General features: G+C 74.1%; 48 protein-coding genes and 2 pseudogenes. 29 read left to right on the top strand and 21 right to left on the bottom strand.

Annotation, left to right across the window (positions count from 1 at the left end):
* The 4 genes and pseudogenes from JNW98_RS36640 to JNW98_RS18870 form a co-directional block, all read left to right on the top strand.
* A pseudogene (locus JNW98_RS36640) lies at window positions 1-448 on the top strand (hypothetical protein); the annotation flags it as partial.
* Window positions 445-1,638, top strand: coding sequence for a type VII secretion-associated serine protease mycosin (gene mycP, locus JNW98_RS18880; protein WP_223769429.1), 1,194 nt, complete (start codon window positions 445-447; stop codon window positions 1,636-1,638). The pseudogene JNW98_RS36640 and the gene mycP, both read left to right, overlap by 4 nt.
* 287 nt (window positions 1,639-1,925) lie before the next feature.
* Window positions 1,926-2,666, top strand: coding sequence for an SseB family protein (locus tag JNW98_RS18875; protein WP_223769428.1), 741 nt, complete (start codon window positions 1,926-1,928; stop codon window positions 2,664-2,666).
* 117 nt (window positions 2,667-2,783) lie between these two features.
* Window positions 2,784-3,683 (top strand): MIP family channel protein, encoded by a 900-nt coding sequence (locus JNW98_RS18870; protein ID WP_372459276.1) that lies wholly within the window; start codon window positions 2,784-2,786, stop codon window positions 3,681-3,683.
* 17 nt (window positions 3,684-3,700) lie between these two features.
* Here the strand turns inward: JNW98_RS18870 and JNW98_RS18865 are convergent, their stop codons facing one another.
* Window positions 3,701-4,075, bottom strand: coding sequence for a DUF1844 domain-containing protein (locus JNW98_RS18865; RefSeq protein WP_185945700.1), 375 nt, complete (start codon window positions 4,073-4,075; stop codon window positions 3,701-3,703).
* Window positions 4,076-4,430: 355 nt separating this feature from the next.
* On the opposite strand from JNW98_RS18865, the gene infC reads away from it, so the two are divergent.
* The 10 genes from infC to JNW98_RS18815 all read left to right on the top strand — a co-directional run bounded on the left by infC (window position 4,431) and on the right by JNW98_RS18815 (window position 15,197).
* The gene (gene infC / locus JNW98_RS18860) at window positions 4,431-5,069 is read left to right on the top strand and encodes a translation initiation factor IF-3 (RefSeq protein ID WP_185945699.1); all 639 of its coding nucleotides are present in this window, start codon (window positions 4,431-4,433) and stop codon (window positions 5,067-5,069) included.
* A 136-nt stretch (window positions 5,070-5,205) separates the two neighbouring features.
* Complete coding sequence (rpmI, locus tag JNW98_RS18855; protein WP_004944288.1) at window positions 5,206-5,400, top strand: 50S ribosomal protein L35; 195 nt, start codon at window positions 5,206-5,208, stop codon at window positions 5,398-5,400.
* Between the two features lie 107 nt (window positions 5,401-5,507).
* Window positions 5,508-5,894, top strand: a complete 387-nt coding sequence (gene rplT / locus JNW98_RS18850) for a 50S ribosomal protein L20 (RefSeq protein WP_004944290.1) — start codon at window positions 5,508-5,510, stop codon at window positions 5,892-5,894.
* Window positions 5,895-6,013: 119 nt separating this feature from the next.
* Entirely contained in the window at window positions 6,014-6,847 is an 834-nt protein-coding gene (locus tag JNW98_RS18845; RefSeq protein WP_223769426.1) for a TrmH family RNA methyltransferase, read from the top strand.
* A gap of 57 nt (window positions 6,848-6,904) precedes the next feature.
* Window positions 6,905-8,017, top strand: coding sequence for a sensor histidine kinase (locus JNW98_RS18840; protein WP_372459275.1), 1,113 nt, complete (start codon window positions 6,905-6,907; stop codon window positions 8,015-8,017).
* 162 nt (window positions 8,018-8,179) lie between these two features.
* Window positions 8,180-9,298 (top strand): phenylalanine--tRNA ligase subunit alpha, encoded by a 1,119-nt coding sequence (pheS, locus tag JNW98_RS18835; RefSeq protein WP_223769425.1) that lies wholly within the window; start codon window positions 8,180-8,182, stop codon window positions 9,296-9,298.
* Entirely contained in the window at window positions 9,298-11,805 is a 2,508-nt protein-coding gene (gene pheT / locus JNW98_RS18830; protein WP_223769424.1) for a phenylalanine--tRNA ligase subunit beta, read from the top strand. Before pheS ends, pheT begins: the two co-directional genes overlap by 1 nt.
* A 182-nt stretch (window positions 11,806-11,987) precedes the next feature.
* Window positions 11,988-13,184, top strand: a complete 1,197-nt coding sequence (locus JNW98_RS18825; RefSeq protein ID WP_223769423.1) for a PP2C family protein-serine/threonine phosphatase — start codon at window positions 11,988-11,990, stop codon at window positions 13,182-13,184.
* Window positions 13,185-13,270: 86 nt separating this feature from the next.
* Complete coding sequence (locus JNW98_RS18820) at window positions 13,271-14,608, top strand: tetratricopeptide repeat protein (RefSeq protein ID WP_223769422.1); 1,338 nt, start codon at window positions 13,271-13,273, stop codon at window positions 14,606-14,608.
* A 58-nt stretch (window positions 14,609-14,666) separates the two neighbouring features.
* Entirely contained in the window at window positions 14,667-15,197 is a 531-nt protein-coding gene (locus JNW98_RS18815; protein ID WP_223769421.1) for an NUDIX hydrolase, read from the top strand.
* A gap of 46 nt (window positions 15,198-15,243) precedes the next feature.
* Here the strand turns inward: JNW98_RS18815 and JNW98_RS18810 are convergent, their stop codons facing one another.
* Together JNW98_RS18810 and JNW98_RS18805 are read right to left on the bottom strand one after the other, a co-directional pair.
* Window positions 15,244-15,495, bottom strand: coding sequence for a hypothetical protein (locus JNW98_RS18810; RefSeq protein WP_221903609.1), 252 nt, complete (start codon window positions 15,493-15,495; stop codon window positions 15,244-15,246).
* Between the two features lie 158 nt (window positions 15,496-15,653).
* Window positions 15,654-16,109 carry an Lrp/AsnC family transcriptional regulator gene (locus tag JNW98_RS18805; RefSeq protein WP_223769420.1) on the bottom strand — a complete coding sequence of 152 codons (456 nt, stop codon included), beginning with the start codon at window positions 16,107-16,109 and terminating at the stop codon, window positions 15,654-15,656.
* A gap of 155 nt (window positions 16,110-16,264) precedes the next feature.
* On the opposite strand from JNW98_RS18805, the gene JNW98_RS18800 reads away from it, so the two are divergent.
* Window positions 16,265-16,888, top strand: a complete 624-nt coding sequence (locus JNW98_RS18800) for a LysE family translocator (RefSeq protein WP_223769419.1) — start codon at window positions 16,265-16,267, stop codon at window positions 16,886-16,888.
* Between the two features lie 202 nt (window positions 16,889-17,090).
* Here JNW98_RS18800 and JNW98_RS18795 read toward each other — a convergent pair whose 3' ends face one another.
* Window positions 17,091-17,939 (bottom strand): GNAT family N-acetyltransferase, encoded by an 849-nt coding sequence (locus JNW98_RS18795; protein ID WP_223769418.1) that lies wholly within the window; start codon window positions 17,937-17,939, stop codon window positions 17,091-17,093.
* Window positions 17,940-18,032: 93 nt separating this feature from the next.
* Window positions 18,033-18,893, bottom strand: coding sequence for a 3-hydroxybutyryl-CoA dehydrogenase (locus JNW98_RS18790; RefSeq protein WP_223769417.1), 861 nt, complete (start codon window positions 18,891-18,893; stop codon window positions 18,033-18,035).
* A gap of 154 nt (window positions 18,894-19,047) precedes the next feature.
* On the opposite strand from JNW98_RS18790, the gene JNW98_RS18785 reads away from it, so the two are divergent.
* Complete coding sequence (locus JNW98_RS18785) at window positions 19,048-20,280, top strand: glycoside hydrolase family 10-like protein (protein ID WP_223769416.1); 1,233 nt, start codon at window positions 19,048-19,050, stop codon at window positions 20,278-20,280.
* A 29-nt stretch (window positions 20,281-20,309) separates the two neighbouring features.
* On the opposite strand, the gene JNW98_RS18780 is transcribed toward JNW98_RS18785, so the two are convergent.
* A complete protein-coding gene (locus tag JNW98_RS18780) occupies window positions 20,310-20,510 on the bottom strand; it encodes a DUF1918 domain-containing protein (protein ID WP_223769415.1) in 201 nt (66 codons plus the stop codon).
* Window positions 20,511-20,839: 329 nt separating this feature from the next.
* Window positions 20,840-21,742, bottom strand: coding sequence for a DMT family transporter (locus JNW98_RS18775; protein WP_223769414.1), 903 nt, complete (start codon window positions 21,740-21,742; stop codon window positions 20,840-20,842).
* Here JNW98_RS18775 and JNW98_RS18770 point away from each other — a divergent pair.
* Window positions 21,741-23,201 (top strand): aminotransferase-like domain-containing protein, encoded by a 1,461-nt coding sequence (locus JNW98_RS18770; protein ID WP_223769413.1) that lies wholly within the window; start codon window positions 21,741-21,743, stop codon window positions 23,199-23,201. The two genes, JNW98_RS18775 and JNW98_RS18770, sit on opposite strands and share 2 nt — an antisense overlap.
* 178 nt (window positions 23,202-23,379) lie before the next feature.
* On the opposite strand, the gene JNW98_RS18765 is transcribed toward JNW98_RS18770, so the two are convergent.
* Complete coding sequence (locus tag JNW98_RS18765; RefSeq protein WP_223769412.1) at window positions 23,380-24,036, bottom strand: TetR/AcrR family transcriptional regulator; 657 nt, start codon at window positions 24,034-24,036, stop codon at window positions 23,380-23,382.
* Between the two features lie 49 nt (window positions 24,037-24,085).
* On the opposite strand from JNW98_RS18765, the gene JNW98_RS18760 reads away from it, so the two are divergent.
* The 3 genes from JNW98_RS18760 (at window position 24,086) to JNW98_RS18750 (ending at window position 27,662) form a co-directional block, all read left to right on the top strand.
* Window positions 24,086-25,681, top strand: coding sequence for an FAD-dependent monooxygenase (locus tag JNW98_RS18760; RefSeq protein ID WP_308015628.1), 1,596 nt, complete (start codon window positions 24,086-24,088; stop codon window positions 25,679-25,681).
* A 39-nt stretch (window positions 25,682-25,720) separates the two neighbouring features.
* On the top strand, window positions 25,721-26,302 hold the full coding sequence (locus JNW98_RS18755) for a TetR/AcrR family transcriptional regulator (protein ID WP_223769411.1): 582 nt from the start codon (window positions 25,721-25,723) through the stop codon (window positions 26,300-26,302).
* A 136-nt stretch (window positions 26,303-26,438) separates the two neighbouring features.
* Window positions 26,439-27,662 carry an MFS transporter gene (locus JNW98_RS18750; RefSeq protein ID WP_223769410.1) on the top strand — a complete coding sequence of 408 codons (1,224 nt, stop codon included), beginning with the start codon at window positions 26,439-26,441 and terminating at the stop codon, window positions 27,660-27,662.
* 7 nt (window positions 27,663-27,669) lie between these two features.
* Here JNW98_RS18750 and JNW98_RS18745 read toward each other — a convergent pair whose 3' ends face one another.
* Together JNW98_RS18745 and JNW98_RS18740 are read right to left on the bottom strand one after the other, a co-directional pair.
* Window positions 27,670-28,158 carry a GNAT family N-acetyltransferase gene (locus JNW98_RS18745; protein ID WP_223769409.1) on the bottom strand — a complete coding sequence of 163 codons (489 nt, stop codon included), beginning with the start codon at window positions 28,156-28,158 and terminating at the stop codon, window positions 27,670-27,672.
* A gap of 72 nt (window positions 28,159-28,230) precedes the next feature.
* A complete protein-coding gene (locus JNW98_RS18740; protein WP_223769408.1) occupies window positions 28,231-28,446 on the bottom strand; it encodes a hypothetical protein in 216 nt (71 codons plus the stop codon).
* A gap of 176 nt (window positions 28,447-28,622) precedes the next feature.
* Between JNW98_RS18740 and JNW98_RS18735 the strand changes: the two genes are divergently transcribed.
* From JNW98_RS18735 to JNW98_RS18725, 3 genes are all read left to right on the top strand, one after another.
* Entirely contained in the window at window positions 28,623-29,942 is a 1,320-nt protein-coding gene (locus tag JNW98_RS18735; protein WP_223769407.1) for a sensor histidine kinase, read from the top strand.
* A 259-nt stretch (window positions 29,943-30,201) separates the two neighbouring features.
* Window positions 30,202-30,894, top strand: coding sequence for a response regulator transcription factor (locus JNW98_RS18730; RefSeq protein WP_223769406.1), 693 nt, complete (start codon window positions 30,202-30,204; stop codon window positions 30,892-30,894).
* 1 nt (window position 30,895) lies between these two features.
* Window positions 30,896-31,696, top strand: coding sequence for an ATP-grasp domain-containing protein (locus tag JNW98_RS18725; RefSeq protein ID WP_223769405.1), 801 nt, complete (start codon window positions 30,896-30,898; stop codon window positions 31,694-31,696).
* A gap of 41 nt (window positions 31,697-31,737) precedes the next feature.
* Here the strand turns inward: JNW98_RS18725 and JNW98_RS18720 are convergent, their stop codons facing one another.
* On the bottom strand, window positions 31,738-32,817 hold the full coding sequence (locus JNW98_RS18720) for an alkene reductase (protein WP_223769404.1): 1,080 nt from the start codon (window positions 32,815-32,817) through the stop codon (window positions 31,738-31,740).
* A gap of 285 nt (window positions 32,818-33,102) precedes the next feature.
* Here JNW98_RS18720 and JNW98_RS18715 point away from each other — a divergent pair, with 285 nt between their 5' ends.
* Window positions 33,103-33,669, top strand: coding sequence for a MarR family winged helix-turn-helix transcriptional regulator (locus JNW98_RS18715; protein ID WP_223769403.1), 567 nt, complete (start codon window positions 33,103-33,105; stop codon window positions 33,667-33,669).
* A 1,032-nt stretch (window positions 33,670-34,701) separates the two neighbouring features.
* Window positions 34,702-36,366 (top strand): ABC-F family ATP-binding cassette domain-containing protein, encoded by a 1,665-nt coding sequence (locus tag JNW98_RS18710; RefSeq protein WP_223769402.1) that lies wholly within the window; start codon window positions 34,702-34,704, stop codon window positions 36,364-36,366.
* 432 nt (window positions 36,367-36,798) lie between these two features.
* Here JNW98_RS18710 and JNW98_RS18705 read toward each other — a convergent pair whose 3' ends face one another.
* Window positions 36,799-38,073 (bottom strand): beta-ketoacyl-[acyl-carrier-protein] synthase family protein, encoded by a 1,275-nt coding sequence (locus JNW98_RS18705; RefSeq protein ID WP_372459273.1) that lies wholly within the window; start codon window positions 38,071-38,073, stop codon window positions 36,799-36,801.
* Between the two features lie 272 nt (window positions 38,074-38,345).
* On the opposite strand from JNW98_RS18705, the gene JNW98_RS18700 reads away from it, so the two are divergent.
* Window positions 38,346-38,906 carry a TetR family transcriptional regulator gene (locus JNW98_RS18700; protein ID WP_223769400.1) on the top strand — a complete coding sequence of 187 codons (561 nt, stop codon included), beginning with the start codon at window positions 38,346-38,348 and terminating at the stop codon, window positions 38,904-38,906.
* A gap of 43 nt (window positions 38,907-38,949) precedes the next feature.
* On the opposite strand, the gene JNW98_RS18695 is transcribed toward JNW98_RS18700, so the two are convergent.
* Window positions 38,950-40,548, bottom strand: coding sequence for a glycosyltransferase family protein (locus JNW98_RS18695; protein WP_223769399.1), 1,599 nt, complete (start codon window positions 40,546-40,548; stop codon window positions 38,950-38,952).
* Between the two features lie 241 nt (window positions 40,549-40,789).
* Window positions 40,790-41,386, bottom strand: a complete 597-nt coding sequence (locus JNW98_RS18690) for a DUF2867 domain-containing protein (protein WP_223769398.1) — start codon at window positions 41,384-41,386, stop codon at window positions 40,790-40,792.
* 111 nt (window positions 41,387-41,497) lie between these two features.
* On the opposite strand from JNW98_RS18690, the gene JNW98_RS18685 reads away from it, so the two are divergent.
* Window positions 41,498-42,055, top strand: a complete 558-nt coding sequence (locus JNW98_RS18685) for a TetR/AcrR family transcriptional regulator (RefSeq protein ID WP_223769397.1) — start codon at window positions 41,498-41,500, stop codon at window positions 42,053-42,055.
* 449 nt (window positions 42,056-42,504) lie between these two features.
* On the opposite strand, the gene JNW98_RS18680 is transcribed toward JNW98_RS18685, so the two are convergent.
* The 4 genes from JNW98_RS18680 to JNW98_RS18665 all read right to left on the bottom strand — a co-directional run bounded on the left by JNW98_RS18680 (window position 42,505) and on the right by JNW98_RS18665 (window position 45,585).
* Window positions 42,505-43,215: an MOSC domain-containing protein gene (locus JNW98_RS18680; RefSeq protein WP_223769396.1), complete on the bottom strand. Its 711-nt coding sequence runs from the start codon at window positions 43,213-43,215 to the stop codon at window positions 42,505-42,507.
* Between the two features lie 22 nt (window positions 43,216-43,237).
* Complete coding sequence (locus JNW98_RS18675; protein ID WP_223769395.1) at window positions 43,238-43,864, bottom strand: LysE family translocator; 627 nt, start codon at window positions 43,862-43,864, stop codon at window positions 43,238-43,240.
* Between the two features lie 162 nt (window positions 43,865-44,026).
* The gene (locus tag JNW98_RS18670) at window positions 44,027-44,551 is read right to left on the bottom strand and encodes a hypothetical protein (RefSeq protein ID WP_223769394.1); all 525 of its coding nucleotides are present in this window, start codon (window positions 44,549-44,551) and stop codon (window positions 44,027-44,029) included.
* Window positions 44,552-44,709: 158 nt separating this feature from the next.
* Entirely contained in the window at window positions 44,710-45,585 is an 876-nt protein-coding gene (locus JNW98_RS18665) for a S1 family peptidase (RefSeq protein WP_223769393.1), read from the bottom strand.
* Between the two features lie 359 nt (window positions 45,586-45,944).
* Between JNW98_RS18665 and JNW98_RS18660 the strand changes: the two genes are divergently transcribed.
* Window positions 45,945-46,859, top strand: a complete 915-nt coding sequence (locus tag JNW98_RS18660; protein ID WP_223769392.1) for a DUF2268 domain-containing putative Zn-dependent protease — start codon at window positions 45,945-45,947, stop codon at window positions 46,857-46,859.
* A 31-nt stretch (window positions 46,860-46,890) separates the two neighbouring features.
* On the opposite strand, the gene JNW98_RS18655 is transcribed toward JNW98_RS18660, so the two are convergent.
* The 3 genes from JNW98_RS18655 to JNW98_RS18645 all read right to left on the bottom strand — a co-directional run bounded on the left by JNW98_RS18655 (window position 46,891) and on the right by JNW98_RS18645 (window position 49,442).
* A complete protein-coding gene (locus JNW98_RS18655) occupies window positions 46,891-47,781 on the bottom strand; it encodes an AraC family transcriptional regulator (protein WP_223769391.1) in 891 nt (296 codons plus the stop codon).
* Between the two features lie 25 nt (window positions 47,782-47,806).
* Window positions 47,807-48,319, bottom strand: a complete 513-nt coding sequence (locus JNW98_RS18650) for a GNAT family N-acetyltransferase (RefSeq protein WP_372459274.1) — start codon at window positions 48,317-48,319, stop codon at window positions 47,807-47,809.
* Window positions 48,320-48,920: 601 nt separating this feature from the next.
* Window positions 48,921-49,442: an AAA family ATPase gene (locus tag JNW98_RS18645; RefSeq protein ID WP_223769389.1), complete on the bottom strand. Its 522-nt coding sequence runs from the start codon at window positions 49,440-49,442 to the stop codon at window positions 48,921-48,923.
* A 241-nt stretch (window positions 49,443-49,683) separates the two neighbouring features.
* Between JNW98_RS18645 and JNW98_RS18640 the strand changes: the two are divergent.
* Window positions 49,684-50,280: pseudogene (locus tag JNW98_RS18640) on the top strand (N-acetyl-gamma-glutamyl-phosphate reductase); the annotation flags it as partial.

Below are 50,280 nucleotides of genomic sequence, written 5' to 3'. Positions count from 1 at the left end.
GCTGCTGCGCGCCACGTACGCCGACGCCACGTCGTCGAGCGTCACCACCGTCGGGCTGCTCGTCACCGAGGCGGACGCGGACGGCATGCGCGCGCTGCGCGAACGGTTCACCGCCGAACGGCTCGACGAGCGGCCGGACATGCTGCCCCGCCCCTACGCCCCGCCCGGCACCCCCGCCGAACGCTTCGGCGACGCGCAGCGCGCCAGCTGGCACATCGGCGTCCGCGCCGACCTGCCGGTCGTCGTCTGGTCGGTCACCGCCTTCGCCGACGGCCGCCCCTCCCTCCCTCCACAGCCCGCCGCCCGCGCCGTCGCCCCGACGGCCACCACGGCCCCCGCCGAGGCGGGGCTCGGCCACGACGCGACGGCCTTGGCCGCGCACGTCGAACGCGCCTTCCGCGCGGCGGCGCGCGGGGAGTCGGCGGGATTGGCGGGAGGTGCGCGGTGAGCGGGCTCCGGGCCGGGCGGGGGCCGGGGGCCGTCGCCCTCGCGGCCGTCCTCGCCGTCGTTCTCTCCGCGGTCGGTGCCGCCCCCGCGCGCGCCGACGCGATCCGGGTGCAGGAGTGGGCGATCGACGCGCTCCACCTCGAAGAGGCGTGGCGCACCACGCGCGGGGCCGGGGTCACCGTCGCCGTGCTCGACACCGGCGTCGACGCCGGCCATCCCGACCTGCGCGGCCGGGTGCTGCCAGGCAAGGACCTCGTCGGCTTCGGCGCCGGGCGCGGCGACCGGTCCTGGGCGCGGCACGGAACCGCCATGGCCGGGATCGTCGCCGGACGCGGGCACGGCACGGGCGACGGGGACGGTGTGCTCGGCGTCGCCCCCGAGGCCCGGATCCTGCCCGTGCGCGTGATCCTCGAGGAGGGCGACCCCGCCCGCTCCCGCGCCCGCGGCGCACGCGGCGGCGCCCTCGCCGACGGCATCCGCTGGGCCGCCGACCACGGCGCCGACGTCATCAACCTCTCCCTCGGTGACGACAGCGCCACCGCCCACCCCGACGCCGGTGAGGACGCCGCCGTCCGCTACGCCCTCGCCAAGGGCGCCGTCGTCGTCGCCTCCGCCGGGAACGGCGGCCGGGACGGCGACCACGCTTCCTATCCGGCCGCGTACCCGGGAGTGATCGCCGTGACCGCCGTCGACCGGGGCGGCGGGCGGGCCGCTTTCTCCACTCGGCGGTGGTACGCGACGCTCAGCGCGCCGGGTGTCGGGGTCGTCATCGCCGATCCCGATCGGCGGTACTACGAGGGGTGGGGGACGAGTGCGGCGGCCGCCTTCGTCTCGGGGGCGGCGGCGCTTCTCCGCTCCGCTCATCCCGGCTTGGACCCGGCCCAGGTGCGACGGCTGCTCGTGGCGAGCGCGCGGGACGCCCCGCCGGGTGGGCGCAGTGACGAGCTTGGGGCCGGTGTGGTGGATCCGGCGGCGGCCCTTGCCCTCGCGGCTCGGCCCCGGCCTGATCCGCCTGCGGCGGGTGGTGGGTTGGTGCCTCGGTATTTCGGGGCGGGGCCGGAGGCTCGGCGCTCCGCGCCGTCGGCTCCCGGGCCGGGGGTTTCCGTTGCGGTCGCCGGGGTGGCGGGGTTGGTTCTTCTGGGGGTCGCGGGTGTGCTGAGGTGGCGCCGGGGGCGCGTGGGGTGCCCCTGACCCGCCCTTTCACCGTTTCTTGCGGGGGCGGGCCCCCGCACCCCCGAAGCGCCCTTCGGGCGCTGTCCTCAATCGCCGGACGGGCTGGATGGTGCCTGAGCGGGCACTTCAGCCCGTCCGGCGATTGAGGACGAGCGGCGGAGCCGCGACAAGCGGGGTCTGGGGCGTAGCCCCAGGAATCGGCGAAGGGGCGGGACCGGGGCACCTCAAACACAAAGGCCACCCGGCCCCCACCTCACCCCCAACCCCCACCATGGCCCCCGCTCCCCTCCCGATACCCTCACCCCGTGGCCCTCAAGAACATCCCGGACCCCGGTTTCTCCGACGACAACGGCTCCGCCGACCCCGTACTCGCCGAGGCGCTCGCCGCCTGGGCCGCCGATCGCGGGGCGGAGGCGGAGGGGCGGGTGCTGGCCGCGCTCAAGGGGGCGAGGCTGCTGGTGCCGGTGGTGGCCGTGTTGGGGGAGGTGGAGACGGGGCCGGACGGGCTGAAGCGGGAGAAGACCAGCGACATGGCCGTCCCCACCCTCCAGGCGCCGGACGGGCGGCGGGCGCTGCCCGCGTTCACGTCGATGGAGACGCTTCAGCGGTGGCGCGCGGACGCCCGGCCGGTGGCCGTTCCGCTGCACCAGGCGCTCCAGGCCGCCGCGCACGAGAAGGCCGACACGATCGTCGTGGACATGGCGGGACCGGTCACCTACCCGCTGACCGGCCGGGCCCTGCTCGCCCTCGCCGAGGGGCGGACCAGCACCGACCCGCTCGCCGACCCCGCCGTCGCCGACGCCCTGCGCGGGCTGCTGGCCGCCGAGGACGGAGTCCTCAGGGCCCACCTCGTCCCCTCCGGCGACGCGGACGGGACGCTCGCGCTGGCGCTCGCCGACGGGGCCGCGCCCGCCGACGTGGCCCGGCGGATCGCCGGGGCCCTGGCCGCCGACGAGGTGCTGCGCGCCCGGCTGGTCCGCGGTCTTGACCTGGCGCTGCTGCCGGTGGGGGCCCAGGTACCCGGGGAACCCCTGTACAGCCGCTGAGCGTCGATGCCGCCGAGCGGCGATCTTTCGACAGGCGCCCCGGAGTGGACCGTCCGACAATGCGAGGACAGTCCACGAGATCCCCGGGAGGACGCCATGGACGCGAAGCTGGACCCCATGAAGCTCGACCCCGTGGAGACACGGACGGTCGCGGCCGAGTTCATCGGCACCCTGCTGCTGGTCTTCTTCGCCGTGGGGTCCGCCGTCCTCGCGGCGGACTACATCGGCGCCCTCGGCATCGCGCTGGCGTTCGGGTTCACCCTGTTGGCCCTGGCCTACGCCCTGGGGCCGGTCTCCGGGTCCCATCTCAATCCCGCGGTCACCCTGGCCATGCTGCTGCAGGGCCGCATCACGCTGCGCACCGCCATCGAGTACTGGATCGCGCAGATCGTCGGAGCCATCATCGGCGCCGCGCTGCTGCTCCTGCTGGCCAAGCAGGTCCCCGGGCTCAGCACCGACGGGACGTTCGGCAGCAACGGGTTCGGCGACCGCTCGGCGGTGCACCTGAACACGGGCGGCGCGTTCCTCGCCGAGGTCGTGCTGACCTTCCTGCTGGTCTTCGTCTGGCTCGCCGTGACCCACAAGGTGGCGGTGGTCGGCTTCGGGCCGCTGGCGCTGGGCTTCACCCTGGCGCTCGTCCACCTGATCGGCGTCCCGCTGACCGGCGCCTCCGTCAACCCCGCGCGGAGCCTGGGGCCGGCCCTCTTCGCCGGTGGTGACGCGTTCTCCCAGGTGTGGCTGTTCCTCGTCGCGCCGCTGATCGGCGCCGCCCTGGCCGCCTTCGTCCACCAGATCGTCCAGCCGCACGGTGCCCCCGTGCTCATCGCGGACGAGCGGGCGGTCGGCGGGCACCGGGCCTACGAGCTGCCGCCCGACCCCGCCGAGACCGAGGCGGGACGACACGAGGGGCCCACGCGGCGCCGGCCGCCCGAGCCCCCGGCGGGCCCGGCAGGTCCGGGGGCCGGCGGGCCCAAGGGCGGGCCCTCGGACGGGCCCACCCCGCCGATCGGGCTCTGACCGGACTGAGCCGGAGCTCAGCCGAAGACCGGGCCCGTGTACTTCTCGCCCGGTCCCTGCCCCGGCTCGTCCGGCACCACGGACGCCTCGCGGAACGCCAGCTGGAGCGACTTCAGGCCGTCGCGCAGCGGTCCCGCGTGGAAGTTGCTGATCTCCGTCGCGCTGGCCGTCACCAGGCCGGCCAGGGCGGTGATCAGCTTCCGGGCCTCGTCCAGGTCCTTGTGCTGGTCGCCCTCCTCGGCCAGGCCGAGGTTGACCGCCGCCGAGCTCATCAGGTGCACCGCCACGGTGGTGATCACCTCGACCGCCGGGACGTCGGCGATGTCGCGGGTCATGCTGTCGAAGTCGGGGCCGGCCTCGGACGAAGCGGGGGAGGGGGTTGCGTCGCTCATGGCGGACACGATACGTCCCGGGGGAACACGGGTTCGCCGCGGGTTTTGTCCGGGGTTAGCACCCCCGCACCCCTGCTGGTAGAGTGGGGGATCGACCGGTCGGACATCTGCGTGTCCGACCCACAAGTGGAGGCTCCGCACTCCCACCTCGCCGGCTCACGGTCGGCAGGTCTCCGGTCAGACGGTCCCCATCGTTCCGTACGGACGATGGAACCGTCCGATAGCCCCACGGGTACACCCGTGGCGGTGTTCCGGTTGCATGGAGCCCCGCCTGTGTCCCGTCCGGGGCATTTTTTGATGCACCGGCGCGGTTGGTCTTACGAAAAGACGTTACGCGGCAGCCCGCCAGGCGGCCGTGTGGTGCTACCGAGGAGGATCCATCAGCGCCGAGCCCCGCATCAACGACCGGATTCGCGTTCCCGAGGTGCGACTTGTCGGTCCCAGCGGCGAGCAGGTCGGCATCGTGCCGCTTGCCAAGGCCCTGGAGCTTGCGCAGGAGTACGACCTCGACCTGGTCGAGGTGGCGGCCAACGCCCGCCCGCCGGTCTGCAAGCTCATGGACTACGGGAAGTTCAAGTACGAGTCGGCCATGAAGGCCCGTGAGGCGCGCAAGAACCAGGCGCACACGGTCATCAAGGAGATGAAGCTCCGGCCGAAGATCGACCCGCACGACTACGACACCAAGAAGGGTCACGTCGTACGGTTCCTCAAGCAGGGCGACAAGGTCAAGATCACGATCATGTTCCGTGGTCGCGAGCAGTCCCGGCCCGAGCTGGGCTTCCGACTGCTGCAGCGTCTCGCGGAGGACGTCCAGGACCTGGGCTTCGTCGAGTCGAACCCCAAGCAGGACGGCCGGAACATGATCATGGTTCTCGGTCCGCACAAGAAGAAGACCGAGGCGATGGCCGAAGCCCGCGAGGCCCAGGCCGCCCGCAAGGCCGAGCGCCAGGGCGGTTCGGGTGCGGACGCCGCCGAGGAGCCCGCAGAGGCGTGAACACCGGGGGCTGATGCCCGTCAGCCCCGGTTCACCGCCGGTGCCGCCAGGCCCCGGACAGCAAACGAACAGAGCTGACGCTCCCGTGCGCCCGCACCACGGGCGGGGAGCGCCACCGACGAGGAGATACGGCGCGATGCCGAAGAACAAGACGCACAGCGGTGCCAGCAAGCGCTTCAAGGTCACTGGCTCCGGCAAGGTCCTGCGCGAGCGCGCCGGCAAGCGCCACCTGCTCGAGCACAAGTCGTCCCGTCTGACGCGTCGCCTCACCGGCAACGCCGAGATGGCCCCGGGCGACGCCAAGAAGATCAAGAAGCTTCTCGGCAAGTGACGCCCTGCGCCCCGCCCACCCGGCAGGGCGCGCGTCGAAGGACCGGGACCCAATCGTTTCCGGGCCGCGTGAGAATCACCCGCGGCCCCGCTACAAGGAGTTAACAAGTGGCACGCGTCAAGCGCGCAGTCAACGCGCACAAGAAGCGTCGGGCGATCCTGGAGCAGGCCAGCGGCTACCGCGGCCAGCGCTCGCGCCTGTACCGCAAGGCCAAGGAGCAGGTCACCCACTCCCTGGTCTACAACTACAACGACCGGAAGAAGCGCAAGGGCGACTTCCGTCAGCTGTGGATCCAGCGGATCAACGCCGCCGCCCGCCAGAACGGCATGACCTACAACCGCCTCATCCAGGGCCTGAAGGCCGCCAACATCGAGGTGGACCGCAAGATCCTGGCCGAGCTCGCGGTCAACGACATGAACGCGTTCGCCGCGCTCGTCGAGGTCGCCCAGAAGGCGCTGCCGGCCGACGTCAACGCGCCGAAGGCTGCCGCCTGACCGATGCCGTAAGGCATCCTCTGGCATGGTCCGGACCCGCAGGCCCTCGTCGGTCTGCGGGTCCGGTCGTGTTCCGGCCCCCCGCATACCGAAGTGACCGAAGCGACGAAAGTGAGCCCATGGCGGCCCCCGAGCTGACCTCCCTGCGATCGCCCCGCGTCGTCGCGGCCCGCCGCCTCGCCAAGCGCAGCTTCCGCGGCAAGGAGCGCCGCTTCCTGGCCGAGGGCCCGCAGTCCGTCCGCGAGGCCGTCGACCACCTCGTCGAGCTCTACGTGACCCCGGACGCCGCCGAGCGCCACGCCGACATCGTCGCCGCCGTGCGCGCCGCGGGAGTGCCGGTGCTCACCGCGACGGACGAGGTGATCGCGGAGATGTCCGAGACCGTGACCCCGCAGGGCCTCGTCGGGCTGTGCCGCTTCCTGGACACGCCGTTCGAGGAGATCCTCGCCGCCCGGCCGCGGCTGGTCGCCGTCCTCGCGCACGTCCGCGACCCCGGCAACGCCGGTACGGTCCTGCGCTGCGCGGACGCCGCGGGCGCCGACGCAGTGGTGCTCACCGACGCCTCCGTCGACCTGTACAACCCCAAGTCCGTCCGGGCCTCCGTGGGCAGCATCTTCCATCTGCCGGTCGCCGTCGGGGTTCCCGTCGAGGAGGCCGTGCGCGGGCTGCGGGGCGCGGGCGTGCGGATCCTCGCCGCCGACGGCGCGGGCGACCGCGACCTCGACGCCGAGCTGGACGGGGGCACCATGGGCACCCCCACCGCCTGGGTCTTCGGCAACGAGGCGTGGGGCCTGCCGGAGGAGACCCGCGCGCTGGCCGACGCGGTGGTGCGCGTCCCGATCCACGGGAAGGCCGAGAGCCTCAACCTCGCCACGGCCGCCGCCGTCTGCCTCTACGCCTCCGCCCGTGCGCAGCGCGCGTCCGGAGGGTGCCGCTCTGTTACCTCCAGCTAGTAGGGTGACGCACCTGGGGCTCGGGAGGGGGCGTCGGGTGTGAGTGGGGAAGCTGCCGTGGGCGGTGCCGCGGGCGGGACCGCCGTCATCGATGACGGCGTGGTGGGGGCCGGATGCGCGCTGCACCCGGACGACCTGCCGGACGGCCTGATCGTCGCCGACGCCGCCGGCCGCGTCGTCACCTTCAACGCCGCGGCGGCCCGGATCACCGCGCTCCGCCCGGCCGAGGCGCTCGGCCGGCCGCTGGAGAGCGCCCTGCCGCTGGAGGACCTGGACGGCCGCCGCTGGTGGCCGCTGTCCGACCCGTACGGCGGCCTCGCCACCCGCACCGGCCAGCCGGAGCGCAACCTGCTGCTGCCCGGCGGCCGCGAGGTGCTGGTCTCCGCCCGGTACGTGCGCGAGCGCCCGCTCGGGCCGCTGGCGCGGCTCGTCGTGCAGCTGCGCGGCACCGAGGCCCGGCGGCGCACCGAGCGCAGCCACGCCGAGCTGATCGCCACCGTCGCCCACGAGCTGCGCTCCCCGCTGACGTCCGTGAAGGGGTTCACGGCGACGCTGCTCGCCAAGTGGGAGCGGTTCACCGACGACCAGAAGCGGCTGATGCTGGAGACCGTGGACGCGGACGCCGACCGGGTCACCCGGCTCATCGCCGAGCTGCTGGACATCTCGCGGATCGACTCGGGACGGCTGGAGGTGCGCCGCCAGCCCGTCGACATGGCCGCCGCCGTCCGCCGGCACGTCGCCGCGCACACCGCCCGCGGCCAGCACGCCGACCGCTTCGTGGTGCGGGTCGTCGAGCCGCTGCCCGCGCTCTGGGCCGACCCCGACAAGATCGACCAGGTGCTCGGCAACCTCCTGGAAAACGCGGTGCGCCACGGCGGCGGAACCGTCACCATAGAGGTGGCACCCGCCTTGACGAACGCGCGTACGGAGGGAACGGCGGTCACCGTGAGCGATGAAGGGCCCGGCATCCCCGAGGACGCCATGACCCGCGTCTTCACCCGCTTCTGGCGGGGGAGCAAGCGCGGCGGCACGGGCCTGGGCCTCTACATCGTCAAGGGCATCGTCGAGGCGCACGGCGGGACGATCACCGTCGGCCGCTCTGCCCACGGCGGCGCCCGGTTCCGATTTACCCTGCCCGTGGGCGCCCCCGCGTTCCTGTCCCAGGGCTGAGCTTCACCTTCCCCGGGGCCGAGGCGGCGGGCCCGCGGGCTCTCCGGACCCCCGCGCCCCTTAGACTCGACCTTTGGCACGTTTCTGGGGCCACTTTGGCCAATACAGTCGGGCGAAGCCGCGCAGCCAGCGGAGCCAGCCACTTCGGAAGTACGGGAAGAAATGTCGGCACCCAATAAGTCGTACGACCCTGTCGAGGTCGAGGCACTGAAACCGGAAGAGATCGAGCGCATGCGGGACGAGGCGCTCGCCGCCTTCGCCGCCGCCGCCGACCTCGACGCCCTGCGGGAGGCGAAGACCGCCCACATGGGCGACCGCTCGCCGCTCGCCCTCGCCAACCGCGAGATCGGCGCCCTGCCGCCGCAGGCCAAGGCCGAGGCGGGCAAGCGCGTCGGCATGGCCCGCGGTGCCGTGAACAAGGCCATGGCCGCGCGCCAGGCCGAGCTGGAGGCGGAGCGCGACGCCCGTGTGCTGGTCGAGGAGGCGGTGGACGTCACGCTGCCGTACGACCGCGTGCCGGCCGGTGCCCGCCACCCGCTGACCACGTTCATGGAGCGCGTCGAGGACATCTTCGTGTCCATGGGCTACGAGGTGGCCGAGGGCCCCGAGGTCGAGGCGGAGTGGTTCAACTTCGACGCGCTCAACTTCACGCCGGACCACCCGGCCCGCGCCATGCAGGACACCTTCTTCGTGGCCGGCCCCAAGAAGGCCGAGACCGGCGTCGTGCTGCGGACCCACACCTCCCCGGTGCAGATCCGCTCGATGCTCGACCGCGAGCCGCCGCTCTACATCGTCTGCCCCGGCCGCGTGTACCGCACGGACGAGCTGGACGCCACCCACACCCCGGTGTTCCACCAGATCGAGCTCCTCGCCATCGACGAGGGCCTGACCATGACGGACCTCAAGGGCACCATCGAGCACATGGCCCGGGCGCTGTTCGGCGAGGGCCTGGAGACGCGGCTGCGTCCGGCGTACTTCCCGTTCACCGAGCCGTCCGCCGAGCTGGACATGCAGTGCTACGTCTGCCGCGGCGCCTCGGTCGGCAACCCCGAGCGCCCCTGCCGCACCTGCTCCAGCGAGGGCTGGATCGAGCTGGGCGGCTGCGGCATGGTCAACCCGCGCGTGCTCGTCGCCGCGGGCATCGACCCGGAGAAGTACAGCGGATTCGCCTTCGGGTTCGGCATCGAGCGGATGCTGATGTTCCGCCACAACGTCGAGGACATGCGAGACATGGTCGAGGGTGACGTGCGCTTCACCCGGCCGTTCGGGATGGAGATCTGATGCGCGCCCCGCTTTCCTGGCTGCGGGAATACGTCGACCTGCCGGCCGGCACCACCGGCCGCGACGTGCAGGCCAAGCTCGTCGCCGCCGGCCTGGAGGTCGAGCGGGTCGAGCACCTCGGCTCCGACCTCACCGGCCCGCTGGTCGTCGGCAAGGTCGCGACCATCGAGGAGCTGGAGGGCTTCCGCAAGCCCATCCGCTTCTGCACCGTCGACGTCGGCATGGCCAACGGTACGGGTGAGCCGCAGGAGATCGTCTGCGGCGCCCGCAACTTCACCGTCGGCGACAAGGTCGTCGTGGCGCTCCCCGGCGCCGTCCTGCCCGGCGACTTCGCCATCGCCGAGCGCAAGACGTACGGCAAGGTCTCGCGCGGCATGATCTGCTCGGGCGACGAGCTCGGCATGGGCGACGACGGCACGCACGGCATCATCGTGCTGCCGCCGGAGCACGAGGTCGGCACGGACGCGATCGAGCTGCTGGAGCTGCGCGACGACGTCCTGGACATCGCCGTCACCCCGGACCGCGGCTACTGCCTGTCCCTGCGCGGCATCGCCCGCGAGACCGCCACCGCGTACGGCCTGCCGCTGCGCGACCCGGCGCTGCTGGACGTGCCCGCGCCCAACTCGTACGGCCACCCGGTGCGCGTCGCCGACCCGGTCGGCTGCGACCGCTTCACCGCCCGTACGGTCACCGGCCTCGACCCCGAGGCCCGGTCGCCGATCTGGCTCCAGCGCCGGCTGCAGAAGGCCGGCATGCGCCCGGTCTCGCTGACCGTCGACATCACCAACTACGTGATGCTGGAGCTCGGCCAGCCGCTGCACGCCTACGACCGCTCCCGGATCGCCGGGACGATCGGCGTCCGCCGCGCCGAGCCGGGCGAGAAGCTGACCACCCTCGACGGCACCAAGCGCGTCCTGGACGCCGAGGACCTGGTCATCACCGACGACAACGGCCCCATCGGGCTCGCCGGTGTCATGGGCGGCGCCGGCACCGAGATCGCCGGGGCGGAGGAGGGCGGCTCCACCGAGGTCGTCATCGAGGCCGCGCACTTCGACGCCGTCTCCATCGCCCGCACCGCCCGCCGGCACAAGCTGGGCTCCGAGGCGGCCAAGCGCTACGAGCGCGGCGTCGACCCGCAGGCGGCCTCGGCCGCCGCGCAGCGGACCGTCGACCTGCTGGTGCTGCTCGCCGGCGGCACCCCGGAGGCCGGGGTCACCGAGGTCATCACGCCCAGCGCCCCCCGCACCATCCCGCTGCGCGCGAACCACCCGGACCGGGTGGCGGGCGTGGTGTACGGCCGGGAGACCGTCGTCCGCCGCCTCCAGGAGGTCGGCTGCGACGTCTACGGGCAGGACGAGCTGATCGTCACCGTCCCGAGCTGGCGGCCCGACCTCACCGACCCCAACGACCTCGCCGAGGAGGTCATCCGGCTGGAGGGCTACGAGAACCTGCCCTCCACGCTGCCGAAGCCGCCCGCCGGCCGCGGTCTGACCGCCCGGCAGCGGCTGCACCGCCGGGTCGGCCGCGCGCTGGCCGGCGCCGGGTACGTCGAGGCGCCCAGCTACCCGTTCGTCGGCGACTGGGCCCTGGACCACCTCGGCCTGGAGGCGGACGACGCCCGCCGGCTGACCGTGCGCCTGGTCAACCCGCTCTCCGAGGCGGAGCCCGCGCTGCGCACCACCCTGCTGCCGGGGCTGTTCGCCACGCTGCGCCGCAACGACAGCCGGGGCGAGCACGACCTGGCCCTGTTCGAGACCGGCCTGGTCTTCCGCCCCACGGGCGAGGAGCTTCCGGCCGGCCGGCTGCCGGTGGACCGCCGCCCCACCGACGAGGAGATCGCCTCGCTCGACGCCGCGCTGCCCCGGCAGCCGCGCCGGGCGGCCGTGGTCCTCGCCGGTGCCCGCGAGCGCGCCGGCTGGTGGGGCCAGGCCCGTCCGTCGGGCTGGGCGGACGCCGTCGAGGCGGGCCGCGCGGTGGCCCGCGAGGCCGGTGTCGAGCTGATCGTCCGGCAGGACCAGCTGGCGCCGTTCCACCCGGGCCGCTGCGCCGCGCTGCTCGCGGTGATCGACGGGCAGGAGGTGCTGGTCGGCAACGCCGGTGAGCTCCACCCGCGCGTCATCAAGGCGTTCGGCCTGCCGGAGCGCACCTGCGCGATGGAGATCGAGCTGGACCGCCTGGAGGAGGCCGGCGCGGGCGTCCTGGAGGCGCCGCGCGTCTCCTCGTTCCCGGTGGCCACGCAGGACGTCGCGCTGGTCGTGGACGCGGGCGTGCCGGCCGGCGAGGTCGAGGCCGCGCTGCGGTCCGGCGCCGGTGAACTGCTGGAGTCGCTGCGGCTGTTCGACGTCTTCACCGGCGAGCAGCTGGGCGAGGGCCGGAAGTCGCTGGCGTACGCGCTGCGGTTCCGCGCCACGGACCGCACGCTGACCGCCGACGAGGCGTCCGCGGCCCGCGACGCGGCCGTGCGGGCGGCCGTCGAGCGTACGGGTGCGGTGCTGCGCGGCGCGTAACGGCGCTTGCTTGATCGAGGGGCGCTCCGGTTCGCCGGGGCGCCCCTCGCGTGCCACCCGCACCGTCAGCCCCGCACCCACCCGACTTCACCCGATGGGGTGGAAAACGGGGTTCAGGTCGTTACTTCCGCGCCGGCGCTCGCGAGAATCGAGCGCGTCATTGCGCAAGGGGGGCCGACGGCATGATCCGTACCAGGACGGCGCGCTGCCGACGAGGTGCGGTGCTCGTGCTGCCCGGACTCTGGGTCGCCGGGGTGGTGCTCTGGGAGCTGCTCAGCCCGCTCGGCAGCCATTTCGCGCACCTGCTCGCCGTCGCGCCCGCCATCGCCTGCGCCGGCAGCGGCCGGCGCCACCACGTCCTGCTCGGCGGCGGCTGCGCGCTGTTCGCCCTCGTCCCGCTGGGCTCCGCGGGCCGCGCCGACCCCGCCGCGCTGGTGGGCACCTGCTGCGCCGTCCTCGCCGTCGTCGCCGCGGCCTGGCTCGCCAGCCACCGCGGCCACCGGCTGGCCCGCGAGGTCGAACGGCTCCGGGAGATCGCCGCCACCGCCCAGCACGCCGTCCTGCGCCCGCTGCCGCCGCGCCTCGCCGGGCTCACCCTGGCCGGCGGCCACCGCTCCGCCAGCGAGGGCGCCCTGCTCGGCGGCGACCTCTACGAGGTGCTGGCCACCCGGCACGGCGTCCGGCTGGTCATCGGGGACGTCCGGGGCCACGGCCTGCCCGCCCTCGGCACCGTCGCCGCCCTGCTCGGCAGCTTCCGGGAGGCCGCCCACGACGAGGACGGCCTCCCCGGCGTGCTGCGCCGCATGGAGCGCGCCTTCCACCGCCACCTCGGCGACCTCGCGTCCGGCCAGTCGCCGCCCTCCGGCGAGTCGCTGCCTTCCGGTGAAGACTTCGCGACCGTCCTCGTGCTGGAGATCGGCGCGGAGGGCGAGGTCACGGCCCTCAACTGCGGCCACCCCTGGCCCCACCGGCTCATCGCGGGCGACGCGGGACCGCTCCCCGGCGCCCGCGCCGAGGTCCTCTCCTCCGGCGACCCGCTGCCCCCGCTCGGCATGTTCCCGCTCCCCGCCGAGCCGCCCGTCCGCCGGCTGGCCCGGCTGCTGCCCGGCGAGGCCCTGGTGCTGCACACCGACGGTGTCGAGGACGCCCGGGACGCGGCCGGCCGGTTCTTCCCGCTCACCCGCGTCCTCGCCGAGGCCGCCGGCGGCGCGCCCGTCGTCCCCGCGGCCGTCGTCGAGCGCGTCCGCAACGCCGTCCTGCGGCACACCGGCGGCGTCCTCGCCGACGACTTCGCCCTGCTGGCCCTGCGCGACGACCGCCACCGCGTCCCGGGCCGGGCCCCGCACGGACCGCTGGCCCGCAGCTGCCCGTACGGCTGAACTCCCTTTCCCTCCAAGCTCGTTCACACCCCGTGCGAATCCGTTTCCGTTACGCTGGGTCGACCGAGCGCTCACGGAGGGGCGGCATGGAGCCCAACACTCTGCTCGACGCCATACTCGACGAGGCGGGGATGTCCCACGCCGGCCTGGCCGCCCACGTCAACGCGGCGGGCCGGACCCGGGGTCTGGCGTTGCGTTACGAACACACCGCGGTGGCCCGCTGGTTGAAGGGCCAGCGGCCGCGCGGACAGGTGCCCGACCTCATCTGCGAGGTGCTGGGCGAGCGGCTGCACCGGCCGCTGACCCTCGACGACATCGGCCTGGGCACCCCCGGCGCCCCCCGGGTCCCCGGCACCCCGCTCTCCGGCTTCGTCGAGCGGGCCACCGCCCTCTGGCGCTCCGACGAGCAGCAGCGCGAGCACGTCGTCACCGCGCCCGCCGTCACCGGCACCCACGCCGTCATCCCCGTCTGGGAGTGGGAGAACCCGCCCGACGACGCCGACGTCTCCCGACGCGGCCTCACCCGGGTCTCCATGGACGACATCGCCATGCTGCGCGCCGCCCGCGCGCACTACGAGCAGATGTACCGCAAGGCCGGCGGGATCGCGACGCGCGCCCGGATCGTCGGCTTCCTCAACGCCGAGACCGCCCCGCTGCTGCGCGGCAGCTACTCCGACGCCACCGGCCGCCACCTCCACCGCGCCACCGGCGGGCTGGTCGCCGTCGCCGGCATCTGCGCCTACGACTCCGACGCGCACGGCCTCGCCCAGCGCTACTTCCACCAGGCGCTGCGGCTGGCGAAGGCCAGCGGGGACCGGGGGCTGGGCGCCTACGTGATCGCCCTGCTGGTCAACCAGTCGCTGTTCCTGGGGGAGTACCGGCAGGCCGTCGCCTTCGCCGAGTCCGCGCTGCGCTCCGGCGGCCCGCACCTGACCCCCGCCCTCGCCGCCGACCTCTACGCCATGCAGGCCAAGGCGTACGCCCGGCTCGGCGACGGCGCCGGGGCGCTGGGCTGCATCCGCCGCGCCGAGTCGGCCGCCGAGCGCATCCACCGGGGCCAGGAGCCCGCCGAGACCGGCTATGTCCAGCCGGGGCTGGTCAACGTCCAGGTGGCCGAGGCCCTGCTCAGCCTCGGTGATCTCCGGCCCGCCCGTGAGCACGCCGACCGGGCCGTCGACACCCCCGCCCACGACCGGGGCCGTGTCCACCGGCTCGCCATGCTCACGCACATCGAGCTGCGTCAGGGAGACGCGGACAAGGCGGTGGCCACCGCTCAGGAGATGACCGAGCAGGCGAGGGGCATGGAATCGCAGCGCTTACGGGACCGGCTCCGGGCGGTGCGCGAGCACCTGGTCGAAAGCGGGTGCGCGGCCACCGCCGAGGCCGCCGAAATGATCGAAGGGGCGCTGCGCGTGCCCTTGTGACGACCCTTGTGCGGGCGACGCCCGGGTAGGTGGCCACCTCGGCGGAAGGTGGCAACACGTGCGTTGGAAGAATCTCGCGGAGCGGAACGTCTATGAGAACCGCTGGTTCCGGGTCAATCTCGCGGACGTCGAACTCCCCGACGGCCGGCACCTCGACCACTTCCTCATCCGGATGCGGCCCGTGGCCGTCGCCACGGTGGTCAACGATGCCAACGAGGTGCTGCTGCTCTGGCGGCACCGGTTCATCACCGACACCTGGGGCTGGGAGCTGGCCGCCGGGGTCGTCGAGGACGGCGAGGACGTCGCCCGGGCCGCGGCCCGGGAGATGGAGGAGGAGACCGGCTGGCGGCCCGGCCCGCTGCGGCACCTGATGACCGTCGAACCGTCCAACGGGCTCACCGACGCCCGGCACCACGTCTACTGGACGGACGAGGCCGAGTACACCGGTGAACCGGAGGACGGCTTCGAGTCGGACCGCCGCGAGTGGGTCCCGCTCAAGCTGGTGCCGGACATGATCGCCCGGGGTGAGGTGCCGGCCGCCAACATGGCCGCCGCCCTGCTCCTGCTGCACCACACGCGCCTCGGCTGATCACCTGCTCGACTGATCACCGCGGGGCGGCGGGGGACCCCCGTGCTCACCGGCCGACGACCTGCCAGACGGCGAGGCCGAGCCCGGCCAGGCCGGTGAGCGCGGCAAGGGAGGACACCGGCCAGCGGCCGCTCTCCAGCGCCTTGACGCGCTCCTCCACTTCGGTGATCTCGCGTTGCGCCTGGTCGCTGCGCTGGGTGAGCAGGGCGAGGCGCCCGTCGATGCGGACGACGCCCACGTCGAGTCTGCGCCGGAGCTCCGCGAGCTCTGCCGTCTTCGCGGCGTGCTCGGGGTGCATGGTCACGGTCCGTACTCCTTCCGGAAGGCCCCACGGCTGTTTCCGTGGTGAAAGCGCTGTACGACAAGGAAAGCGCGGGGCGGGGCCGGGCGGGAGCGTGTGCGGAGGGTGAGTACGGGTCAGCGCCGTACACCCCGTGTGAACGCCCTTGCGGCACATCACCGTTCGGGGAGCGGGCGTTCCTCGACCACGCGTTTCATCACCAGGGTGGAGTCCAGCCGCAGCACGCCCGGCAACGTGGCCAGGTGCTCGTCGTAGAGCCGCTGGTAGGCGTCGAGGTCGGCGGTGACCACGCGCAGCATGTAGTCCGGGTCGCCGAACAGCCGCTCGGCCCGCACCACCTGTGGGATGCCGGCGACGGCCCCTTCGAAGTCGCTGACCGTCTCGCGGTCCTCCTGGCGCATGGTGATGAACACCAGGGCCTCGAAGGTCATCCCGAGGGCGCGCGGATCCACCACGGCCCGGTAGCCGAGTATCGCCCCCGAGCGCTCCAGCTCGCGCAGCCGGCGGTGGCAGGGCGAGACGCTGAGGCGCACCCGGGCGGCCAGCTCGGTGACGGTGAGGCGGCCGTCCCTCTGGAGCTCGGCAAGGATTTTCCGGTCGAGGCTGTCCATGGGACATATTCTCCCTCCGCCACGCCGGTTCCGGGCAAAAGATGACAACACTTCCCGCCGGAACGCGCATAACCTTCCCCACCGCAACGGCAATTCGCCGTCACCGGCGGAATCGTCGTCGGAATCGTCAAACGTCCGGAAGGGGTGCGCAGCGCATGGCCGTCGGCTCCATGACCGCCTTTCTCACCGTCTCCGTCCTGCTCCTCCTCGTCCCCGGCGCCGACTGGGCCTACGCGATAGCCGCCGGCCTGCGCGACCGCTCCGTCGTCCCGGCGGTCGGCGGCCTGATGCTCGGCTACGCCGGGCTCACGGTGGTCGTGGTGGCCGGCGTCGCCGCGCTCGTCGCCGGGACGCCGAGCCTGCTGACCGCGCTGACCGTGCTCGGCGCGGGGTACCTGGTCTGGCTGGGGGTGGCGACGCTGCGCCGGCCGCCCGTGCCGGGAGCGGCGGCGGCCACCTCGGCGGCGCTGCCGCCGTCCCGCGTCCTGCTCCAGGGCGTGGGCACCAGCGGCCTCAACCCCAAGGGGCTGCTGCTCTACGTCTCACTGCTGCCGCAGTTCGTCGACCGGCACGGGACGTGGCCGGTGGCGGTCCAGACCGGAACGCTCGGGGTACTGCACGTGGCGGCCTGCGGGGTGGTCTACTTCGGCGTCGGCACGCTGGCCCGCCGGGTACTGCGGGCCCGGCCGTCCGTGGCGCTCACGGTGAGCCGGCTGTCGGGTGTCGCGATGGTGGGGATCGGCGCGTTTTTGCTGGTGGAGCGGCTGGTGGCGGCCTGAGGGGGCGCAGCCGGGCGCGCCCGGGCGGGTGCTGGGAGGCGGCGCCCCCGAAGCGGAGTGTGAACGTCCCGTTCGTCGGATACGGCTTCGTCCGGTCGGGCCGTGCGCAAGCTCCCATGCCTCCGGTCACGACGCAGTCGTTCCGCACGTGCGGGGCCGATGTCCGGGTGCTTCCGGCGGCGTGGGAGCCGACGAGCGGGAGCTACGGAGCGGGCGGCCCGGCGATGAGGGCCGTGCCGACGCGGCGGAAGCCGACCCGGCCGTACAGCCGGGCCACGTCGTCGTCACCGGCCGACAGGAACACGGTCTCCACACCCCGCGCCCGGGCGTCGGCCACCAGCGCGGCGGTGACGGCGAGGCCCAGGCCGCGCCGGCGGGCCACCGGCAGCGTGCCGACGCCCACGACCTCGCTGACCGGGCCGACCGGCTGGTGCTGCCCGGCGCTCAGGACCGTATCGCCTTCCAGCGCGGCGGCGACCGAGGTCAGACCGGCCCGGATCCGGCCGGCGAGGCGCTCCACGGTCCCGTCGGCGGTCAGCTTCCGGATCAGGGCGTCCAACTCCGTGACACCGGCCCGGCCCCTGCGCGTCCCCGGCTCCGCGAACGACAGGTACGGGACGGCCACCGCGCCGGGCAGTGCCGGATCGTCGGCGCCGACGATCCGGACGGTGACCCCGTCGGGCGCGCCTGTCGTCGCAGGGGGACCGGCGGGGCCGAGGAGCATCAGAGGGTGCTCGCGCACCACGAGCCCCGCCGCCTCGACCGCCGGCCGCAGGGCGGGGGACGTCTCGGCGACCCACTCGAACGCCTCGGGGACGCCGAGCTCCCGCTGCCGGGCCCGGACGCGCCGCACGTCGGCGGCGGTGACGCCGTCGCAGCCGGCGAGGGACGGACGGGCGTAGAACGGCCAGCCCGTGCCCTCCCGTACGAACAGGGTCAGCGGGCCGAACCGCTCACCCCGGGCGCTGCCGCGCGGGACCGCGTCGTAGTAGCGCTCCAGCCGGGCGAGGAGCGAACGGCCGGCGGGCGCGGCGGAACCGGTGGAGGTCACGGTGCATTGAAGCACCGCGGGCCCGCCCCCGGACAGCGGTTTTCCGCGCGGAACCGCGCTGTGGGGAGGGCGGGTTGCGCGTACGCGGCCGGATCAGCCGTAGGTGTAGAAGCCCGCCCCCGACTTCCGTCCCAGCCGTCCCGCGTCCACCATCCGCTGGAGCAGCGGAGGCGCCGCGTACAGCGGCTCCTTGTACTCGGCGTACATGCTGTCGGCCACCGACGCGACGGTGTCGAGGCCGATGAGGTCGGAGAGCTTGAGCGGGCCCATGGGGTGCGCGCAGCCCATCTCCATGCCGTTGTCGATGTCCTCGCGGCTGGCGATGCCCGACTCGAACATCCGGATCGCGGAGAGCAGGTACGGGATCAGCAGGGCGTTGACGATGAAGCCGGAGCGGTCCTGCGCGCGGATGGGGTGCTTGTCCAGCACACCGGACACCAGCGCCTCGGCGCGCTTGATCGTCTCGTCGGAGGTGGTGAGCGCCGGGATGATCTCGACCAGCTTCTGCACCGGGGCGGGGTTGAAGAAGTGGATGCCGATGACCTGGTCGGGGCGCGAGGTGGCGACCGCGAGCTTGACCAGCGGGATGGACGAGGTGTTCGACGCGAGGATGGCGTCCGGGCGGGTGACGACCTGGTCGAGCACCTGGAAGATCTCGGTCTTGACCTGCTCGTTCTCCACGACGGCCTCGATGACCAGGTCGCGGTCGGCGAACTCGCCGAGGTCGGTGGTGAAGCTCAGCCGGTCCAGGGCCGCGTCCCGCTCCGCCTCGGTGATCTTGCCGCGCTCGGCGGCCTTGCCGAGGGAGTTGGTGAGCCGGGTGCGGCCGAGCTCCAGGGCCTCGCCCGTGGTCTCGGCGACCTTGACGTCCAGGCCCGCCCGGGCGCACACCTCCGCGATGCCCGCGCCCATCTGGCCGCAGCCGACCACTCCCACGCGTTCGATGTCGCTCAAGACGTTGCCTTTCGGTGCTCTTCGTCGACCGGCGGGTGCCGGGATCGCTCCCGCCTCGGTCAGACGTTACTCCGAGCGGTCCGGTAGCGGGGGGCCCGGGGAGGGCATGCTCAGCGCGCACGGTGTGACACATCCGACAAGGAGTGAGCAACATATGGTGCGAATGACGCGAAGACGGTTCACGGCGGTCGGGGCGGGGGCGGTGACGGCCCTGGGCTTCGGGACGGGACGGGCGGGGGCCGCCGAGGCGGCCGGGACCCCGACGGAGTTCCGGGGCGTGTGGGCCGCCACCGTCGCCAACATCGACTGGCCGTCCCGCCCGGGGCTCACCCCGGACCGGCAGCGAGCGGAGCTCCTCGTCCTCCTCGACTCCGCGGCGACCCGCCGGCTCAACGTCGTCCTCCTCCAGATCCGTCCGACCGCCGACGCGTTCTGGCCCTCGCGGTACGAACCGTGGTCCGAGTACCTGACCGGCACTCAGGGCCGGGACCCCGGCTGGGACCCGCTCGCCTTCGCCGTCCGCGAGGCGCACCGGCGGAACCTGCACCTGCACGGCTGGTTCAACCCGTACCGCATCGCCAACCACACCGACCCGGGACGGCTCGTCTCGTCCCACCCGGCGAGGGTGCACCCCGACTGGGCGGTGCCGTACGGCGGGAAGCTCTACTACAACCCCGGTCTGCCGGACGTCCGCCGGTTCGTCCAGGACGCCATGCTCGACGCGGTGTTCCGCTACGACCTGGACGGGGTGCACTTCGACGACTACTTCTACCCGTACCCGGTGGCGGGGCAGGAGTTCGACGACGCGGCCGCCTACCGCCGGTACGGCGGGGCGTTCCCGGACCGGGGCGCCTGGCGGCGGGACAACATCGACCGGCTGGTGCGGGAGACGGGCGAGCGCATCAAGCGGCGGAAGAGGCGTGTGCGGTTCGGGGTCAGCCCGTTCGCCGTGTGGCGCAACAAGACGACGGATCCCCGGGGTTCGGACACCCGGGCCGGGGTGCAGACGTACGACGACCTCTACGCCGACACCCGTAAGTGGGTGCGCGAGGGGTGGATCGACTACGTCGTACCCCAGGTGTACTGGCACATCGGCAACGCCGCCGCCGACTACGCCACCCTCGTGCCGTGGTGGGCCGGGACCGTGCACGGCACCGACGTCGACCTGTACATCGGCGAGGCGCTCTACCGGCAGGGCGACCCCGCCCAGCCCGCCCCCTGGCAGGACCCGGCCGAACTCTCCCGCCACCTCACCCTCTGCCGACGCCACCGGGACGTGCGCGGCAACGTCTACTTCTCCGCCCGGCAGGTGCGCGACGACCCGATCGGGGCGATGGCGCGCGTGGTCGGGGACCACTACCCCCGCCGCGCGCGCCCGCCGCGCTGATCCTGCGGCGCTGGCCCCGCGGCGTGTGGCTACCTCTCGCCCGTCGCCTTGCGGTGGTCCACCACCGAGTCCGGGCCCGGCGACATGATCGTCTCGTGACCGTTGTCGGACCGGACGCGGTACGGGGGTGTGCCGTTGGGGCCGAGGACCTCGACGATCTCCACGACGTGGTCCTGCTGTCCGACGACCCTGCCGTGTACGACCAGGTGGTCGCCCTTGCTCGCATGCATCGACGCGGCTCCTTCCGTCGGGGTCGGTCGTGGCTTGTGCGCGTGCGCGCTGACGCGCGCGGTCCCTTCGAGTCTAGGGTCGCGGAGGCGGACCGGCCCGGTCTACGGCCCGATTGGGGGGTGCCCCGGTTCCTCCCCTTCGCCGTTTCCTGGGGCTGCGCCCCAGACCCCCCTTGTCGCGGCTCCGCCGCTCGTCCTCAATCGCCGGACGGGCTGAGACCAGCCCGTCCGGCGTTTGAGGACAACCGCGCGGAGCGCGGTTTCAGGGGGGTCTGGGGGCTTGCCCCCAGGAAACGGCGAAAGAGAGGGACCGGGGTACCCTCAACGCATCAAGTCCGCTGCGTCACCGCGATACACACCAGCACCGCGACAGCGGCAACCGGCGCCGCGGGCGAAAGCCGCTCGCCGAGAAGCGCCACCGACCACACCAGAGTGAGCAGCGGCTGCGCGAGCTGCAACTGACCCGCTCGTGCCACACCCGTCGCGGCCATAGCCCGGTACCACAGCCACATGCTCACGAACTGGGAGAAGGCGAGCCAGGCCAGCCCGGCCGTCGTCTTGCCGGTGAGGTGCACGGGCTCCAGGGAAAGCGCGAGCGCCGCGCCGGCCACGCCCGCGGGCAGGCAGAGGACGAGGGCCCAGGCGATCACGTGGGAGCCGGGCATGAGCCGGGCCAGCCGGCCGCCCTCGGCGTAGCCGGCGGCGCAGACCAGCAGCGCGGCGAACAGGTACAGGTCGCCGGTGCCGGGCCGGCCGCCGCTCTGGTACACGGCGAAGGCGATGACCACCGCGGCCCCGGCCACCGCCGCCACCCAGAAGGCGCGGGAGTGCCGGGCCCCGGTACGCAGCGTGGCGTAGACGGCGGTGGTCACCGGCAGCAGGCCGACGACCACGGCCGCGTGCGAGGTCGTCGAGGACTCCAGGGCGAGCGTGGTCAGCAGGGGGAAGCCGACGATGCAGCCGGCCGCGACGGTGACCAGCCCGCCCCAGTGCCGGCGGTCCGGCGGGGGCACCCGCCCGGCGAGCAGGAAGCCGCCGGCGAGCAGGGCGGCGAGGACCGCGCGGCAGGCGACCACCGACCAGGGGCCGAGCCCGTCCAGGGCCCAGACGGTCGCCGGGAAGGTCAGCGAGAACATGCCCACGGCGAGCAGGGCGAGGAGCGTGCCGCCGGTCGCCGTGTTGCCGTTGACCGCTATCGACATCGGGCGAGTAGCGCTATCTTGTGCTGTCATGCACGAGCGTAGCAGTGTCTCCGAACTGGCCGGACTCCTGCGGCAGGAGGTCGACCGCTACTCACCAGGTGAGAAGCTGCCGTCCAGCCGGACCCTGATCGATCGCTTCCGGGTCAGCCCCGTCACGGTCTCCCGAGCCCTCGCCGTCCTCGCGGCGGAGGGGCTGGTCGTGACCCGGCCGGGAGCGGGGGCGTTCCGCGCGGAGGCACGGCCGGCCGCTCGCGCGCCGTCGGGGGACACCTCCTGGCAGCAGGTGGCGCTGAGCGCCGAACCGGGGGACCGCACGGTGCCGCGTTCCGTCGAGGCGAGCCGGGTGTGCGCGACGTTCACCTCCACCCCGTCCGGCACCATCGACCTCGCCGGCGGCTACCTGCACGCCTCGCTGCAGCCCGAACGCGCCCTCGCCGCGGCCCTCGGCCGGGCGGGCCGCCGCCCCGGTGCGTGGGGGCGGCCCCCGGTCGAGGGCGTCGAGGCGCTCCGTGCCTGGTTCGCGCGGGCGATCGGCGGACCGGACGGTTCCGTCGCCGCCTCCGACGTCCTCATCACCGCCGGCGGCCAGAGCGCCCTCACCACCGCCCTGCGCGCCCTGGCGCCCCCGGGTGCTCCCGTGCTCGTCGAGTCGCCCACGTACCCCGGCGTGCTCGCCGCCGCGTACGCCTCCGGGCTGCATCCCGTGCCTGTCCCGGTGGACGCCGACGGCGTCCGTACCGACCTGCTCGCCGAGGCGTTCCGGGCCACCGGCGCCCGGGTGTTCTTCTGCCAGCCGCTCTACCAGAACCCGACCGGCGCCGTCCTCTCCGCCGAGCGCCGCCGCGACGTCCTCCGCATCGCCCGGGCCGCCGGCGCGTTCGTCGTCGAGGACGACTTCGCCCGCGGCCTCGCCCACGCGGACGCCCCTCCCCAGCCGCCCACCCTGGCCTCCGAGGACCCGGACGGCGTCGTCGTGCACGTCACCTCGCTGACGAAGTTCGTCTCGCCCAGCCTGCGGGTCGGCGCGCTCGCGGCTCGGGGGCCGGTGGTGGAGCGGTTGCGCGCGGTGCAGCTGATCGACAGCTTCTTCGTGCCTCGGCCTCTTCAGGAGGCTGCTTTGGAGTTGGTGGGGTCGCCTGCCTGGGCGCGGCATGCGCGGACGGTCGCCGCGGAGTTGCTCTCGCGGCGGGGGGTGTTTCTCGACGCGGTGCGGCGTGAACTGCCGTCCGTCGCGCTCGACCATGTGCCGCCGGGCGGCTTTCATTTGTGGCTGCGGCTGCCTGATGGGACGGACGAGGCCGCTTTTGTCGCGGGGGCGTTGCGTGTGGGCGTCGCTGTCGCGCCCGGGCGGCTCTATTACGCGGCTGAGCCGCCGGCGGCGCATGTGCGGGTGTGTGTGGCGGCTGTTGCGGGGGAGGCGGAGCTTGTGGAGGGGGTGCGGCGGTTGGGGCTGCCCCTGGCCCGCCCTTTCACCGTTTCCTGGGGCTGACGCCCCAGACCCCGAAACCGCGCTCCGCGCGGTTGTCCTCAAGCGCCGGACGGGCTGAGTGGTGCGCCCGAACGCGCTATCCAGCCTGTCCGGCGATTGAGGACGAGCGGCGAAGCCGCGATCAGCGGGGTCTGGGGCGCAGCCCCAGGAAACGGTGAAGGGGTGGGGCCGGGGTAACTCACCCTTCGAGCGGCAACACCCGCTCCAGCTCCCCGAACACCCGCTCCAACAGCGCCCGGTGAGCAACCATCACCCCATCCCCCGCCTCCCCCGCGAACACCCGCCGCAGCGACGTCGCACAAGCCCCCCGATAAGCGGCGACAACGAGAGCCGCGGTTATCCGAGGCTGAGGATCGCTGGGAAGCCCCCCGGGATGAGCGGCGATGGCGGCCGTCAGGGCCGCCTCCAGCTCGTCGGCCCCCTCGCGCAAGCGAGCCCGCAGCGCCGGCGAGCCGTACACGATCCGCCAGAACGGCGCGTGCCCGACGGCCGACAGCGGATGCCCCTCGTCGACGAGGCGCAGCGCGAGGCGGCGGAGGGCGGCGACGGGGGTCTCGTCGGGGGCGCGGTCGCGGACGGCCGCGGTGGCGAGCTCGATGCCCTCGGGGATGCGGTCGAGGAACAGGTCCTCCTTGCGCGGGAAGTGGTTGAACACGGTCATGGCCGAGACCTCGGCCGCCTCGGCCACCTCCGCCACCGTCACCTCCTCGAAGCCGCGCTCGAAGAACAGCCGCGTGGCCACGTCCGAGATCCGCTGCCGCGTCAGCAACTTCTTGCGCTGCCGCAGCGGCAGCTCCTCCGCCGCCGCCGGATGCGATGCCTTCCGTCCACTCATACGAGAAGGGTATATCGACTATAAAAGTTTAGTGGCTACAGTGAACCTCATGAACGTCATGAACCTCATGGAATCCCCGGAGTGCGACGTCGTCGTAGCGGGCGCAGGCCCCGTCGGCCTCACGCTCGCCTGCGAACTCGCGACGGCCGGCACCCGCGTCCTCGTCCTCGAACGCCGGACCGAGGTGGACCGGACCATCAAGGCCGGGGCCATCAACACGCCGAGCGCGGAAGCGTTCTACCGTCGGGGCCTGCTGCCGGCCCTCGCCGAGATCCAGAAGGAAGCGCTGGGCCGCTTCAGCTCGTTCGCCGCCGGCGCGGGACCCGCAGTGACGCCCGCTCCCCGGTTCGCCGGGCACTTCGCGGCGATACCGCTCCCGGCCGACCTCTTCGACGCGGGCGACCCCGAGTTCGGGAACGCCGGACCGGCGGCGGACGTCGGCCTCGTCCCGCAGGAGCCCCTGGAGCGGCTGCTCGGCGAGCGGGCCGCCGCCCTCGGCGTCGAGGTCCGCCGCGGGGTCACCCTCACCGGCTTCGACGCCGACGATGCCGACGACGCTGACGACGCCGACGACGCCGGCGTGACCGTCCACACCGACGCGGGCCCGGTCCGTACCCGCTGGCTCGTCGGCTGCGACGGCGGTCGCAGCACCGTCCGCAAGCTCGCCGGCTTCGCCTTCCCCGGCACCGACCCCGAGATCACCGGCCGCCAGGCGCTCGTCGAGATGACGGGCGCGGAGGCGCTGGGCCGCGGCTGGCAGACCACCGGCACCGGCCACTACGTCCACGGGCCGATGCCCGGCCGCGTCCTCACCGTGGAGTTCGACGGGCCCCCCGCCGACCGCGAATCCCCGGTCACCGCCCGCGAGATCGAGGACAGTCTGCGCCGGGTCACCGGCGCCGACGTGACCGTCACCGCCGTGCACACCGCCACCCGGTTCACCGACAACGCCCGCCAGGCGTCCACCTACCGCAAGGGCCGCGTCCTGCTCGCGGGCGACGCCGCCCACGTCCACTCGCCGTTCGGTGGCCAGGGCCTCAACCTCGGCATCGGCGACGCGATGAACCTCGGTTGGAAGCTCGCCGCCACCGTCCGCGGGTGGGCTCCCGATGGCCTGCTCGACACGTACACCGCCGAACGGCACCCCATCGGCGCCTGGGTGCTGGAGTGGACGCGCGCCCAAGTGGCCGTGATGCGGCCCGACCCGCACGCCCGCGCCCTGCGGACGGTGGTGCGCGACCTGATCGGAACCGTCGAGGGCACCACCCACTTCGTCAAGAGGATCTCCGGCGTCTGGCAGCGCTACGACCTCCCCGGCGACCACCCACTCACCGGGCGCAGCGCCCCCGACCTGGCCTTCGCCGACGGCAGCAGGCTCGGTGACCATCTCCACCACGGCCGCGCCCTGCTCGTCGGCCTCCATGACGACCCGGAACTCCGAGCCTCCGCCGAGGGGTACGGGGGCCGGGTCGAGGTGATCGCCGCCGCGTGCCCGGACCGTCTGGGGCTCGCCGCCCTGCTCGTCCGGCCGGACGGCGTCGTCGCGTGGGCGGCGGACGGGGACGGGGACGGCGACCGAGAAGGGCTGGGGGCCGCGCTGCGGCGGTGGTTCGGGGAGCCGGATCAGGCCGCAGCCGCCGCGTAATTCTTGAACGTACGGTTCGATTCGTATAGCGTCCCCTTCATGGGCAGGAACAAGGAGTTCGACCCCGACGCCGCACTGCGGTCCGCGCTGGACCTGTTCTGGCGCAAGGGGTACGAGGCCACCTCGATGCAGGACCTGGTGGACCACCTCGGCGTCAACCGGGGGAGCCTCTACGCGACCTTCGGCAGCAAGCACGACCTCTACCTGCGCGCGCTCGACCGGTACTGCGAACTCAAGGGTGAGGCGAGCCTGGAACTGCTAGGCAGCCCCGGGGCGGCGGTGCCCGCCGTCCGCGAGCTCATCCGGCGCTACGCCGCCGAGACGCTGGAGGACCCGGACCGCAAGGGCTGTCTGGTCACCAACACCGCCGTCGAGATCCTGCCCGGCGACGAGCAGGCCGAGCGGCGCGTGGCGTCGGCCCTGGACGAGCTGGAGACGGCCATCGCCGCCACCCTCGTCCGGGCCCGGAACCAGGGCGAACTGGCCGAGGGCGCCGATCCGCGCGCCCTCGCCCGCTTCCTCGTCACCTTCCTCCAGGGTCTGCGGGTCGTCGGCAAGACCGCCGACGGGCGCCGGCGGCTGGAGGACGCCGTGGACACGGCGCTGGGCGTGCTCGGCTGAGCCGGTCCGAACGCGCCGGTTCCGAACGCGCCGGTTCCGAACGCGCCGGCCCGGAACACATCGGAACCCCCTGAGGTGCACGGGGTTTTCGTTCGCCCTTTTATTGGAACGATCGGTTAGGAAAGGTGTTGCCGTCATGAGCCGAGCCACCACCGTCCCCCGGCCCGTCTACGTGCTCGCGCTGGGCATCTTCGCCATGGTGACCAGCGAGTTCGTGGTCGCCGGGCTGATGCCGCAGCTCGCGGAGGGGCTGGACGCCACCGTCCCCGAGGTCGGATACCTGATCACGGCCTACGCCGCGGCCATGGCCCTCGGCGGGCCCTTCCTCACCGTCGCGCTGATGCGGATGTGCCAGAAGAGCGCGCTGTACGTGCTGTTCGCCGTCTTCCTCGCGGGGAACGTGCTGGCCGCCACCGCCACCGACTACGCGGTGATGCTCGTCGCCCGGATCGTCACCGGCGTCGCCTCCCAGGCGTTCTTCGGCATCGGCGTCTCCCTCGCGGCCCAGCTCGCGAGCCCGGAGGCACGCGCCCGGGCGCTCGGCACGGCCATGAACGGGCTGATGCTGGGGACGCTGCTGGGGCTGCCGCTGGCCACCCTCGTCGGCGAACACCTCGGCTGGCGCGCCGCGTTCTGGGCGATCAGCCTGCTCACCGCCGTCGCCGCGCTGTGCACCGCCGTCGGCGTGCCCCGCCCGGGCCGCCCCGAGGGCGGGCTGAGCTTCCGGCAGGAGCTGGACACCTTCCGCAACCCCCGGCTGTGGCTGGTCCTGTCCACCAGCACCCTGATCATCGGGGCCACCTTCGCCGCGTTCAGCTACTTCAACCCGCTGCTCACGGAGGTCACGGGCTTCGGCACCGGCACCGTGCCGCTGCTGCTGATCGCCTACGGCGCCGCCAGTGTGCTCGGCAACTCCGTCGTCGCCCGGTTCGCCGACCGCCACACCCTGCCGGTGCTGTTCACCGGCCTCACCCTGAACGCGCTCTTCCTCGCCGGCCTCGCCCTGCTCGCCGATCTCCCCGTGCCCGCGGTGGTCTGCATGATGGGCATCGGACTCGTCGGCGTCACCATGAACCCGGCGATGATCACCCGCGTGCACCGCACCGCCAACGCCCGTCCCCTGGTCAACACCATCCACTCCTCCTTCATCACCCTCGGCATCATCATCGGGTCCTCGGTCGGCGGCCTGACCGTCTCCGGCTTCGGACTGCGCGGCCCGGTGTGGCTCGGCGCCGGCCTGGCCGTGCTCGGTCTGCTCACCCTCGTCCCCGACCTGCGGCGACGGGGGAGGGACAGGGGCAGGGGCGGTGAACCCGTGGTGGCGGAGGTGGAGAAGGAGCTGTGCGCGGCCCGCGGGTGACGGGCGCTCACAGCTCCCGGTACATCACGTGCAGGCCGACGTAGCCCTCCCGCGGATGCCGGAACGCGCCCGGCACGGTGCCCACCACCTCGAAGCCCAGCGACCGGTACAGCCGCACGGCCGGCTCGTTGCACTCGACGACCGCGTTGAACTGCATCCCCCGGAAGCCCGCCGCCCGCGCCCACTCCAGCGTGTACACGCACAGGGCCCGGCCGACGCCCCGGCCGGCGTGCGCCGGGTCCACCATGTAGCTCGCGCTCGCGATGTGCGCGCCGTTGCCCGGGCGGTTGACCGTCATATTGGCGGTGCCCAGGACCGTACCGGCGTCGTCCACGGCCACGACCGTGCGGTTCGGCGCCGGCAGCAGCCACAGGGCGCGGGCCGCCTCCTCGTCCAGGTCGAGCGGGTACACGAACGTCTCGCCCGCGGCGGTGATGTGACGGAGGAACGGCCAGATGGCGGGCCAGTCCCGCTCGGTGGCCTCTCGGATGCGCATGGGCGCGATGATTCACGGGGGCCGGGCGGGACGCCATCGCTTTTCGCGGTCAGGAGGAGGCGCCTTTCGCGGTCAGGAGGAGGCGCCGTGGCGTCCCAGGGAGCCGCCGAGGAGGCCCAGGGCGATGCCGACCACGATGAAGACGACGTTCGCGTAGACCGCGTAGCCGTCGGGCGCGAGGTACCGCAGGAAGCCGAAGAGCCGGAACCAGCCCAGCCATTCGTGCAGCAGGCCGGTGATCCCGCCGGCCGTCAGGACGAAACTCAGGAAACCCAGGACACTCTTCATACGGCGACGGTAGGAGGCGCCGGGCGGCCCCCGCGTCGGCCGTCGGGAGCCGCCGCGCCGACCGAAGGACGTTTCCGGCGGGCCCGCCGTCGTCCGAAGGTATCGGTCCGCGGCCGAAGGTATCGGCCTGCTGCCGGGCCCGCCGCCCGTCGCCCGGGAACGCGTACATTCCGGTCATGACCCGCCTCCGTCCCGCCACCCGCGACCGGCTCGCCGACCTCGGGTGCTTCCTGCTCGCCGCCGCCTTCTCGGTGGCCACCGCCGAGGACGCGCTCGACGGCCGCCGGCTGTCCGACGCGGCCCTCCTGGCCGACCAGTTGGCCGGCGGCCTCGCCTGCGCGGCGCTGTTCCTGCGGCGGCGGTGGCCCGTGCAGGTCGCGGTGGCGCTGGTGGTGACCGGGGCCTTCTCACACTTCGCGGCCGGCCCGATCATGGTCGCCCTGTTCACCGTCGCGGCCCACCGGCCGCCGCGCGTCACCCGGTGGGTCGCCGCGTTCACGGCCCTGCCGCTGCCCCTCTTCCTGCTCGGCCGGCCGTCGCTCGACGAGCCCGGCACCGCCGCCGCGTTCACCTACTTCGCCCTGGTCGCGGGCGCCTTCGGCTGGGGCCTGTACGTCCGCTCGCGGAGCCAGCTCGTCGCCGGGCTGCGGGAACGCGCCGACCGGGCGGCGGAGGAGGCGCGGCGGCAGGTGCGCGAGGAGATCGCGCGCGAGATGCACGACGTGCTCGCGCACCGCCTCTCGCTGCTCAGCGTGCACGCGGGTGCGCTGGAGTTCCGGCCGGACGCACCCGCCGAGGACATCCGGCGGGCCTCCGGTGTCATCCGGGACGCCGCGTACCAGGCCCTGGAGGACCTCCGCGAGATCATCGGCGTCCTGCGGCCGCCCGCCGGCGACACCCCGGACCGGCCGCAGCCGACCCTCGACGACATCCCCCGGCTCGTGGAGGAGTCGCGGGCGGCCGGCATGCGGGTGGAGGTCGGGGTGCGGGTGGAGGGTGGATCCGAGGGTGGGGCCGGCGGTGAGCTCGGGGGCGAGGGCGGGGGCGGGTCCGGCGGCGTGCCGCCGGCCGCCGTCACCGGGCGCACCGCCTACCGGATCGTGCAGGAAGGGCTCACCAACGCCCGCAAGCACGCGCCCGGCGCGGACGTCACCGTCACCGTCGAGGGCGGCCCGGAGGCGGGGCTGGTGGTGGAGGTGCGCAACGCGTTGCGCAGTGCGGTTCCTGTGGCGGTGCCGGTGGGGGCTCGCGGGGGCGTTACGGGGGCGGCCTTTCCCGGCGCGGGCCTTCCCGGCGCGGGCCTTCGCGGCGAGGGCATCCCGGGTGCCGGCATTCAGGGCTCCGGCATCCCGGGCGCCGGGCAGGGCCTCACCGGCCTCGCCGAGCGCGCCCGGCTGGCGGACGGCCGGCTGGAACACGGCTGCGTGGACGGGGAGTTCCGGCTGCGCGCGTGGCTGCCCTGGGGCGGGCGGCGTACGCCGCCCGCCCCCGCGTGACCGGGGGGCGGGCCGGGGTCCCGGGTCCTTCCCCCGGGCGCCGGCCCGGGATCCCGGATCCGTCCCCCGGCGCTGGCCCGGGATCCCGGATCCGTCCCCCGGCGCTGGCCCGGGATCCCGGATCCGTCCCCCGGCGCCGGCCCGGGACCCCGGATCCGTCCCCCGGCGCCGGCCCCGGCCGGCCGATAAAGTGAGCCCCACCCGCCTGCCGCCGCCCTCGCCCACCCCGAGGCAGCCCGAGAAGCCCGAGGACCGCCCGGTGACCGAGACCGAGCCCGCTCCTGAGCCCGCTCCCGCGCCCATCCGCGTCCTCCTCGTCGACGACGACCCGCTGGTCCGCTCGGGGCTGCGGCTGATGCTGGGCGGCGCCTCCGGCGTGGAGATCGTCGCGGAGGCGGCGGACGGCTCCGAGGTGGAGCCGCTGGTCGACGCGCACGCCCCGGACGTCGTCCTGATGGACATCCGGATGCCGACGGTGGACGGACTCGCGGCCACGGAGACGCTGCGCCGCCGCCCGCACCCGCCCGAGGTCGTCATGTTGACCACGTTCAACACCGACGACCACGTCCTGCGCGCCCTGCGGGCCGGCGCCGCCGGCTTCGTCCTCAAGCACACCCCGCCGCCGCAGATCGTGGAGGCCGTGCGGAAGGTGGCCGCCGGGGAACCGGTGCTCTCGCCGGCCGTCGTCCGGCAGCTGATCGCCCAGGTGGCGGACGGGACCGGGCCCGGCGACCGGGCGGCCCTGGCCCGGCGGCGGCTCGCCGGGCTCGGCGAGCGCGAGCGGGAGGTCGCCGTCGCCGTCGGCCGCGGCCGGTCCAACGCGGAGATCGCCGCGGACCTCTACCTGAGCGTGCCCACGGTCAAGACGCACGTCTCCCGCGTCCTCACCAAGCTCGGCCTCAACAACCGGGTACAGATCGCGCTTCTGGTGCACGACGCCGGGGAGTCCTGACGTGCCGTCGGGAAGCGGCGTCCTCGGCCTCGCCCCGCAGTACACGACGACCCGCGACCTGCTGGCGCGCGCCGCCCGGCGCCGCGGCATGGACGTCGTGACGCTGCCCGCCCGCCCCACGGGCGACGGAACGGGCCCCGGCGGCGGCCACTACTACGGCGGCCCCCACTACGCCGCCCGGTTCGGCGCCGGCCTCGGGGTGGCCCTCCTGGAGCCGGCCGACGACTGGCTGCCCCGGCTGCCGTTCGCCTTCCGCCGCCGGGAGACCGTGCTGACGACCCTGGGCGCGGCCCGCCGCCTGGACCGGCCCTCCTTCGTGAAACCGCCGTCCGACAAGAGCTTCCGGGCCGCCGTCCACGCGGGCGGCGACGGGCTGCCGGCCGCCGACGAGCTGCCGGATGGGACGCCGGTGCAGGTCGGCGAAGTGGTGGAGTGGGCCGTGGAGTTCCGGCTGTTCGTGCTGGACGGCGAGGTGCGCGCCGGCAGCCAGTACGCGGTCCACGGGCGCCTCGAATCCGCCCCCCTCGACGGGCACCCGCACCGCGCCGCCGTCCTCTCCTTCGCCCGCCGCCTCCTCGCCACCTGCGGCGACACGCTGCCCAGCGCGGTCGTCGTCGACGTCGGGCTGCTGCGCACCGAGCGGGCGCCGGACGCCGAGTGGGCGGTGGTGGAGGCCAACATGGCCTGGTTCAGCAACTGCTACGCGGCCGATCCGGACCGGGCCCTGGACGTCGTCCTCCGCGCGGCGGGCCCACGCGAGCTGCTGTCCGAGCGGGACCGCGGGTTCTGCCGGGGCGCGTGAGGTGCGCGTGAGGGGCGGGGCCCCGACCCGGAGGTGCCCGTTCAGGCGGGCAGGGCGGGGTAGTCGGTGTACCCCTTGTCGTCGCCACCGTAGAAGGTGGCCCGGTCCGGCGTGTTGAAGGGGCCGCCGGCCTGGAGGCGGCGGGGCAGGTCGGGGTTGGCCAGGAACAGCGCGCCGAAGGCGATCATGTCGGCCGTGCCGTCCTCGATCAGGCCGAGCGCCTCGGGGCCGGTGGGGTCGGGGTGGGTGAAGGGGTTCAGGACGAACGTCCCCGGCCAGTCCTTGCGCAGCCGCAGGGTCAGGTCGCGGTCCGGGCCCTCCATCAGGTGCAGGTAGGCCAGGCCCAGCGGGGTCAGCCGCTCCAGCAGCGTGCCGTAGGTCTCCGTCAGGTCGTCCGCGTCGGTCTCCGCGATGTCGTTGTACGGGTTGCCGGGAGAGATCCGGAAGCCGACCCGCTCCGCGCCGACCGCCTCCACGACGGCCTTGACCGTCTCGACGGCGAAGCGGATCCGGCCCTCGACCGAGCCGCCCCAGCCATCGGTGCGCCGGTTGGCGTTCGGGGCGAGGAACTGGTGGATGAGGTAGCCGTTGGCGCCGTGCACCTCGACCCCGTCGAAGCCCGCGGCGATCGCGTTGCGGGCGGCGGCGGCGAAGTCGGCGATGGTGGCGCGGATCTCGGCCTCGTCGAGCTCCTTCGGCGTCTCGAAGTCCTTCGGGCCCTGGTGGGTGAAGACCTGGCCCTGCGGGGTGACGGCCGACGGGGCGACCGGGACCAGGCCGTCGGGGAGCAGGCTGGGGTGGCCGACGCGGCCGGTGTGCATCAGCTGGGCGAAGATCGTTCCGCCCTCGCGGTGGACGGCGTCGGTCACCGTCCGCCAGGCCGCCACCTGCGCGTCGGAGTGCAGGCCCGGGGTGTCGGGGTAGCCCTGGCCGACGACCGACGGCTGGATCCCCTCCGTGACGATCAGCCCGGCTCCGGCCCGCTGGGCGTAGTACGTGGCCGTCGAGGGCGTCGGGGTGGCGCCGGGCCCGAAGGCGCGGCTGCGGGTCATCGGGGCCATCGCGACGCGGTTGGCCAGTCGCTTGCCGCTCAGCTCGATCGGTTCGAACGCGGTGGTCATGTCGGATTCCTTTCGTCGGCCGCACCGGGGTCCTCGGGGGCCGGGCGGGAGCTCGTGGACACCATGATGCACGCAATTACCTGTTCGAACAAGTAAATCCTCGTGGGCTTGGGCTTCGGAGGGATGGTGGCGGGTGTTTGTGCAGGTGATGGCGTCCTTCTCGCGGGGGCTGCTCCCCGTAGTAGGCTCGCTATCTCCCCTATGGGAGGGATGATTGTCCGGACAGTCAGTGGCCTGGAGGTGCGCGTGCGCCGCAGGCCGGCGAGGGAAAGGTCGGGTGCCGGGATGAGTCGGTCGACGAGGTCGACGAGTGGGAACGCCGGGGAGCCGGAGGGCGCGGAGGGCTGCCCGGCCGCCGCGACGACGGACGGGGTGACGCTGTCCGTCCCTGCCTCGGCGCGGACCGGTCCGGTCAGCCACGCGATCTTCCGCGTGGCCCGCCTGCACCGCATGATCGCCGGGCAGTTGCTGCGCGCCGTCGGACTGCACCCGGGGCAGGAGTTGGTGATGATGCAGCTGTGGGAGCTGGGCCCGCAGCGGCAGGCCGATCTCGTCCGGCTGCTCGACTCCGACGCCGCCACCATGACCCGCACCATCCAGCGGCTCGAACACGCCGGCTTCGTCCGCCGCAGCCCCTGCCCGGACGACCGGCGCGCCGTCCTCGTGGAGCCCACCGCGGCCAGCCGCGCCCTGCGTCACGAGGTCGAACGCGTCTGGACCCGGCTGGAGGAGGGCGCCACCGGCGACCTCACCGCCGAGGAGCGGGAAGCGGCCCTGCGGGCGCTGGGTCGCCTAGAGGAGAACCTCGCCCGGACGGTGGCCGGGGGCGAGGTGGCGGGTGGCGGCCGTTGACGGAGGCCGTTGACGGAGGCCGGTTACGGAGGCCGGTCACGGTCGCGAGCCGGACGGCGCGCGGTCGTGGCGGACGTCGTCCGCGGCTTCGGTGAGCGGCTGCCTTCGCTCGCCGATGTCGCGCAGCTCGCGCGTGGGGCGGGTGTGGCGGGCGGGCCGCCGTGACGCCGTCGCTGCCGCGGGCGGCCGGGGAGACGGCGCGGCGCGTCCTCGACGCCGTCGGCTGTGACGACTGCGGCTTCGCCCAGGCGCTCTCTCCGGGCACCCTGCTTGCGGGCTGGATCACCGGCGCCCGGATCGTCGGTGACCGGATCGTCGGTGACCGGACGCGCGAGGGCCTCGCCGGGGTGTGGTGGGCGCGGCCCTGGTGTTCGCGTTCGCGCCGAGTGTGCTCAGTGCGCCGGCGGTCCACGCGACCCGGACGGTTGACGCGTCGCGGACCGCTTCCACCGGCGCGGGGCGTGACGCCGGTCCGCTCGCGCCGACTTCCTTGCGGCGGGCCGTGTGCCGCGTGCCGCGACCGGCGGTGATCCGGCAGGGCGCGCCCGTGCGCGCCGCGGTCGCCTCCCGGCCCGCTTCTTCCGGAGGACCGCCGCGAGGCCGGCCCTGTCCGGTCCTGCCCGGCCCGGGGAGGAGGCCGTCGGAGCGTGCGGGCCGGGCGGTCGGTTTCCGCACCCGACGCCGTCGCCGGGCCGACGGCTTCCGTGAGGCGCCCCGCGGCGACGGAAAACGCGTTGACGCGCCCTCCCCGCCCTTCCTACGGTGGGCACCGCCCCTGTTGACGTAGATCGGAGAAGGACGTTGCTCGTCTGAGGTCCTGAGACACCGCGCCGCGCGCAGCCACGCCGTTCCCGCGTCCGCTGCCCGCGTTCCGTGTGCGACCTCGACGCTTCAGCCGTCCTCCCGCCGGTGCGGGGAGCCTTCCGTGCTTTCCCTCGCCCTCCTCGGTCGCCCCGCGGTGTTCTCGTGCGCTGCCGCCGGTATGCCCGGCCTGTCACCCAGACCACCTCACGCGACCCCTGCGAGGCCCGTATGTCCCATCCCTCCACCTCCACCTCCACCCCCGCCTCCATCGCCTGCACCTCCCTCGCCTACGCCTGGCAGGACGGCACCACCGTCTTCGACGGGCTCAACGCCACCTTCGGACCGGGCCGGTCCGGACTCATCGGCGTCAACGGCTCGGGAAAGTCGACGCTGTTGAAGCTGATCGCCGGGGAGATCCGCCCGGCCGGCGGCACCGTGCGGGTGGCCGGCGAGATCGGCTACCTCCCGCAGAACGTCACGCTCGACACCGCCCTCCGCGTCGAGGACGTCCTCGGCATCGCCCGCACCCGGGCCGCCCTGCACGCCATCGAGGCGGGCGACGTCCGCGACGAGCACTTCGCCGCGGTCGGCGACGACTGGGACGTCGAGGAACGCGCCGCGGCGACCCTCGCCGGCCTCGGGCTCGGCCACATCGGCCTCGACCGCACCACCGGCGAGCTGTCCGGCGGCGAGTCGGTACTGCTGCGCCTGGCCGCGCTGCTGCTGCGCCGGCCGGACGTCCTCCTCCTCGACGAGCCCACCAACAACCTCGACCTGTACGCCCGCCGCCGCCTGTACGCGGCCGTCGAGGTGTGGTCCGGCGTCATGGTCGTGGTCAGCCACGACCGCGAACTGCTCGAACGCGTCGACCGGATCGCCGATCTGCGCGCGGGCGGGATCGCCTGGTACGGCGGTGGTTTCTCCGCGTACGAGGAGGCGCTGGCCACCGAGCAGGAGGCCGCCGAGCGCATGGTCCGGGTGGCCGAGTCCGACCTGCGCAAGCAGAAGCGCGAACTGGCCGACGCCCACGTCGTGTTGGCGCGACGCAAGCGGTACGGCCAGAAGATGCAGGACAGCAAGCGCGAACCGAAGATCGTCATGGGGATGCGCAAACGCCAGGCCGAGGTCTCCGCCGGCAAGCACCGCATCCTGCACGAGGAGCGGGTCGCCGAGGCGCGGGAACGGCTCGACAAGGCGGCGGAAGCCGTCCGCGACGACGACGAGATCCGCGTCGACCTGCCGCACACGGCCGTGCCGCCGGGCCGCTCGGTGCTGACCCTGCGCGAGCTGCGGCTGCGCCACGGGGGCCGGGTGGACGGCGAGTTCGAGCTGCGCGGGCCCGAGCGGATCGCACTCGTCGGACGCAACGGCGCCGGCAAGACGACGCTCCTGCGGACGGTCGCGGGCGAGCTCGACGCCGACTCCGGCGAGGCGACCGCCCACGTCCCGCTGCGGTTCCTGCCGCAGCGGCTCGACGTCCTCGACGACGAGCTGACCGTCGTCGAGAACGTGGCGCGGTTCGCGCCCGAGGCGACCCCCAACGAGATCCGTGCCCGCCTGGCCCGCTTCCTGTTCCGGGGCGCCCGGGCCACGCGGCAGGCCGCCACGCTCTCCGGCGGCGAGCGCTTCCGCGCCGCGCTGGCGGCCCTCATGCTCGCGGAGCCCGCCCCGCAGTTGCTCCTCCTCGACGAGCCGACGAACAACCTGGACATGGCGAGCGTCCGGCAGCTCACGACCGCCCTGGACTCGTACGAGGGCGCACTGATCGTGGCCTCCCACGACCTCCGCTTCCTGGAGTCCCTCGGCGTCACCCGCTGGCTGTGGCTGGACGGCGGCGGCCTGCGGGACACGTCGGCGGAGGAGGTGCGCGCGGAGATGGCCGACGAGGACTGAGCGGCCGGGCGGGCGGGCTGCGGGTGACTCCGAGGGCGGCGACGCGGACCGGCCGTTCCGGCCTGGCGCGGCCGCCGGCCGGACCGGACACAAGGGTGACGGACCGCGCTCGTCGCGCTCGTCGCGCTCGTCGCGCTCGTCGCGCTCGTCGCGCTCGTCGCGCTCGTCGCGCTCGTCGCGCGAGCGTGGGGTGTTGGGTATCCGGCGTTCTTGGGCGCCTGAGGTGTGGCGCTTAGCCGTACTTCCTACGCGGTGGTGGTGGCGCGTCCCGGCCCCGGCCCCCGGCTGTGGCTCCGGCTGCGGCTCCGGGGCCGGCCCCGGTCCGAGGGCCGCCCGGCCATCGGCTGCCGGCTGCCGGGCCGCCTCACCTCCCAGCACCGCATCCCGGCCCGGCCCGGGGCCGGGCGTGGCGTGGCCTGCCAAGCGAACCCGCTACGGCGCCGGCGTGAACACAAGCGACGCATTGTGTCCGCCGAAGCCGAACGCGTTCGCCAGGCCCGCCGTCAGAGGGCCGCGGCGAGGGGTGCCGGTGACGACGTCCAGGGGGATGTCCGGGTCCTGCTTGTCGAGGTTGCGGGTGGGCGGGACGGCCTGGTCGCGGAGGGACAGGACGGTGGCGACCGCGCTGAGCGCGCCCGCCGCTCCGAAGAGGTGGCCGGTCATCGACTTGGTGGCCGTCACGGCCGGGTGCGTGCCGACGGCCTCGGCGAGCGAGCGGGCCTCGGTGAGGTCGCCCAGCGCGGTGGACGTCGCGTGGGCGTGGACGAGCGCGATGTCGCGCGGGGACAGCCCGGCGTCGGCGAGCGCCCGGCGCATGGCCCGTACCTGTCCGTCCTGGTGGGCGGCGGTGATGTGGTGCGCGTCGGAGGTGACGGCGGCGCCGGCCAGCGTCGCGTGGGCGCGGGCCGCCCGGGCGGCGGCGAACTCGGCGCGTTCCAGGACGACGACGGCGGCCCCCTCGCCGATGACGAAGCCGTCGCGGTCGACGTCGAACGGCCGGGAGGCGCGCCCGGGCTCGTCGTTGCGCGTCGAATGCGCCTTGGCCTGCGCGAACCCGGCCATCGGCAGGGCGCAGACGCATGCCTCGGTGCCGCCCGCCACGACCACGTCGGCGCGGCCGAGCCGGATCAGGTCCATGCCCTGGGCGATGGCCTCGGCGCCCGAGGCGCAGGCGCTGACGGGGGTGTGGGCGCCGGCCCGGGCGCCCAGGTCGATGCTGACCCAGGCGGCGGGACCGTTGGCCATCAGCATGGGCACGGTGTGCGGGGAGACCTTCCGGACCCCGGAGGTCTCCAGGACGTCGTCCTGGCCGAGCAGGGTCAGGGCGCCGCCGGTACCCGTCCCGATGACGACGGCCAGCCGCTCCGGGTCGACGTCGGGCCGGCCCGCGTCGGCCCACGCCTCACGCGCGGCGATCAGGGCGATCTGCTCGCAGCGGTCCATCCGGCGGGCCTTCACCCGGTCCAGCACCTCGGTGGGTTCCACCTTCAGCCGGCCCGCTATCCGGACCGGCAGCTCCGCTGCCCACTCCTCCTCGATCGGCCCGATCCCGGACTCCCCGGCCAGCATCGCCGACCAGGTCGACGCGGCGTCGCCACCCAGCGGTGTCGTGGCTCCCAGTCCCGTGACCAGTACGGCGTTGGTGCTCCCAGCGCTCACTGGTGGGCCCCCTTTGTAGTAGAAGAACAGGTAAACAACATCCCGCATCGCGGAATCGCGGCCGGGATCGGCTTGAGAACCCACCCTGTCAACGGATGGGGGCTGCTGTGGATACCTTGATCAAAACATTCCGATGGCGTTGTTGTGTGGGATCCCTACAATGCTCTTCCCGGAGGACGGCGGCGCCGACACCTCCCCGCCGGTTAGTGAAACAGTCGTACCATAAACTGGCGTCGCGATGCCGCGGAGGTATCGACGGAGGACCGACCAAGCACGACCAAGAACGACCGCAGAACGACCGAGGAACCAGGTGATGCCGCGTGGCGCGACCCACCGACCCCGCCCGGCGGGAGCGCGTGCTCGCCCGGGCCGCCGACCACGTCCTGGCACACGGCCTGGCCGGCCTGAGCCTGCGCCCGCTGGCGGCGGCCCTGGACACCAGTCCGCGGATGCTGCTCTACGACTTCGGCAGCAAGCAGGAGCTCGTCTCCGCGATCCTCGTCGAGGCCCGCCGCCGCGGCGCGGCCCGCGTCGCGGGGGAGCTGGCGCCGGAGACGGCCGGCCCGGAGGAGCGGCTGCGCGCGCTCTGGGCCTGGATCAGCGCTCCCGAACGGGTGCCGTACGTCCGCCTGTTCTTCGAGGTCCACGCCGACGCGGTGGCCCACCCGGAGAACTACCCCGACCTCGCCACCCTGGTCACCGACTGGTTCGGCACCCTGGGCGCCACCTTCCGCGACGTCACCGAGGGTCCCGGCGACACCGTCACGCCCACGGTGGTCATGGCGTTCGTCCGCGGCCTCCTGCTCGACCTCGCCGTCACGGGCGACCGCGACCGCGCCGACCGCGCGGTGGACCGCTTCGCGGGGCTGCTGCGGGCGTGAGCCCGCCGGGAGGGAAGCCCAGGGCCTGAGACCTGAACGGGCCTCAGCGCTCCGCGCGTCCGGGTCCCCGCAGGCCCGCGGCCGCCACGGATCGCCCGGCTTCGGTCCGCCGGACAAGGGTGATCTCCACACCCCGGGCGCGGTGGCGGTAGGCGGGGGAGAACCCGGCACGGTCCAGGACCCGTTCCTGGGCCGCGGCGGTTCGGGCGGCGGCCTCGCGGGCGCCGGAGGAGAGGTGGCCGCAGGTGATGTGCCAGACGCGGGACGTCCCGTCCAGCCGCTCGCGCAGCAGGCCCGGGTCGGCGGGCAGGTTGTCCAGGGCGCCGACTCCGGCGGCGGTCCGGTCCCGGCCCAGGTCGGGGCGGTGCATGAACGCCTCCTTGAACGCGGTGGCGATCAGGCCGCACCGGGCGCCGCTGAAGAGGACGGCGTCACCGGGGGCGTCGTGGATGCGCAGGGTCCTGATCACGGCGCGGGTGTCCCACGGGCGGCTGTCCTCCTGGCGGATGGCGACATGGGACGCGGCGAGGGGCACGGCCGCAAGGAGCGCGACCGCCGGGAGCGCGAGCGGCCGCCACCGGTGTCGCGGGACGACCGTGGCGGCCGTCGCGAGCAGTAGGGCCAGGGCAGGCAGGCAGAACAGCAGGTAGCGGTAGGCGAAGAGAGGGTGGCCGAGGGAGACGGCCAGCAGGAGCAGCGGGGGGACGGCCAGCCAGGGCGCGGCCACGGCGAGGGCCAGGGGCGGGGCCGCGCGCCGGCGCGCCGCGAGGAGGACCAGGGCGGTCAGAGCGGTGAGGACGAGCGGGAGCCGCAGCGCGGTGGGCAGGGTGTCCTGGCCCGGGGTGAGCAGCCAGGTGAGGTAGTTGACCGGAGTGCCCGCGGTGACCGGGGCGGCCTCGCCCACGGCGGAGCTCTGGGCGGAGCCGAGGACCAGCAGCGGGACGACGGCGGCCACGCCCGCGGCCTGGGCGAGGAGCACGCGGACGAAGACGCGGCGGCCGGGACGGCGGAGCACCACGGTGACCGCGTGGGCGGCGAGCAGCAGCAGCCCCAGCACGTTGAACCAGCCCAGCAGGGCGGTCAGTACGGCGTAACCGGCGAGCCACCGCTTCCGGGCCCCGCCGGTCAGCACCTTCACCAGGACGCCCGTGGCCAGGACCGCCACCGCCATGACGAACGCGAACGAGCGGGCCTCCTGCGCGTACCGCGACGCGGTCGGCAGCACGGCGAGCAGCAGCCCCGCGTACAGCCCGAGCCGCGGACCGCCCAGCAGCCGCCCCAGCCACACCAGTCCCGCGACCGCCACGGCCACCGCCAGCGCGGAGGGCACCCGCGTCGTGAACTCGTTGAGCCCGCCGTTCGCCCGCCCGACCCAGTACATCAGGACGTAGTGCAGGCCGTGCACCGCGTCCACCCGCCCCAGCAGCTCCATCAGTTCCGGCCAGGACCGCCGTGCCACGTCGATCGTGACGATCTCGTCGGTCCAGGCGGAGGGCCGCGTGTTCCCCCACACACCGAGGACGAACGCCACGACCGGCGCCGCCCACCCGGCCACGCGCGCCCACCGGGCGCGGCCGGCGGGGCCGCCGGCCGTGACGGGTGCGGCGGGCGGCAGGGTGGGTTCGGGAGAGGTCGTCGTCACGGGGCTGTTTTCGTCTTTCGTCGCCGGCGCTCCCGACCGGGCGGTTCGGGGCCTGGGCGGCGGGCGGCCTCGCGCGGGACGCGGGGCAGGAGCGCGCCTCCCGCTTTGGGCACATTATCCGCAATGCGTATCTCCCCATCCAAAAGGGAGAGGAGGCGTAGGGCGGCGGGGCGGCCCCCGGTCGGTCGTACCCCCGTACCGGCCCACCGGGCGCACCATCCCCGCCGCGGTCCCCGCGCCCTCAGGCGGTGGGCACGCGCGGCACCCCGGCCCGCCACTTGCGGCCGGTCTCCCGGAGCATCGCCGGGTAGACCACGAAGTAGCGGAACGGCTTGATCGCCGCCATGTAGGCGGTGCCGAGCGGGCCGTTCGGCTTCACGAGGACGGCCATCTGGCCGCGGTGGCCGCCCTTGCCGTCCGGCACCCAGGCGATGTGCCGCACCGCGTGCACGGTCCGGTTGGCGATCTCGCAGACCCACTCGTCCTGGGTCAGGTACACGGACCGGAACGTGCCGGTGTGCGCCCCCGGCCCCCTCGGCCCCTCGCGGAGGTCGGCGGGCAGCCGGTCGAGCAGTGACGGCACCCGGGTGTCCAGTCCGGTGCCGGGCCGGTCCCAGCCGAGCAGTGCCCCGAGCTTCCACCGGACGGCGAACAGGGCCCGGGCCGCGAGGGAGGAGCCGTACCGCTCCCCGCCGTCCGTGAACTGGCGGATCAGGCGGTCGAAGTCGTCGGGTCCGCCGGGCGTCGGCAGTGCCCACACGTCGTCGACCCGGAAGTCGCCGGCGATCTCGTGGATCCGCCAGGGGCGGGAGGTGTGGGCGGTGGTCGGAAGACGCATGGATGGCCTCCTCGATCGGTGCGATCGTTCTATACGATGCCGTATAGAACGCAGGTTAGACCCGTCTATACGGAGCCGTATAGAGGCGGGCGGAGTGAGGGGAGCCACAGCATGGGTGCGACGCGCACGCCTCGCGAGAAGTGGATCGAGGAGGGGCTGCGCGCGCTCGCCGCCGGGGGGCCGGACGCCGTCCGGGTCGAAGTGCTCGCCCAGGCGCTCGGCGTCAGCAAGGGCGGTTTCTACGGGTACTTCCGGAACCGGGACGCGCTCCTCGCCGAAATGCTCGACACCTGGGAGCGCCTCACCACCGAGGAGATCATCGAGCGCGTCGAGGAAGGCGGCGGGGACGCCCGGGCCAGGCTGGAGCGGCTGTTCGCCATCGCCTCGGCGACCCGCGGGCCCGCGGGCGGCGTCGCCCTCGACCTCGCCATCCGCGAGTGGGCCCGACGCGACGAGGCCGTCGCCCGGCAGCTGCGCCGGGTGGACAACCGGCGCATGGACTACCTGCGCGCGCTCTTCGGCTCCTTCTGCCCCGACCCCGGCGACGTCGAGGCCCGCAGCATGCTCGTCTTTGCCCTGCGCATCGGCAACCACCTGATCGCCGCCGACGAACGCGGGTATGACCGGGAACAGGTGCTGGGACTTGCGCGGGAGCTGCTGCTGCGGTGATTTCACCGCCGGGCGGGGCGGTCGTCCGCGCTTGCGGTGTTCTGTGCGGCCTTGATCCCGCGCGCCCGCGCCCGTGACCGCGCCCGTAACCGCGCCCGCGCCCGTGACCGCGCCCACGCCCGTGACGGTCGAGGGGCTGGGCCGCCGCGCGGCCGGCGTGGCCGTGGCTGTGGCGGGGTACGGCGGTGGCGGGCCGCGTCGTCCCGGGGGCCGGTCCTGGGATGGGCTCCGGGGCTCCGGGGCTCCGGGACTCCGGGGCGAGTGGGGCGCCGTCTGCTGCCGTCCGGTGGGTCTGTCGGTCTGTCGGTCTGTCGGTCTGTCGGTCTGTTGGCCTGTTGGCCTGTTGGCCTGTTGGCCTGTTGGCCTACGGGCCTGATGACCCGTCAGTCGCCGTAGGCCGACCTGCTCGGACCACCCCGGCTCGGCTCGAACGGCCCGGCCTCAGCCCGTCAGGCCAGGACCAACGCGTCCCCGACCCGTACCCGCCCCGGCCGTGCCACCGTCGCCAGCGCGTCCAGGCGCATGGCGTGGCCGCGGGCGATGGCCCGGAGGACGAGCGGGGAGTGCGGCAGGTCCTGCTGGGCCTCGTTGGTCATGGCGCACCGCTCGCTGGAGCGTTCGAAGTGCAGGCGCGCGCCGTCGCCGACGGACGCCGTGCGGCCGAACCAGTCGTCCTCGACGAACGGCCGGGTGCCCGGCGGCGTCCGTACGAGGAGGTTGGGACGGAACCGGCGCTCGTCGACGGGCACGCCTGGCACCGCCGCCCGTACCCAGTCCAGGGTGGCGGTGGTCAGCACGCTGACGGGCAGTTGGTCGAAGTGCGAGACCGCACGCTCCCGGGCCAGCTCGACGTCGTCTCGGCCCAGGTAGGCGCGCAGGTAGGCGGTGGCGTCCGGGACCGGGACGCCGTCCGGGGCCAGCAGCTGCGGCACGTCGGAACCGTCCGGGTAGCGGGAGCGCAGCCGCAGGAGGCCGGGCATCCGGCGGAAGCGGCGGGTGTTCTTGCCGGAGCCGAACCGGCCCTCGGCGTCCCGGACCGCGTACAGCCGGTCACCCACCAGCCCCCGCGCCTCGACGTCCACCCGTTCCAGCGCCTCGCCGCCGGTGGACTTCACCGGATAGCGCCAGATTCGTTCGACCGTGCCCAGTGTCGGGTGCATCCGTGACTCGTCCCCGCCCCGGTCAGGCGGTCTCGGCCGCGAGGCGGAGACCGAAGCCGAGCAGGACGACGCCCGTCACGCGGTCCAGCGCACGCCGCACCCGGGGCCGTTCGAACACCGACCGGGCGCGCGAGACGACGTACACGTACGTGCCCAGCCAGGCCAGGGTCAGCGCCGCGTGCAGCAGGACCAGCAGGCTCATGCCCGCCGCCGTGGAGAGGCCGTCCGGGGCCAGGGTGGGCAGGACGCCGGTGTAGAAGACGGCGATCTTCGGGTTGAGCAGGTTCGATATCAGGCCGCTCGCGAAGGCGCCCCGGGAGTTCCTCGGTGCGGCCTCCGCCGCGGGGGCGGGCGCGGGCGCTCCGCGCCGGCTCTGCCACAGCGCCTGGAGGCCGAGGAAGGCCAGGTAGCCGGCGCCGAGCAGCTTGACGGCGAGGTACGCCTCCGCCGACGCGGCGAGCACCGCCGCCAGCCCCACGACCGTGCACACGCCCCAGGCCAGCAGCCCGGCGGTGATGCCGGCGGCGGTGCGCAGGCCCTCGGCCCGGCCGGCGGCGACGGCCCGTTTGGTGACGACGGCCATGTCGGGTCCCGGCACGACGGTCAGCAGGGCGAGCACCCCCGCGGCCGTCGCGATCTGCGTCCACATCGTTCGTTCCCCCGTTCTGGGTTCCGCTTGCCGCGCCGCCTCCTGTGCGCGGCGGGACGGGTCCTCCAGAGACCCTCCAGAGACCCTCCAGAGACTCTCCAGGGATCCTTCAGAGATCCTCCAGGGATCCTACGTACCGCCCGCACCCCGCCCCCGGCGGCGTCACGCCGTCGCGGGGAGCGAAGCGGCCGTCCTGCGCCGGTAGTAGTGCACGGTGACCGCGCCCAGCAGCGGGCCCCAGAGGAGGAGCGGCGCGTAGACGGCGTTGAGCAGCCACCGGCCCCAGAGCGAGGCGTCCATGTCCGCGTCGGCCGCCGTGGCCACGAACAGCACCCCGAAGACCGTCGTGCCCAGCGCGCCGAACCCCGCCAGGGAGGTGGCGAACAGGACCGGCACCGGCCGGCCGCGCAGGACCGGGACCCAGCGCGGCCACACCTCGCCCCACTCCCGCACCAGCCCGAGGGCGAGCAGCGCGAGCGCCTCGGAGATCAGGCTGAGGATGACGAGGTAGAGCGAGCCCCAGCCGGGCGCCTGCAACTGCTCGTACTCGGACCGGGCCAGTCCCACCGGGACGCCCGCCGCGATGGCGAGGCGCCAGAGGCCGGAGGGGACGTTGGTCCAGGCGGCGCCCGTCGCGGCGCGGCGGGCCCAACGCGGAACATCTGGAAGGGTTTTCGTGCTCGGCATGCGGCCATGCTGCGCGTGCCGGGCGCCGTCCCGCGTCGCTCTGCGGTCGCGATTCGATCATCCTCGGGGTGTACTCGACGGCCTTGATCCGTGCGGTAATCGCGGATCCGGGCCTTCCGCTCGCCTTGGCGGACGGTTTACTTCCGCGGCTTCCCCGCTTACTTCCGCGGCTTCCGCGCCGGGTCCGCTCCCTTGGCGGGATCCGTCCCCTCGGCGGGACCCGTCCCCTTGTCGAGGCCCAGCGCCGGGGCAACCGTGCTCACCTTGGTGAAGACGGACACCGGGTACGTCGCGTCGCAGTACTTGTTGCCGGTCGAGACGATGCCGATGAGGACCCCGTCCGCCACCAGCGGCCCGCCCGAGTCGCCGGAGCAGATGCTGTCGGACCGGCCCTTCGCGGACGTGCCGCACACCTTCAGCGTGGTGTCCGTGGTGTTCGAGAACGGCTCGCAGGCCGCGAGCGGGGAGAGGGCGAGCGTGGCCTTGCGCAGCTTCCGGCCCTGGGTGTCCCGGGCGGTGTGCCCCCAGCCGTAGACGGTGGCCGTACGCCCGTTCCGGTACAGCGCGGCGTCCTTGTCCGTCGCGACGCGCAGCGGCTTGTACGGCATCGGGCGGTCCAGGGTGAGCACGGCCGCGTCGTGGACGAGGTCGAAGGTGTACTCCGGGTCCAGCGTGACGTGGGTGACGCGCCGTTCCTGCCCGGCCTTCGAGAGCCGGTCGGTGCGTCCGCCGACCACGGTCAGCGCTGTCGGGCGTGGCGCGTTGGACACGCAGTGCGCGGCGGTCAGCACCTTGTCCGGCGCCACGAGCGTGCCGCCGCACCACGTGCTGTCCGGCCCCTCCGCCGCGTCCGGGTTCTTGATCAGTACGGCGAACGGCGCCTCCGCGCTCGTGGCAGACGCCCCGCCCCGCACGGCGGCGGCCGGCGGGGCCGCGACCCCGGCAGCGGCGACGAGCGCGGCACCGGCCAGGAGGGTGGCGGAGATCCGGCGGCGGGTGGGCGTGGACGTGAGCGTGGACATGTTCTCGGGCATGGGTCCCCCGTGGTGCGTGTGCGGTGGTGGTGATGTCGTCAGGCGTGGGCCGGGACGGGCCGCGGGTGTCGGCAGTGCTGCGGTGCCGATGTTGTCGACGGTGTCAGTGGGACGCGGCATCGGCGGCCCGCCTGCCCCGTCCGTCCCGCCGTCACCACCCTGCCCGGACCTCGCGCCGCCCTGCCAGCCCACCCGCCCGATCCGGGACGCCGGAACGCTTTCGCTGCTCTGACCTGCGGGAACGTCCGTACAGGGAACGGCGGACGGGAATGGCGGATGGTCGCGGTGGACGGGACGCGAGAGCGGAAGGCATCACGAACTTGACCTTGACGCTACGTCAACTTCTACGGTCTCGACCCATGAAGATCATCGTGCACGACACCGCCACCACCATGCTCGACATCCTCAGCCGCCCCCCGGCGGAGCGCCCCGACGCCCTGCGGGAGCTCTACGCCCCGCTGGAGGGCCCGCTGTCCGTCCTGGGCGACTTCGACCCCGTCCAGGCCCACCGCATGGGCAGCGGCTTCCCGCTCGGCGACGGCTCCCGGGCCGACGGCTCCCGGGCCGACGACCCCCGGCTCCCGGACGCCGTGCGGCGGATGCGGGAGGCGGGGGTGTGGGACCGGGTGGCGGACTCCCTCGCCGCCGCGTGGGAGCGGATCGACGCCGCCGCGCCCGGCGTCCGGCACGCCGAGACCGTCCACGTCGTCATCGTCCTCGGCGACCCCGACGACCACCACCTCACCGTCCGCAGCTCCGGCTACTTCGGCCTCGGCGGCCTCCCGGGCGCCCTCCAGCTGTTCATGTGGCCCACCGACACCAGCCTGCGGAACATCGCCCACGCCGCCGCCCACGAACTGCACCACAACGTCCGCTACGCCAACGTCGCCTGGAACCCGGCGGCCGTGACGGTCGGCGAACACGTCGTCGCGGAAGGACTGGCCGAGGCGTTCGCCCGCGAACTGGCCGGCGAGCAGGGGCTGGGCCCCTGGACCCGGGCGCTGACCGGCGACCGCCTGGACGACGCCTACGAGCGGATCACCGCCGACGTCGACGTGGCCGGCATGGGGAACGTCTTCCCCTACGTCCTCGGCGACGACACCGCCCGGCTGATGGGCCAGGAACCCGTCGGCCTCCCGGACTTCGCCGGCTACGCCGTCGGCCTGCGCATCGTCGAGGCGCACATGGCGGCCACCGGCCTGACCGCCGCCCAGAGCGTGGCCCTGCCGGCGAGCGAGATCCTGCGGAACGCCGGGGTGCCGACGAAGGCGTGAGGCCGGACCCGTCGCCCTCACGGCCTCCGCCTCAGCCCCGCTGCTCCTCCCGCTCCACCGGAAGCCACAACTCCGCCTCGGCCTCGGCCTTGTCCGGCGACAGCCGGATGTCCAGGATCTCCGGGCCGGGCCGGCTGCGGTACGGCATGGAGGGGAACCACTCCGTGAAAACGTCCCGCCAGAGGTTCTGGACGGCCGACGGCACCGGCCCGCCGGTGGTGAACACCGCCCAGGTCCCGGCCGGGACGCCGAGGACGGCCGTGCCCTCCGGCACGTCCGCCGCCCCGGCGGCGCCCGGGGACGTGATCACGCCCCGGTAGAAGTCCAGTTCGGTGCCCTCGGCGCGGCTCGGGTCCAGGCCGTCGCAGACCGAGACGGCACCGCGCGGCTCCTGGTCCGCGAGCTCCTCCAAGCGCGCCAGGGCGGCCGCGTCGAGGCCGCGGAGGAAGTCGGCGATGGCCGCGTTGTGCCCGGCGTGCACCAGGGGCACCCGGGCCCGGAAGCCGACGACGAGGAACTCCGGCCGCTCCACGACGCGGTAGCGCATGCTGCCGCTCCCCTCGACGGTGAGGCGGAAGGAGAGGCGGGGCTGCGAGACGAGCGCCGCGCCCGTGCGCCGCGCCTCCCCGGGCCCGACGCCGTGCACGGCGCGGAACGCCCGGGCGAACGCCTCGCCGGACCCGTAGCCGTAGCGCACCGCGATCTCCAGCAGCGTCGCGCGCCCGGCGAGCACCTCGGCCCCCGCCACGGTGAGCCGCCGGCGCCGGACGTACTCCGACAGCGGCATGCCCGCCAGCGCGGAGAACATCCGGCGCAGGTGGTACTCCGAGGTGGCCGCGATCCGCGCGAGCGCGGCCGCGTCGACGGTCCCGTCGAGGTGCTCCTCGACGTACGCGAGGGCCTGGTTCAGCCGCTCCAGCACGCCGGACCCTCTTCCGTGCCGCTGCTCACCCTCGGAGCTCTTTCTCCAGCAGCGCGAACGACTTGGGCGCCCCTCCCGGCTGCGGCTTGCCGTCCTTGCGGCCGACGACGCGGTAGCCGGCGTCCACGTAGTACGCGGTGAGGCGCGCGTTGCCGGCGAGGCAGTCGAGCCGGACGAACTCCCGGCCGGCCTCCGCCACCCGCCGCTCGGCGGCCCCCAGCAACAGCCTTCCCGCCCCGGGCGCGGCGACGTCCCGGTCCACCATCAGCCGGTGCACGTACCCGGCCACCGGCGGCCGCGGCCCCCAGGCGTCCTCGTCCTCCCACCACAGTTCCCAGGCCCCGACCACCCGTCCGCCGGCCTCCGCGAGCCAGACCTCGCCCTCCTCGGCGACCCGCCGGAAGTGCTCCGCGCCCAGCTCGCCCGGCCGCCACTGACCGGTGACCCCCCGGGCGAGCATCCACCGAGCGGCCGCGTCCCGCAGCCGGACGAGGGCGGCGAGGTCGGTGTCGGTGCCGAGGGCGCGGCGGAAGCGGATGCCGTCGACGTCGAAGCGTGTCTCGTCACGCCGGCCGAGATGTGTCTCGTTCACGGCGGTGATCTTCGCACGGCTCCCGGACCGGGCCGTAGCCGCGCCGGGCCGCTCGCCGTCCTATGCTCGGCCGCGTTCCGGAACGATCAACGCTGAGGGGGAGGAACGGCGCGTCACACCAGGTGGGGAGCGCGCTCGCGCGTGGGGGTCCTGGCGGCGGGGCTGCTGCTCCGCGCGGCAGGCTGCACTGACGGCGGGACGGACTCCGACGCCGAGACCGGCCCCGAGGGCGAGGCGACGGCCTCGGCGGGAGCTCCAGATGCCGAGGCGCTCCGGAAGGCCCTGACGGGCCTGCTCGGCCTGCCGTCCGGCTGGCGGCCCGCCACGCCACCCGTAGCACGGACGTGGTGCTCCGCGTGGGCGACACCATTGCCTATCTGACCTACTAGAACGCCCACAAGAACCGGGACAACGCCCAGGTCCTCCTCACCCTGGCCCGGACTCGGGCCGACCGCTTGCGGCGGCACAACGGGACGCGGCGGCACCGCCCGCCGCCGCGGACTGACGGCCGCACCCGCCATCGCACCCCCGGAGCGGCGAGCCGCCCTCAGCCGTTCACGGCCTCCGCAACCCGCCGGGCGGCCTGCTCGGGCGTGAGGTGCGTGGTGTCGACGACCTCGGCCTCGCGGTGCAGCCAGGTGCGGGCCGCCTCGGCGTAGGGCTCCAGGTAGGCGAGGCGGAACGCGGAAGGGCCCATGACGGGGTCGCCCTCGATGCGCCCGCGAAGGGTCTCCTGGTCGGCGTGGAGGACGAAATGCCGTATGGGAACGGCGTGTTCCGCGAGGCCGGCGCTGATCTCCCGCCAGTACTGTTCGACCAGGACGGTCATCGGCATCACCAGAGTGCCCCCGGTGTAGTCGAGTACGCGGCGGGCGGTCTCGACGACGAGTGGCCGCCACGGCGGCCAGTGCTGGAAGTTGCCCGTCCAGGGCAGCTTCGGCGAGATGTCCATGAGCGTCTCGCCGACCTTCTCGGCGTCGAGCACCCGGGAATCCGGGATCAGCCGCTGCACGAGCGCGCTCGTCGTTGTCTTGCCCACGCCATGGGTGCCGTTGAGCCATACGATCATGGTGCTCAACGCTAGCGCCGTACGGGCCGCAAGGGCAGGCACGGAGGGGCCCGGACGGCTTTCCGGACGGCTCCCGTGGTTCCCGGAGCGGTGTCGAACCGCCGGGGGCCGGATCCCCCGTCCTTGCCTCCGCCTCCGCCCCCCGCCTCCGCGCGCACCAGTGCGCCGGGTAGCCCACTGAGGCTATTGCATAAATCTTCCTCGATTCGTATAGTCATGCCATCGACGAGGAGGAACCCCGATGGCAATACGAGCGGCCGTGGCCGGAGCGAGTGGGTATGCGGGCGGCGAAGTGCTGCGTCTGCTGCTCGGGCACCCGCGTGTCGAGATCGGGGCGGTGACCGGCAACAGCAGTGCCGGGCGGACGCTCGGGGAGGTGCAGGCGCATCTGCCGGCGCTGGCCGGGCGGGTCGTCCAGGAGACGTCCGCCGAGGTGCTCGCGGGGCATGACGTCGTCTTTCTCGCGCTGCCGCACGGGCAGTCGGCGGCCATCGCCGAGGAGCTGGGGCCGGAGGTCCTGGTGGTCGACTGTGGTGCGGATTTCCGGTTGCGGGACGCGGGGGAGTGGGTGCGGTTCTACGGGTCGCCGCATGCGGGGACGTGGCCGTACGGGCTGCCGGAGCTGCCCGGTGGGCGGGAGCGGCTGCGCGGGACGAAGCGGGTGGCGGTGCCGGGGTGTTATCCGACGGCGGTGTCGTTGGCGTTGTGGCCCGCTTTCGGGGCGGGGCTGGTGGAGCCGGAGGCCGTCATTGTGGCGGCGTCGGGGACGTCCGGGGCCGGGAAGAGCGTCAAGCCGCAGCTGCTTGGTAGTGAAGTCATGGGGTCGATGAGTCCGTAC

This window comes from Streptomyces huiliensis (genome assembly GCF_020037025.1).
Taxonomy (GTDB): domain Bacteria; phylum Actinomycetota; class Actinomycetes; order Streptomycetales; family Streptomycetaceae; genus Streptomyces; species Streptomyces huiliensis.
This window is presented reverse-complemented; position numbering and strand designations above follow the sequence as displayed.

Coding starts and splice junctions, on each gene's coding strand:
- JNW98_RS18870 (WP_372459276.1), top strand. CDS start 2,784: ATGAAGCTCGACCCCGTGGAGACACGGACGGTCGCGGCCGAGTTCATC.
- JNW98_RS18865 (WP_185945700.1), bottom strand. CDS start 4,075: ATGAGCGACGCAACCCCCTCCCCCGCTTCGTCCGAGGCCGGCCCCGAC.
- rpmI (WP_004944288.1), top strand. CDS start 5,206: ATGCCGAAGAACAAGACGCACAGCGGTGCCAGCAAGCGCTTCAAGGTC.
- JNW98_RS18845 (WP_223769426.1), top strand. CDS start 6,014: ATGGCGGCCCCCGAGCTGACCTCCCTGCGATCGCCCCGCGTCGTCGCG.
- pheS (WP_223769425.1), top strand. CDS start 8,180: ATGTCGGCACCCAATAAGTCGTACGACCCTGTCGAGGTCGAGGCACTG.
- pheT (WP_223769424.1), top strand. CDS start 9,298: ATGCGCGCCCCGCTTTCCTGGCTGCGGGAATACGTCGACCTGCCGGCC.
- JNW98_RS18825 (WP_223769423.1), top strand. CDS start 11,988: ATGATCCGTACCAGGACGGCGCGCTGCCGACGAGGTGCGGTGCTCGTG.
- JNW98_RS18820 (WP_223769422.1), top strand. CDS start 13,271: ATGGAGCCCAACACTCTGCTCGACGCCATACTCGACGAGGCGGGGATG.
- JNW98_RS18810 (WP_221903609.1), bottom strand. CDS start 15,495: ATGCACCCCGAGCACGCCGCGAAGACGGCAGAGCTCGCGGAGCTCCGG.
- JNW98_RS18805 (WP_223769420.1), bottom strand. CDS start 16,109: ATGGACAGCCTCGACCGGAAAATCCTTGCCGAGCTCCAGAGGGACGGC.
- JNW98_RS18800 (WP_223769419.1), top strand. CDS start 16,265: ATGGCCGTCGGCTCCATGACCGCCTTTCTCACCGTCTCCGTCCTGCTC.
- JNW98_RS18785 (WP_223769416.1), top strand. CDS start 19,048: ATGGTGCGAATGACGCGAAGACGGTTCACGGCGGTCGGGGCGGGGGCG.
- JNW98_RS18780 (WP_223769415.1), bottom strand. CDS start 20,510: ATGCATGCGAGCAAGGGCGACCACCTGGTCGTACACGGCAGGGTCGTC.
- JNW98_RS18770 (WP_223769413.1), top strand. CDS start 21,741: ATGCACGAGCGTAGCAGTGTCTCCGAACTGGCCGGACTCCTGCGGCAG.
- JNW98_RS18775 (WP_223769414.1), bottom strand. CDS start 21,742: ATGACAGCACAAGATAGCGCTACTCGCCCGATGTCGATAGCGGTCAAC.
- JNW98_RS18765 (WP_223769412.1), bottom strand. CDS start 24,036: ATGAGTGGACGGAAGGCATCGCATCCGGCGGCGGCGGAGGAGCTGCCG.
- JNW98_RS18760 (WP_308015628.1), top strand. CDS start 24,086: ATGAACGTCATGAACCTCATGGAATCCCCGGAGTGCGACGTCGTCGTA.
- JNW98_RS18755 (WP_223769411.1), top strand. CDS start 25,721: ATGGGCAGGAACAAGGAGTTCGACCCCGACGCCGCACTGCGGTCCGCG.
- JNW98_RS18750 (WP_223769410.1), top strand. CDS start 26,439: ATGAGCCGAGCCACCACCGTCCCCCGGCCCGTCTACGTGCTCGCGCTG.
- JNW98_RS18745 (WP_223769409.1), bottom strand. CDS start 28,158: ATGCGCATCCGAGAGGCCACCGAGCGGGACTGGCCCGCCATCTGGCCG.
- JNW98_RS18740 (WP_223769408.1), bottom strand. CDS start 28,446: ATGAAGAGTGTCCTGGGTTTCCTGAGTTTCGTCCTGACGGCCGGCGGG.
- JNW98_RS18735 (WP_223769407.1), top strand. CDS start 28,623: ATGACCCGCCTCCGTCCCGCCACCCGCGACCGGCTCGCCGACCTCGGG.
- JNW98_RS18720 (WP_223769404.1), bottom strand. CDS start 32,817: ATGACCACCGCGTTCGAACCGATCGAGCTGAGCGGCAAGCGACTGGCC.
- JNW98_RS18715 (WP_223769403.1), top strand. CDS start 33,103: ATGAGTCGGTCGACGAGGTCGACGAGTGGGAACGCCGGGGAGCCGGAG.
- JNW98_RS18710 (WP_223769402.1), top strand. CDS start 34,702: ATGTCCCATCCCTCCACCTCCACCTCCACCCCCGCCTCCATCGCCTGC.
- JNW98_RS18705 (WP_372459273.1), bottom strand. CDS start 38,073: ATGCGGGATGTTGTTTACCTGTTCTTCTACTACAAAGGGGGCCCACCA.
- JNW98_RS18690 (WP_223769398.1), bottom strand. CDS start 41,386: ATGCGTCTTCCGACCACCGCCCACACCTCCCGCCCCTGGCGGATCCAC.
- JNW98_RS18685 (WP_223769397.1), top strand. CDS start 41,498: ATGGGTGCGACGCGCACGCCTCGCGAGAAGTGGATCGAGGAGGGGCTG.
- JNW98_RS18680 (WP_223769396.1), bottom strand. CDS start 43,215: ATGCACCCGACACTGGGCACGGTCGAACGAATCTGGCGCTATCCGGTG.
- JNW98_RS18675 (WP_223769395.1), bottom strand. CDS start 43,864: ATGTGGACGCAGATCGCGACGGCCGCGGGGGTGCTCGCCCTGCTGACC.
- JNW98_RS18670 (WP_223769394.1), bottom strand. CDS start 44,551: ATGCCGAGCACGAAAACCCTTCCAGATGTTCCGCGTTGGGCCCGCCGC.
- JNW98_RS18665 (WP_223769393.1), bottom strand. CDS start 45,585: ATGCCCGAGAACATGTCCACGCTCACGTCCACGCCCACCCGCCGCCGG.
- JNW98_RS18660 (WP_223769392.1), top strand. CDS start 45,945: ATGAAGATCATCGTGCACGACACCGCCACCACCATGCTCGACATCCTC.
- JNW98_RS18645 (WP_223769389.1), bottom strand. CDS start 49,442: ATGATCGTATGGCTCAACGGCACCCATGGCGTGGGCAAGACAACGACG.